49 protein-coding genes and 1 pseudogene (1 of these 50 running past the window's edge) are annotated in these 57,671 nt (G+C 71.9%); 24 read left to right on the forward strand and 26 right to left on the reverse strand.

From position 1 onward, the window contains the following. The 9 genes from ABT041_RS08770 to ABT041_RS08810 all read right to left on the reverse strand — a co-directional run. Positions 1-83, reverse strand: partial view of a hypothetical protein gene (locus tag ABT041_RS08770; protein ID WP_351181235.1) — the 5' portion only. The gene continues 3,100 nt to the left of window position 1, outside the view; the window shows 83 of its 3,183 coding nt (coding positions 1-83); it begins with the start codon at positions 81-83; the stop codon falls past the left edge of the window. Between the two features lie 4 nt (positions 84-87). Continuing rightward, a complete protein-coding gene (locus tag ABT041_RS08775) occupies positions 88-246 on the reverse strand; it encodes a DUF6760 family protein (RefSeq protein ID WP_351181238.1) in 159 nt (52 codons plus the stop codon). Continuing rightward, entirely contained in the window at positions 243-764 is a 522-nt protein-coding gene (locus tag ABT041_RS08780; RefSeq protein ID WP_351181241.1) for a hypothetical protein, read from the reverse strand. Before ABT041_RS08780 ends, ABT041_RS08775 begins: the two co-directional genes overlap by 4 nt. Beyond that, positions 761-1,201 carry a phage tail protein gene (locus tag ABT041_RS08785; protein ID WP_351181244.1) on the reverse strand — a complete coding sequence of 147 codons (441 nt, stop codon included), beginning with the start codon at positions 1,199-1,201 and terminating at the stop codon, positions 761-763. The genes ABT041_RS08780 and ABT041_RS08785 overlap by 4 nt, the downstream gene beginning before the upstream one ends. 35 nt (positions 1,202-1,236) lie before the next feature. Next, complete coding sequence (locus ABT041_RS08790) at positions 1,237-2,805, reverse strand: phage tail sheath family protein (protein ID WP_351181247.1); 1,569 nt, start codon at positions 2,803-2,805, stop codon at positions 1,237-1,239. A gap of 170 nt (positions 2,806-2,975) precedes the next feature. Next, positions 2,976-5,171 carry an AAA family ATPase gene (locus ABT041_RS08795; protein WP_351181963.1) on the reverse strand — a complete coding sequence of 732 codons (2,196 nt, stop codon included), beginning with the start codon at positions 5,169-5,171 and terminating at the stop codon, positions 2,976-2,978. A gap of 104 nt (positions 5,172-5,275) precedes the next feature. Beyond that, positions 5,276-6,136 carry a Pvc16 family protein gene (locus ABT041_RS08800; protein WP_351181250.1) on the reverse strand — a complete coding sequence of 287 codons (861 nt, stop codon included), beginning with the start codon at positions 6,134-6,136 and terminating at the stop codon, positions 5,276-5,278. Continuing rightward, complete coding sequence (locus ABT041_RS08805) at positions 6,133-9,294, reverse strand: hypothetical protein (protein ID WP_351181253.1); 3,162 nt, start codon at positions 9,292-9,294, stop codon at positions 6,133-6,135. Before ABT041_RS08805 ends, ABT041_RS08800 begins: the two co-directional genes overlap by 4 nt. Positions 9,295-9,522: 228 nt before the next feature. Continuing rightward, positions 9,523-10,212, reverse strand: coding sequence for a helix-turn-helix transcriptional regulator (locus ABT041_RS08810; RefSeq protein WP_351181256.1), 690 nt, complete (start codon positions 10,210-10,212; stop codon positions 9,523-9,525). Between the two features lie 178 nt (positions 10,213-10,390). On the opposite strand from ABT041_RS08810, the gene ABT041_RS08815 reads away from it, so the two are divergent. Beyond that, positions 10,391-11,719, forward strand: coding sequence for a COG1470 family protein (locus tag ABT041_RS08815; RefSeq protein WP_351181259.1), 1,329 nt, complete (start codon positions 10,391-10,393; stop codon positions 11,717-11,719). Positions 11,720-12,067: 348 nt separating this feature from the next. Here the strand turns inward: ABT041_RS08815 and ABT041_RS39010 are convergent, their stop codons facing one another. After that, positions 12,068-14,167, reverse strand: a complete 2,100-nt coding sequence (locus tag ABT041_RS39010) for an eCIS core domain-containing protein (RefSeq protein WP_502976414.1) — start codon at positions 14,165-14,167, stop codon at positions 12,068-12,070. 116 nt (positions 14,168-14,283) lie between these two features. Next, on the reverse strand, positions 14,284-16,065 hold the full coding sequence (locus ABT041_RS08825) for an eCIS core domain-containing protein (protein ID WP_351181262.1): 1,782 nt from the start codon (positions 16,063-16,065) through the stop codon (positions 14,284-14,286). Positions 16,066-16,520: 455 nt separating this feature from the next. On the opposite strand from ABT041_RS08825, the pseudogene ABT041_RS39015 reads away from it, so the two are divergent. Then, positions 16,521-16,631: pseudogene (locus tag ABT041_RS39015) on the forward strand (HipA family kinase); the annotation flags it as partial. 281 nt (positions 16,632-16,912) lie between these two features. Next, on the forward strand, positions 16,913-17,035 hold the full coding sequence (locus tag ABT041_RS08830) for a hypothetical protein (protein ID WP_351181265.1): 123 nt from the start codon (positions 16,913-16,915) through the stop codon (positions 17,033-17,035). A 518-nt stretch (positions 17,036-17,553) separates the two neighbouring features. Here the strand turns inward: ABT041_RS08830 and ABT041_RS08835 are convergent. Next, on the reverse strand, positions 17,554-18,156 hold the full coding sequence (locus ABT041_RS08835) for a QsdR family transcriptional regulator (protein ID WP_351181268.1): 603 nt from the start codon (positions 18,154-18,156) through the stop codon (positions 17,554-17,556). A gap of 144 nt (positions 18,157-18,300) precedes the next feature. Here ABT041_RS08835 and ABT041_RS08840 point away from each other — a divergent pair, with 144 nt between their 5' ends. The 3 genes from ABT041_RS08840 (at position 18,301) to ABT041_RS08850 (ending at position 23,616) form a co-directional block, all read left to right on the forward strand. Further along, on the forward strand, positions 18,301-19,659 hold the full coding sequence (locus ABT041_RS08840) for a hypothetical protein (protein ID WP_351181271.1): 1,359 nt from the start codon (positions 18,301-18,303) through the stop codon (positions 19,657-19,659). 49 nt (positions 19,660-19,708) lie between these two features. After that, positions 19,709-22,504 carry a S8 family serine peptidase gene (locus ABT041_RS08845; protein ID WP_351181274.1) on the forward strand — a complete coding sequence of 932 codons (2,796 nt, stop codon included), beginning with the start codon at positions 19,709-19,711 and terminating at the stop codon, positions 22,502-22,504. Between the two features lie 167 nt (positions 22,505-22,671). Continuing rightward, positions 22,672-23,616, forward strand: a complete 945-nt coding sequence (locus tag ABT041_RS08850; protein WP_351181277.1) for a helix-turn-helix domain-containing protein — start codon at positions 22,672-22,674, stop codon at positions 23,614-23,616. Positions 23,617-23,724: 108 nt separating this feature from the next. Here ABT041_RS08850 and ABT041_RS08855 read toward each other — a convergent pair whose 3' ends face one another. Further along, on the reverse strand, positions 23,725-27,447 hold the full coding sequence (locus tag ABT041_RS08855) for a S8 family serine peptidase (RefSeq protein WP_351181280.1): 3,723 nt from the start codon (positions 27,445-27,447) through the stop codon (positions 23,725-23,727). Between the two features lie 1,502 nt (positions 27,448-28,949). Here ABT041_RS08855 and ABT041_RS08860 point away from each other — a divergent pair. The 7 genes from ABT041_RS08860 (at position 28,950) to ABT041_RS08890 (ending at position 34,958) form a co-directional block, all read left to right on the forward strand. Then, positions 28,950-29,795, forward strand: a complete 846-nt coding sequence (locus ABT041_RS08860; protein ID WP_351181283.1) for a HipA family kinase — start codon at positions 28,950-28,952, stop codon at positions 29,793-29,795. Then, positions 29,792-30,175 carry a DUF3037 domain-containing protein gene (locus ABT041_RS08865; RefSeq protein WP_351181286.1) on the forward strand — a complete coding sequence of 128 codons (384 nt, stop codon included), beginning with the start codon at positions 29,792-29,794 and terminating at the stop codon, positions 30,173-30,175. The genes ABT041_RS08860 and ABT041_RS08865 overlap by 4 nt, the downstream gene beginning before the upstream one ends. 169 nt (positions 30,176-30,344) lie before the next feature. Beyond that, the gene (fabG, locus tag ABT041_RS08870) at positions 30,345-31,106 is read left to right on the forward strand and encodes a 3-oxoacyl-ACP reductase FabG (protein ID WP_351181289.1); all 762 of its coding nucleotides are present in this window, start codon (positions 30,345-30,347) and stop codon (positions 31,104-31,106) included. A gap of 25 nt (positions 31,107-31,131) precedes the next feature. Further along, positions 31,132-31,899 (forward strand): SDR family oxidoreductase, encoded by a 768-nt coding sequence (locus tag ABT041_RS08875; protein WP_351181292.1) that lies wholly within the window; start codon positions 31,132-31,134, stop codon positions 31,897-31,899. A 148-nt stretch (positions 31,900-32,047) separates the two neighbouring features. Next, positions 32,048-33,625 carry an ABC transporter substrate-binding protein gene (locus ABT041_RS08880; RefSeq protein ID WP_351181295.1) on the forward strand — a complete coding sequence of 526 codons (1,578 nt, stop codon included), beginning with the start codon at positions 32,048-32,050 and terminating at the stop codon, positions 33,623-33,625. Between the two features lie 105 nt (positions 33,626-33,730). Beyond that, entirely contained in the window at positions 33,731-34,414 is a 684-nt protein-coding gene (gene ung, locus ABT041_RS08885; RefSeq protein ID WP_351181298.1) for a uracil-DNA glycosylase, read from the forward strand. A 70-nt stretch (positions 34,415-34,484) separates the two neighbouring features. Further along, positions 34,485-34,958, forward strand: a complete 474-nt coding sequence (locus tag ABT041_RS08890) for a hypothetical protein (protein ID WP_351181301.1) — start codon at positions 34,485-34,487, stop codon at positions 34,956-34,958. 25 nt (positions 34,959-34,983) lie between these two features. Here ABT041_RS08890 and ABT041_RS08895 read toward each other — a convergent pair whose 3' ends face one another. The 3 genes from ABT041_RS08895 to ABT041_RS08905 form a co-directional block, all read right to left on the reverse strand. Further along, positions 34,984-35,469: a hypothetical protein gene (locus ABT041_RS08895; RefSeq protein ID WP_351181304.1), complete on the reverse strand. Its 486-nt coding sequence runs from the start codon at positions 35,467-35,469 to the stop codon at positions 34,984-34,986. Between the two features lie 185 nt (positions 35,470-35,654). Then, on the reverse strand, positions 35,655-36,182 hold the full coding sequence (locus tag ABT041_RS08900) for a DinB family protein (RefSeq protein WP_351181307.1): 528 nt from the start codon (positions 36,180-36,182) through the stop codon (positions 35,655-35,657). 64 nt (positions 36,183-36,246) lie between these two features. Next, positions 36,247-36,864, reverse strand: a complete 618-nt coding sequence (locus tag ABT041_RS08905; RefSeq protein ID WP_351181310.1) for a TetR/AcrR family transcriptional regulator — start codon at positions 36,862-36,864, stop codon at positions 36,247-36,249. Between the two features lie 184 nt (positions 36,865-37,048). Between ABT041_RS08905 and ABT041_RS08910 the strand changes: the two genes are divergently transcribed. Continuing rightward, a complete protein-coding gene (locus ABT041_RS08910) occupies positions 37,049-38,275 on the forward strand; it encodes an FAD-dependent monooxygenase (protein ID WP_351181313.1) in 1,227 nt (408 codons plus the stop codon). A 61-nt stretch (positions 38,276-38,336) separates the two neighbouring features. After that, positions 38,337-39,242 carry a Gfo/Idh/MocA family protein gene (locus ABT041_RS08915; protein WP_351181315.1) on the forward strand — a complete coding sequence of 302 codons (906 nt, stop codon included), beginning with the start codon at positions 38,337-38,339 and terminating at the stop codon, positions 39,240-39,242. Here the strand turns inward: ABT041_RS08915 and lnt are convergent. Beyond that, positions 39,187-40,782, reverse strand: a complete 1,596-nt coding sequence (gene lnt, locus ABT041_RS08920; RefSeq protein ID WP_351181318.1) for an apolipoprotein N-acyltransferase — start codon at positions 40,780-40,782, stop codon at positions 39,187-39,189. The two genes, ABT041_RS08915 and lnt, sit on opposite strands and share 56 nt — an antisense overlap. Positions 40,783-40,925: 143 nt before the next feature. Further along, positions 40,926-41,372, reverse strand: a complete 447-nt coding sequence (locus ABT041_RS08925; protein WP_351181321.1) for a nuclear transport factor 2 family protein — start codon at positions 41,370-41,372, stop codon at positions 40,926-40,928. A 67-nt stretch (positions 41,373-41,439) separates the two neighbouring features. On the opposite strand from ABT041_RS08925, the gene ABT041_RS08930 reads away from it, so the two are divergent. Further along, positions 41,440-42,033, forward strand: a complete 594-nt coding sequence (locus ABT041_RS08930; protein WP_351181324.1) for a flavin reductase family protein — start codon at positions 41,440-41,442, stop codon at positions 42,031-42,033. A gap of 164 nt (positions 42,034-42,197) precedes the next feature. Here the strand turns inward: ABT041_RS08930 and ABT041_RS08935 are convergent, their stop codons facing one another. From ABT041_RS08935 to ABT041_RS08950, 4 genes are all read right to left on the reverse strand, one after another. Next, positions 42,198-43,712, reverse strand: coding sequence for an SDR family oxidoreductase (locus tag ABT041_RS08935; protein ID WP_351181327.1), 1,515 nt, complete (start codon positions 43,710-43,712; stop codon positions 42,198-42,200). 165 nt (positions 43,713-43,877) lie between these two features. Continuing rightward, positions 43,878-45,773, reverse strand: a complete 1,896-nt coding sequence (locus ABT041_RS08940) for an FHA domain-containing protein (RefSeq protein ID WP_351181330.1) — start codon at positions 45,771-45,773, stop codon at positions 43,878-43,880. 333 nt (positions 45,774-46,106) lie between these two features. Then, positions 46,107-46,982, reverse strand: a complete 876-nt coding sequence (locus tag ABT041_RS08945; protein ID WP_351181333.1) for an undecaprenyl-diphosphate phosphatase — start codon at positions 46,980-46,982, stop codon at positions 46,107-46,109. A 95-nt stretch (positions 46,983-47,077) separates the two neighbouring features. Then, complete coding sequence (locus ABT041_RS08950) at positions 47,078-47,833, reverse strand: TVP38/TMEM64 family protein (RefSeq protein WP_351181336.1); 756 nt, start codon at positions 47,831-47,833, stop codon at positions 47,078-47,080. A 163-nt stretch (positions 47,834-47,996) separates the two neighbouring features. Here ABT041_RS08950 and ABT041_RS08955 point away from each other — a divergent pair, with 163 nt between their 5' ends. The 4 genes from ABT041_RS08955 to ABT041_RS08970 all read left to right on the forward strand — a co-directional run bounded on the left by ABT041_RS08955 (position 47,997) and on the right by ABT041_RS08970 (position 50,557). Then, a complete protein-coding gene (locus ABT041_RS08955; RefSeq protein ID WP_351181339.1) occupies positions 47,997-48,698 on the forward strand; it encodes a DNA alkylation repair protein in 702 nt (233 codons plus the stop codon). Between the two features lie 48 nt (positions 48,699-48,746). Next, the gene (locus ABT041_RS08960; protein ID WP_351181342.1) at positions 48,747-49,250 is read left to right on the forward strand and encodes a patatin-like phospholipase family protein; all 504 of its coding nucleotides are present in this window, start codon (positions 48,747-48,749) and stop codon (positions 49,248-49,250) included. Further along, positions 49,145-49,615, forward strand: a complete 471-nt coding sequence (locus ABT041_RS08965) for a patatin-like phospholipase family protein (RefSeq protein ID WP_351181966.1) — start codon at positions 49,145-49,147, stop codon at positions 49,613-49,615. Before ABT041_RS08960 ends, ABT041_RS08965 begins: the two co-directional genes overlap by 106 nt. 96 nt (positions 49,616-49,711) lie before the next feature. Then, positions 49,712-50,557 (forward strand): spermidine synthase, encoded by an 846-nt coding sequence (locus tag ABT041_RS08970; RefSeq protein ID WP_351181345.1) that lies wholly within the window; start codon positions 49,712-49,714, stop codon positions 50,555-50,557. Here the strand turns inward: ABT041_RS08970 and ABT041_RS08975 are convergent. Both ABT041_RS08975 and ABT041_RS08980 read right to left on the reverse strand, forming a co-directional pair. Then, positions 50,519-51,850 (reverse strand): MFS transporter, encoded by a 1,332-nt coding sequence (locus tag ABT041_RS08975; RefSeq protein WP_351181348.1) that lies wholly within the window; start codon positions 51,848-51,850, stop codon positions 50,519-50,521. The two genes, ABT041_RS08970 and ABT041_RS08975, sit on opposite strands and share 39 nt — an antisense overlap. A 205-nt stretch (positions 51,851-52,055) precedes the next feature. Beyond that, positions 52,056-53,168 carry a DUF8017 domain-containing protein gene (locus ABT041_RS08980; RefSeq protein WP_351181351.1) on the reverse strand — a complete coding sequence of 371 codons (1,113 nt, stop codon included), beginning with the start codon at positions 53,166-53,168 and terminating at the stop codon, positions 52,056-52,058. Positions 53,169-53,275: 107 nt separating this feature from the next. Here ABT041_RS08980 and ABT041_RS08985 point away from each other — a divergent pair, with 107 nt between their 5' ends. Further along, complete coding sequence (locus ABT041_RS08985; RefSeq protein WP_189803803.1) at positions 53,276-53,728, forward strand: DUF4442 domain-containing protein; 453 nt, start codon at positions 53,276-53,278, stop codon at positions 53,726-53,728. A 180-nt stretch (positions 53,729-53,908) separates the two neighbouring features. After that, positions 53,909-54,562, forward strand: a complete 654-nt coding sequence (locus tag ABT041_RS08990) for a DedA family protein (protein WP_351181356.1) — start codon at positions 53,909-53,911, stop codon at positions 54,560-54,562. Positions 54,563-54,633: 71 nt separating this feature from the next. Here ABT041_RS08990 and ABT041_RS08995 read toward each other — a convergent pair whose 3' ends face one another. Then, entirely contained in the window at positions 54,634-55,161 is a 528-nt protein-coding gene (locus ABT041_RS08995) for a gamma carbonic anhydrase family protein (protein ID WP_351181359.1), read from the reverse strand. Positions 55,162-55,308: 147 nt separating this feature from the next. Here ABT041_RS08995 and ABT041_RS09000 point away from each other — a divergent pair, with 147 nt between their 5' ends. Next, complete coding sequence (locus ABT041_RS09000; RefSeq protein WP_351181362.1) at positions 55,309-56,076, forward strand: acyltransferase; 768 nt, start codon at positions 55,309-55,311, stop codon at positions 56,074-56,076. 43 nt (positions 56,077-56,119) lie between these two features. Here the strand turns inward: ABT041_RS09000 and ABT041_RS09005 are convergent, their stop codons facing one another. Beyond that, complete coding sequence (locus tag ABT041_RS09005; RefSeq protein ID WP_351181365.1) at positions 56,120-56,983, reverse strand: EamA family transporter; 864 nt, start codon at positions 56,981-56,983, stop codon at positions 56,120-56,122. Positions 56,984-57,087: 104 nt separating this feature from the next. On the opposite strand from ABT041_RS09005, the gene ABT041_RS09010 reads away from it, so the two are divergent. After that, positions 57,088-57,660: a helix-turn-helix domain-containing protein gene (locus ABT041_RS09010; protein WP_351181368.1), complete on the forward strand. Its 573-nt coding sequence runs from the start codon at positions 57,088-57,090 to the stop codon at positions 57,658-57,660. Positions 57,661-57,671 lie beyond the last annotated feature (11 nt).

Below are 57,671 nucleotides of genomic sequence, written 5' to 3' on the forward strand. Positions count from 1 at the left end.
GAACCGGAGGCCGCCGCCCCCGGGGCGGGGGCGGTCTCCGGCGCCGCGACGGGCCGCCGACGCAGCCAGTCCCGCCATGCCATGTGCTCAACCGCCTTCGTTCACGCGGGTGTTGATGCGGGCGATCTCGGTGACCCACTCCTGCCGCTCGCGGTGCGGCAGGTCGAGGATCTCGTCCCGCTGCCAGTGGAAGTGGTAGGCGATGTACGCGATCTCCTCCCGCAGCCGGGGGAGGGCGTACGTCACGATTCCCCCAGGCGCCCACCGGAGAGGTCGACCTCGAAGCCGCCCTCGCAGTGCGGACACGTCACCGCGGCGCGGGTGTGGCCCTCGCTGTTGACGCGCCGGTAGAAGTCCTGGAGGAAGGCCACGTCCGTCGCGTACATCCGCTCCACGACCCCCGCGTGCACGTCGGTGATCGTGCCGAGGCGGGTGATCACCTGGCTGAGCAGGACCACGCTCAGATAGGCGGGGTTCTCCTTGACCCGCAGGTCGATCTGCGGGCGCAGCTCGTCCCGGGCGGTGGCCAGCCTCATGGACCCGTGCCGGTGCACGGTGCCCGCCTCGTCCACGTACCCGCGCGGCAGCTCGAACTCGAACTCGGTGCGCAGCCCGTGGTCAGCCGCGCGCGGAGCCGCTGCCGGAGCCGCCGCCGGGGCCGCGGCGGGCGCCGGCTGTTCGCCGGTCCCGGCCGCGGCCTGGGTGGGTGCGGTGGCCTGGAGGAACTCCTCCAGGTTGCCCGCCGTGACCGTACGACGCCTCATTCGACGACTATCTCCTCGAACACGATCGTCACGGTCTCGGTGGCCGCGGACGACTCGCCGGCCTTCAGGGACGGGCCCTCCCACTTGGAGGCCCAGCCCTGCATCAGCTGGATGCGGCGGACCGTGTTGCCCTCGGTGTCCTTGATCTCGATCGTGAGGTTCTGCCGAGCGGCGTTCACGGCCCCGTTGTTCAGGGTCTCCTTGATCCACTTCGTGAACTCGCTGCTCTGGTCGAGCCCTCGGGTGATCGTGATCTCGCCCGCCTGCCGGGCGCCCGGCTGCTTGCGGATGATCTGCTTGCCCTCCGAGGTCACCTGCTTGACCTCGACGACGTCCTCCTCGACGGTGAAGCCGCTGATCTCCTGGATCGACTCGACCAGGTAGCCCCCGAGCTGCACGCCGAAGACATGGGTGGAAAGAGCATCGCCCGTTGCCATGTGTGTCTGTCAACCTTCCCTTGCGGACCCGCGGGTCACTCGTCGATGAGGCTGGTGCTGTCCGAGAACTGGGCCAGCCGGAACACCACGAACTCGGCCGGCTTGACCGGCGAGACGCCGATCTCACAGACGACCCGGCCCTGGTCGATCGACTCCTGCGGGTTGTTGTCGCGGTCGCACTTGACGTAGAACGCCTCCGCCGCCGTGCGCCCGAACAGCGCGCCGCGGCGCCACTCCTCGGTGAGGAAGGCGGTCACGTTGCGCCGGATGCTGGACCACAGCCGGTCGTCGTTCGGCTCGAAGACCACCCACTGGGTGCCCAGGAGGATGGACTCCTCCAGGTAGTTGAAGAGGCGGCGCACGTTGAGGTAGCGCCAGGCCGGGTCGGAGGAGAGGGTGCGGGCGCCCCAGATCCGGATGCCGCGGCCCGGGAAGGCCCGCACGCAGTTCACGCCGATCGGGTTCAGCAGGTCCTGCTCGCCCTTGCTGAGTCGCAGCTCCAGGTCCACGGCGCCGCGGATCACCTCGTTCGCGGGGGCCTTGTGCACACCGCGCTCGGCGTCGCTGCGCGCCCACACGCCGGCGACGTGACCGCTCGGCGGGACCGTCGTGTTGCGTCCCGCGGCCGGGTCGAAGACCCGCACCCACGGGTAGTAGAGGGTGGCGAAGCGGGAGTCGTAGCCCGCCTCGTCCTGGCGCCAGCGGCGCACCGCCTGCGCGTCGAGGCCGGGCGGGGTGTCCAGGACGGCGACCCGGTCGCCCATCTGCTCGCAGTGCGAGATGACCGCGAGCTGGACGGTGCGCACGCCCTCCTCGTCGATCGCACCGCGCTCGTAGGCGCTCATCAGGTCCGGCACCGCGACCATGGTGATCTCGTCGATCGTCTCCAGACCGGCGAAGCCGGTGCGGGCGCCCGCGTCGCCGACGTACTCCGCCGGGTCGAGGCGGGCCGGGTCCGATGCGCCGGCCGGGGCGGCGGGCGCGGCCGCGGCGGTGGCGTCGGGCAGCGCGACCGTCTGGCTCTCGGGCCGGGTCTGCGTGCCGTCGCGGCGCTCGGCGACCGCGATCAGCTTCGAGCCGCGGGTCTGGGTGACGAAGTAGCCCTTGACGCTCTTGCGGGTGGACACCTCGTAGGTCTCGGCGACCTGGTCGCCCTGGCGCACCAGGACCTTGAAGCGGTCCTCGGGCGGGTTGTCGCCCTCCACGTCCGCGATCTCCACGGACACGCCGCCGGCGCCGGGCCTGGCGGAGACCAGGAAGCCGCCGAGCTCGACCGGCCGGCCGGCCGGGATCTCCTGACGGCCGCCGGCGGCGGACGCCGCTCCGGCACCGCCCTCGGCGCCCTGGCCGATGCGCACGATGTACGCGGCGCCGCCGCCGTTGGCGAAGTAGCCGTAGACGGCGTGGGGCAGATAGGTGCCTTCCGCGAAGCCGCCGAAGGTCTGGGTGTACTGGTCCCAGCTGGTGACCAGGGTCGGCTCGTGGAACGGCCCGCTGCGTGCGAAGCCCACGAACGCGGCGACCGCGGTGCCGACCCCTTCGATCGGGCGAGCACCGGACTGCACCTCCTCCACGTACACGCCCGGGGTGAGGTACGTCGGCATGCTCGCTCCTTCGTTCTGTCACTCGCGTCACTTGTGGCGGTCCCAGCCTTTCCGGCGAGCCCGCGCGGGCGAAAGGTGCGCACGGACCTGCGCGGGGGCAGCGGGGCTGCCCTCCCGGGACCCGCTCGCATGACCCCTCGCGTGCGCCGCTCGCGGGACCCGGCCCGAACTCAGCGCCGCGTGACCTCTGCCAGGTACGGGCCGAACTCGCCCGCCAGGACCAGCCGGCCGAGCTTGCGGTACTCCTCGGCGACGGCCGTCACCAACTGGGTCATGGTCAGCGAGCCGCCCGCCGCGGCCGCCGCGTAGGCCGCGGTGACCGCGCAGGCGCGGATGTTGCCGCCGGCCAGCTCGAAGCGCTCCGCGCAGAAGTCCAGGTCGAGGTCGTCCGCGCGGGGCAGCCGGTCACCCAGACAGCGTTCCCACAGGGCAAGCCGTTGGGAGGCGTCGGGCACCGGGAAGTCGGCGATCACGTCCAGGCGGCGGGTGAACGCCTCGTCCAGGTTGGCCCGCAGATTGGTGGTCAGCACGGCGATGCCGTCGAAGGACTCCATCCGCTGCAGCAGGTACGCCGACTCGACGTTGGCGTGCCGGTCGTGGGCGTCCTTCACCTCCGAGCGCTTGCCGAAGATCGCGTCCGCCTCGTCGAACAGCAGCACCGCGTTGACGGACGAGGCCTCGGTGAAGATCCGTTCCAGGTTCTTCTCCGTCTCGCCGACGTACTTGTCGACGACCGTGGACAGATCCACCACGTACAGGTCCATGCCCAGATCGGCCGCGACGACCTCGGCGGACATGGTCTTGCCGGTGCCGGAGGAACCCGCGAACAGGGCGATCACACCGCGCCCGCGCCCACCGCCCGGCCGCATCCCCCACTGCCCGAGCACCTGGTCGCGGTGGCGGGCGCGCACGGCCAGTTCCCGCAGCTGCCGGTGGGTGGGCGGCGGCAGCACGAGGTCGTCCCAGCCCACCGCGGGCTCCACCCGACGGGCGAGCCGGGCGAGACCGGCACCGCTCTGACCGCGGACGGCCGTGCGCAGGTCGTCGGGGGAGACCGGCCGGCCGTCGAGCGCGGCCGCGCGGACGGCGGTCCCGGCGGCGCGCCGCAACTGCCCGGCGTCCAGGCGGTGGGCGGCCACGGACAGCGAGAGCGCCTCGACGTCGGGGGCCTCGGCCGGGCTCCCGTCCCGGACCCTGTCCGTGGGCGCCGCCGCGCCGTCGACGGCCCGGGCCGACTCGGCGGACCCGGCTCCGGCGGACAGGGCCGGCCCGCTCCGCTCGGTGAGTTCGGTCAGCGCCCGCTCCAGCGCGTGCCGCCAGCGCTCCGCGTGGCGGTCGGGCGCGGGCGTCGCCACCGGGAGGGTGACGGGGGTGTCGGCGGCCCAGGCCGGTTCCCAGCCGCTCGTGCCGTACGTGAGCAAGGGCACGCCCCGCAGGGTCGCGCACACCGTGTGCAGCAACCGGTCCCGTACGCCCGGCTGGTCGGGCAGCGCCTCCAACGGGCCGAGCACCACGCCCCCGCCCGTCAGCCGCGCCTCCCGGGCGACGGCCCGGGCGAGCGCGGGCACGGCCCGCTCGTCGAGACCGAACGCCGCCGCGTCCAGGCACAGCGCGGGCAGCCCGGCGGCCCGCAGCGCGGCGGAGGCGAGGCCGGCGGCGTCGCCTCCGCGGGCCCGCAGATGCACATGGCCCGTGCCGGTACGCAGCGCGGCGACCGCGCGGTCCCGCTCGGCCGGGTCGACGGCCGGGTCCTCGGCGCTCCCGCCGAGCAGCTCGACGAGGCGCGGGTCGGGCGCGTCGTCGCCGAGCAGATGCGCGGTGACCCGGTCGGGCACGGCGAGCACCCGCGACAGCGGCGGACGTTCGGGCTCGGTGAGCTCGACGAGGCCGCCGGAGACCAGCGGCGCACCGGGGGACAGCCGGAACCGCGCCGAGGGGATCCCGGCGCGGCCGACGAGTTCCAGCGCGAGCCCGACGGTGGGCCGACGGCGCGTCAGGTCGTCGTTGAGATAGCCGTAGAGGCGCTCGAAGCGGGCGTCCACGTCCGGCGCCAAGGCGACCAGGAGCAGGTCCAGGTCCAGTGGAGCGAGCCCGAACCGGCCGGCCAGGACCGCGAGCGGCGAGCCGGGCGGCGGGTCGGCCTGTGCCAGGGCGGGCAGCCCGGGGTCGTACGGAGGGTCGAGCACCCGGGCGACCGCCTCGGGCGTCAGGTACTGGCCGCGGTAAGGGTCGTCCGGGTCGGGGTCGACGGCCTGCCGCGCCGCGACCGCCCAGCGCACCCGCTCCTCGACCAGCTGCAGCCGGGTCCACAGATAGCGGGCCGGCTCGTCCGTGGCGGGTACCGGTGGCTCGTCGCGTACGGACACCGGTACGGGTACGGGGTCGGGTTCGGGGTCGGGTACTGGTCCGGGTTCGGGTGCCGTCGGCGGCTCGGGCTTCCGGGCCGCCGACGCGGCCGGGGCGGTGCTGGTCAAGGCTGTCGTCCTCCTCGGCGGCGGCGGGCCGGTGCCGGGCGCCGCTCGCGGGGAGCGCCGAAGCCCTCGCCCGGGGCGGGCTCGGCCAGCCCGGTGTACCGCAGCCGGTGCTGTTCGTCGCCGGAGCCGGAGCCGGAGCCGGAGCCGGAGCCGGAGCCGGAGCCAGTGCCGGTGCTGGTGCCGGAGCCGCCGTCGCTTCCGCCGACGCCGTCGCTTCCGCCGGCGGAGTGGCCAGGCTCGTCGTCCCTCGCCTCCGGCCGTGTCCCCGGCCCGGACCACGCCGGCCGCAGCCCCGGACCGGAGCGCATGACGAGGCCCTCGGTGACCGGCGGGGCGGTGTTCCGGGCGACGCCGGCGAGCGGGGCGAGAACCCGCAGCCCGATCGACGGCCGCAGTTCGCCGCCGAGCGCCGACCACACCTCGGAGGCCGCCGGGGCGTCCGCGCCGGTGCCTCCGACGTCGAGCGGGACCAGCAGGCCGAGTTCGGCGAGGTTCCCGCCGAGCAGCCGCGGCGGCACGGAGTCGTGGGCCACGAGGCAGGACAGCACCTCGGAGAGCAGCCGGTGCTCGTCCTGGGGGCGGCCCGCCCACGCGGTCACCAGATAGGTGAGTTCGAACCAGCGCGGCGGGGTGCGGCGCGCGACGACCAGGCCCTGCGAGTCGTACACCTCGCCGCCCCCGCTGCCGCGCCGCGTGGGGTCCTCGCGGACGTCGTACAGGAACACGCAGACCGTGGGCGCGCTGCGGCGCGCCGCCCAGTCGCGCGTCGGCGCGTCGAAGACGACCTCGACGCCCGACGCCTCGAGCCCGGACTCCGCGAGCAGCCGCCGCAGTCCCTCGTCGACCTCGTGGATCATCGGCGCGTCACCGTGTCCGGCGGCTGCACCGTGCCGCTCACCACGAGGAAGTCGGTCGTCACCGGCGAGAAGCCGGGACCGCTCGCGGTGATGATCCGGGGGCCGGTCTGGTCCTTGGTGAGGATGAGCAGCTGCCCGATGAACGTGCCGTCCCGGCGCGGCACGGTCGGCGCCGCCGCGGCCGTGATGCCGGGCTTCCAGGTGAACTTCACGGGCACGCCGGGCGGGAAGTCCTTGCCGCGCACCGAGGTGACGAAGCCGGGCTTGCCGATCGGCGGCACGGCGACGATCTTCGGCTGGAGGATCCGGACGCGCCGCTGGGCGGTGTTGTCGCGCGGGTCGGCGTCCGTGCCGCTCGTGGTGAGCCGGCCGCTGACGCGTCCGGTGAGCGCGCGGTCGGGCCGCAGGACGACCTGGACGACGGCGCGGGCGCCGGGCGCCAGGTCCGGCAGCGCGCAGGACCAGGAGGCGTCGCAGCCGGGCGGCGGCCCGTCGTGCGGGATGCCCGAGGGCAGGCCGACGCTCAGCCGCAGTCCGGTGGCGAGGGCGTCCCGGCCGTTGCGGACGGTGTACGTGACGACGACGCGGCCGCCGACGTAACCCGGCTCGGGCTGGACGCTGACCCGCACACCGGGGCCAGCGAGCGGGGCGGGCGGCGGGGGCGGGGGCGGAGTGGTCGGCTTCGGGGTCGTGGGCGTGGGTGTGGGCGTGGGCGTGGAAGGCGCCGGGGTGGTCGGGGTCGGCGTCGGTTCGGGCGCCTCGCGCACCGGGACCACCGTCCGGCCCGTGTTGTCGCTCGGGTTGGGGTCGAGGACGGTGCCGGTCACGGTCCAGTCCACCGGCTGGTCGCCCGGGACGAGCCCGGTGAGGGTGACGGTGACCGGCACCGTGGTGCCCGGTGGCACGATACCGAGGGCGCAGGTCAGGGCCGCCGGTTCGCAGGTGGCGCCGGGCGCGGTGAGGGCGGTGACGGTCAGGCCCGTGGGTGGCGCGACGGTCAGCCGGGTGCCGGGCGAGGCCGCCGGGCCGCGGTTGACGACGTCCACCTGGACGGTCCCGGTCTCGCCCGCGGTCACCGGCGTCGTCGTCGCGGGTGCCTCGACCGCGAGGTCGACGGACTGCTGGACGGCGGGTTCCTTCTGGCGGCCCGGCAGGTCGAGCGTGATCGAGACGAGTTCGCCGGTGGCGACGTCCACCCTCTTCAGCTTCTCCGGGCTGTTGGGCGCCCGATTCGGCCTGACGCTGACGACCAGGCTCTTGGCGTCGGCCGTCCAGGCGGCGTCCCGGGGCTGGAACGGTCCCGGGTTCTCGGGCAGTCGACGCTTGCAGGCGCCCGGCACGTCACGTGCGGCCCGGGGCAGCAGCACCCGGCAGGTGTCGCCGGTGAGGGAGGTGAGGACGATGCCGTTGCGCTCGTCGAGGCGGCCGCCGCCGCTCTTCCGGTTGAGGGCGATGGTGGTGCCGTCCGGCGAGAACGCCGGGCTGTCGTCGATGACCTCGCAGTCACCCGGGCAGTTCTCGGCGCTCAGGTCGTGCTGCTGGTCGAGACGGTCCACGCGCACGGTCCAGACGTGCTTGTTGCCGCCGTTGCCGTTGATCACCAGGTTCCGGGTGAAGGCCAGGGTGGTGCCGTCGGAGGACCAGGTCGGCTGGGCGTCACCACCCTGCGGCTGACCTGGGGGCGGGACGAGCTCGCCGCGGATCGCGCCCGTGGCGACGTCCGCGATCAGGATGCGGCTGGGCCCGGCGGCCCCGCCGACTCCGCCGGGCGAGGTGCGGGTGAAGGCCAGGAGCCGTCCGTCCGGCGAGAACGTCGGGTCGGTGTCCCAGTCCCTGGGGCCGCGCCCGGCGAGCGACAGCGGCGCCGCGTTCGCGCCGTCCGCGTCCACCATCCAGATCCGCTCGATCCGCCCCTCGGGGGCGTCCTCGAAGCGGGTCACGACGATCCGCCGGCCGTCGGGGGTGTAGTTCTGCCGCTCGGTCCACGGATCGGAGCCGCCCGCCGGCTGGAACAGCGGGTCCTTGGCCGGATCGGTGTTGCTGTCGGCGGCCGGGTCCTCCTTGAGGATCGTCAGGCCGAGGTCGCGCGGATCGGCGCCGTCCGGCCGTGCGTCCTGCAGGGTGACCACGTGCGGCCCGGCCGCCGAGGTGCGCTCGACGACCGTGCCGCCGCCGTCGCGCGGCCCGAGCCAGGTGACCTCGCTGACCTCACGGTCCTCGCTGAGCACCAGTTCCGGGGTGGCCTCCGAGTGCGCGGGCACCTGGAAGACGTGGTTCCAGTCGCCCTCGCACGCACAGGTGCGGTCCGGGCTGAGGAACAGCACCCCGTCCCCGTCGGGCAACCAGGCTGCCCCGTGGGTCCGCCACTGCGCCTGCGCGCCCGACAGGAGCTGCCCGTTGTGGACCCCGTCGGTCCACTTCAGCCGGGGGCCGCCGGGGCCGGTCGCGGTGTACGCGACGACATCGCGGTTCTCCGCGTCGTCCACCGGGTTCCAGACCGGCTCGGAGGCGGTGCCGTCCGCGGGGTCGCTGACCAGCCTGGCGGCGCCGCCGTCCAGCGGGCGCACGTACACCTGCCGGCCGACCGCCGGGTCGGCGTCGCTCACGTACGCGAGGCGCCCGCCCTCCGGCGAGACCGTGGGGTGCACCTCGTTGGCCGGTGTCCGGGTCAGCCGGGTGAGCCCGGCGCCGTCCGTCCCGATGCGCCAGATGTCGCGCTGCCCGCCGTCGGGCCGGGCCGCGTCGAAGACGACCGCGCGGCCGTCCGGGGTCAGCCGGGGGTTCGCCGCGTCGAGACCGCTGGTCAGCCGGTGCACCGCGCCGTCGGCGGTGCGCAGATAGATCTGCGGGGTCCGCTCGTCGCGGCGGCTCGCGAACACCAACCGGTCGCCCAGCGCCGCGGGTTGCACGTCCTGATGGGTCGGGCCCGGCCCGAAGAGCGGCGTGCTGGAGGTGTCCGTCGCCACCCGGCCGATGCTGCGGTGCCGGGTACCGGCGAAGGCGATCCGGCCCTCACCGGCCGCGGCCGCCCGGGGGCCCGCCTGGGCCTCGTCCGGGGCGGAGGCCGCCGTCACCGCGAGGAGAGGGACCAACAGCAGCAGCGGTGCCGCGACCCTTCCCCAGCGGTACCGCCGGCCACCGGAGCCACCCGTGCTCATCAGGGTCCACCTCACAGTCCGGTGCGTTTCCGTCCGCGTACGACGCGGCGTACGACTGACGTGAACCGCACGTACGACTCCACCTACGACTCGACGTACGACTCCACGTGCAACCAGGCCACCCTGCCGGTCCGCGGGCCCCCCGGGCAGGGCCACGGGGCCGCACCCGGGGGAAGCGCGCTCTGCGCTTTCGGGCAGTCGGCCCCTTGCGGCCGGACTGGGCGTCGCTCAGATCAGGCCGTTGCGCAGGGCGAAGCCGACCGCGTGCGTGCGGTTGCGCAGCTGCAGCCGCGTGATCACCTCGTGCAGCACGTTCTTGACGGTCCGTTCGGAGTACGAGGTCTTCCGCGCGATCTCCGCGGTGTCCAGGCCCTCCGACACCAGCCGCAGCATGTCCGCCTCGCGCGCGGTGAGCGTGGAGAGCGACGAGGTGTGCGGGTCGAGCGCCGCGCGCTGCAGGCTGCCGACATGGTGCATCAGGCGGGCGACAAGGTCGCCCGGCAGCACCCCCTCGCCCTTCGCCATGGCGAGCACCAGCCGTAACAGCCGGTCCTGGTCCGCCTCGGCGCGCCGCAGCACCGCCGTGACCCCGCACTCGATGGCCCGCTGCAGGGCGTCCCCGGACTCGAAGGTGCCGACCACCAGTCCGGTGGAGGTGCGCGAGTCCTGCCGAAGCCGCCGCAGCAGCGCCACGGTCTCGTCGTCCACCCTGTCCACCGCCACCAGCGACACCTGCGCGCCCTCCGGGCGCCCCTCGTCGACGAGTTCTATCTCGGGGCGCTGGCGCAGCTGATGGACCACCCCGACGTGCAGCACCGGATCGGCGGCGTACACCGCCACCGAGACCCGCCGCCCCGAACGGGGCGGCGGGACGGTACCGGACGAGGAGGTGATGTCGTTCTGCAGACCTTGCGTCATGTGCTTTCCCTGTTCGTGGAGACATGTGGGGGGATAGGGAGATGCGGAAAGGGGCAGGAGAGTTCCGGCGCGCGGAATCGGCTCACGCGCCCAACTGCCCGACGGGGCAGCACCGTTGCCCGGTGCGTTGCCCTCCGATCCGTCGCGGCGCCCGCGGCGCCGTCGATAGCGTCGGGGGGTGACGTCCCCAGCAGCCTCTTCCAGCCCTGGCACGCCCGCGCTCGACATCCCGCGGGTGTCGGTGACGCCGGGCGGCACCGCGACCACCAGCCTGACCGTGCGCAACGACGGCGACATCGTCGAGGCGTACGGCCTGGAGGTGGTCGGCGACTGCGCCGCCTGGACGACGGTGGAACCCGAGCGGGTCTCCCTGTATCCGGGCACCTCCGAGACGGTGACGATCCGGCTCGCGCCGCCGCGCTCCTCGCAGGTACGGGCCGGCGACATGCCCCTCGCCGTACGTGTGCTGCCCACCGAGCACCCCGAGGCGGTGCGGGTCCCCGAGACCGTGGTCCATGTCGAGGAGTTCCGGGAACTGCGCACCGCCGTCGCCCCGCGACGCCGCCGCGGCTGGCTCCGGGGGCGCTACCGGCTCGCGGTGCGCAACGAGGGCAACGCGCCCGTACGGCTGGGCTTCACGGCGGGACAGCGCGGCGAGGAGCTGAAGTTCGACTTCCGGCCCACCGCCCAGGCGCTCGAGCCCGGGGAGTCCGCAGAGGTGGGGCTGCGCGTCCGGACGGGCCGGCCGGTCTGGTTCGGAACGCCGGTCACGTGGCCCTTCACCCTGGACGTGACCGAGGAGCGGGACGCCGAGGAGGCTGAGGACCCGACCCTGGTCCGGCCGCCGCTGGACGCGGAGTTCGTCCAGATCCCGATCTTCCCGAGGTGGCTGCTCGTGGTCCTGGCGGCGCTGCTCGCGCTGCTGATCGCCTGGTTCGCGCTGGTGCGCCCGGCGGTGCGCAGCACCGCCAAGGAGGCCGCCGACGAACTCGTCCAGAAGCGGCCGGCCCCCAGTGCCGAGCCGAGCACACCGCCCTCCACGGGGACCGGCGACGGCAAGCAGCCCGGCGGCACCGGGAAGGGCACGGGCGGGAACGGCTCCGGCGGCGGCTCCGGCGGGGGCACGGGACCCGGCGGCAGCTCCGGCGGCGGGCAGCAGGGATCGACCACGATCGACCTGGAGACCTCCGGCGGCCGGACCGAGACCGGCACCTACACAGTGCCGAAGGACAAGGCGTTCGACATCACGGACATCGTGGTCGCCAACTTCCAGGGGGACGAGGGCGTGATGACCATCGCCTTCGGCGACCGGAAGATCACGACGATCGCCCTGGAGACCTTCCGCAACCAGGACTACCACTGGGTCACCCCCATCAGGATCGTCGAGAACCAGACCGTGACCATCCAGGTGACCTGCGCGAAGCCCGGCACTCCCGCCACCGGGCGACAGGCGCAGAAGTGCCACGAGGTCCTGAACGTGAGCGGAGTGCTCAGCGACCTCAGGTGATCCGGTGGTACGGACCATCCTCGGTGAGATCCGTGGAGGTGCAAGCCGCGCGGGGCCGCGCTGTCCAGAAGGTGACGGCCCCCGGTGACGAGGAGCCGTCCGGTTTGCGGACATGTGTTCGCGGGTGAAGATGGGGCAAAGCGGCGGACTTCGGTCCGCCGTTTCGCGTCCGGCGGGCGGGGCAGGAAGACCGGATCACACCCGTCGGACCTGCCGGCCCCGTCGGACCTGCGGGTCCTGTCGGACCTGTCGGCCCCGTCGGACCTGCCGGCCCCGTCGGACCTGCCGGCCCCGTCGGACCTGCCGGCCCCGTCGGACCTGCCGGCCCCGTCGGACCTGCCGGTCCTGTCAGGACACCGGCACCGTCAGCTGCTGTCCCGAGCGCAGCACGACCCTGGCCGAGCCGAGATCGACCGTGTTCGGCAGCATCGCCTGCGGCCGCAGCAGGTCCTTGAGCAGATACCTCATCAGCTCCTCGCCGGACATGGCCTTGAGCCGGGCGGCGAGCTCCGGATTGACCGGCTCCAGCCGCAGGATCTCCACGATCCCCCGCTCCACGAGGCCGGGCACGATGTCCGCGCCCATCAGCGTGTTGGACCGCAGCCGCTCCTCGTGGACCTGGGCGTGCGCCCCGCCCCCGTACGTCATGGTGCTGAACTCGTCCGCCAGCGCCTGCGTCATCACGAACGGGATCTGTCCGCGACGCTCCGGGTCCGACTCGTTCTCCATCTCGTCCATCATCCGCGAGTGGTCCATCTTGTCGGCGGCGGCCGTCGCCCCGACGTCGAACTTCCGTACCGGCAGCGTGAACTCCGGCGAGAACTGGTCCTCCCGGGTGCCCAGCCGGCTCTGCGTCCGCGCCCGGTCGGAGGGCTGCGCCCGCACCGTCGGGTACTCGCGCTGGGCGAAGTCGCTGAGCATCAGCCAGCCCTGGGTCATCAGCGGGGAGCCGGCCAGCGGGATCTCGATGCGGGCCGGCTCCGCGCCGCCGAACCGGGTCTCGCGGAACGGGCTGCCCGGGTACTCCAGGAAGAAGAAGACGAAGCCCTCGTTGGCCAGGACGTGCTTGTCGTACGCCTCCGAGTTGTTCGGCGCGCCGGGATTCGCCCGGAGCAGCTCGGTCTTGGACTTCATGTGTCCCTGGGCGAGCATCTGTTCGGCCCGATCCCGGCCCGTGTAGTGGGCGAGCACGCTCTGCCGCAGCGCCGTCCCCAGCTTGGTCCGTACGTCGGTCACCCAGGCCTCGTCCTTCTTCGGGGCGACCTCCTTGTTCATGCCGGCCAGGTTGAGCTCGGACAGCTCGCGGAAGTAGCTCGGCCCGCGCATGCTGAACGCGGCCGCGCTGTCGGCCCACTCCTCGCGCTGCCAGAGCATGCCCTGGTCCGTCATCGCGCGGAAGGGCTCCCGGGCGGCGTCCGGCAGGCTGTCGTCCCGGCTGATCTGGCCCCGCACGACCTGGAGTTCGCTCTCGACTGCGGTCAGGGCCGCGGTCAGGAACTCCAGGTTCGGGCCGTTCGCGTCCTCCACCTCCGGAGCGATCAGATGCTGGAGCTGCGTCAGCGCCATCAGACAGTGCATCGCGTCGCGGTTCGGATCCTCGTCGTACGCCTTGATGCCGTTGCGTACCTCGGTCACGAGCGGGCCGCTCGCGGTCGGCTGGGAGCGGTTCAGCGATGCCTTGACCCGCCCGAACAGGCCTCCGCCACGCGTCGGCTCGGCCGTGGCCGGCAGTGACTTGCCCAGCTCCTCGTGGCCCTTGCGCTGTACGACGCCTCCGGACCCGGCCGTCGGCCCGGTCCCGGTCCGGGAGCCGTGATCGTGCTCTTCCGTGGCGTGGCGGCCGGCCGGTCCGGACATCACCCGCCGCGCGTTCGCCTCGGCCGCCCGCTCGAACCCGTCGCCGGGGTCGCTGACCCGCAGTCCGTGGCCCGTGTCCGTCCCCGCCACCGGTCCCTGCCGTTGCTGGATCACATGCGTCAGCTCATGGGCGAGGGTGTGCTTGTCCTTTCCGCGGTCGGTGAGCACCACATGGTTCCCCGAGGTGTACGCGCGGGCGCCCAGCTCGTCGGCGGAGCGCTGGGCGACCGGGTCGGTGTGCAGCCGTACGTCGCCGAAGTCGGCTCCGAGCCGGTCCTCCATCTCCGTACGCACGGACGCGTCGAGCGGCCGTCCCGGCGACCGGAGCACCTGGTGCGCCGCGGCACGCTGCACCGGCGCGGCCTCGTCCTGAGCCTCGCCCCGGGACGCGGCGGCGCGGCCGGCGGCGAGCATGCGGGTCACCGCCGCGTTGCCGACGGCTCGCTGGAGCGCCGGAAGAGTGCCCGCCGCCGGGTTCGTGACCGGCGGCGCGGCTGCGGGCCGCTCCTCGGCCCGGCCTGGCTGCCGGGACCGGGCGGGGCCGTCCTTGGCGGCGTCGGCCGAGGCCTTGCGGTGAGCGGGGCTGCGCATGGGGTCTGCCTCCCGGGAGACGCGGTGGGACGCCCTCCTGCCTACCAGCGGCCCGGCCGCCCGGCCATGCCCGTTCGGGCAGAACCGGGGGAAGACGGAGGAGGACCGGCCGTCGATCAGGCGGTGCCGGAACCGCTGCCGGATCCGCCGCCGGCGCCGCCGCGGGCCCGGCTGGACGGATTGCTCTGACCCCGGTCGTGCTGATACGCCTCCTCGGCCCACCGGGCGAGACTGTCCAGCTCCGTCTTCAACTCGTCCCAGGTCTTCTTGTTGGAGCCCATCGTGCGGATCTCGAACGGCACCATCGTCGAGCCCGCCTCCTTGTGCGGGGCGATCTGGTTCATGCCGCCGAACACGCTCTGCTGGTCCACCTGGGTGTCCCCGTGGATCGCGGACCGGGCGAAGTCGATGAGCGACACCGGGTTCCCGTCGATCTCCCGGGTCGCCTGTTCCCGGAACTCGAGTTCGTGGTCACCCTGCCCCGGTTTCTCCTGGTAACCGGCCAGGACGTCGACGACCTCCTCGGCCGTGCCCGTCAGGAAGGCGCGGAACTCCTCGGCGAGCAGCGCGCGCACGTCCGAGAGCCGGGATCGGGAGAGGACGGCCGTCAGGTTCTTGATCTGGCCCGAGTCCCTGTCCTCCGCGAGGTAGTCGGCCACCGCCGCGACCTGCATGAAGAACAGCTGCGCGTAGCCGTTGAGTTCGTCCGTCTCCACCTCGCGCTTGCGCTTCTTCGAGGCGTACGTCGCCTTGTTCTCCTCGTACAGCTTCACGATGTCGTCGGCGAAGTCCTCCGCTTGCGAAAGCCGGAACCGTGCCCGGCGGCTCGGCGCCCCCGGCACGTCGGGCGCGGCCTCCCGCAGGTGGTCGAAGAACAGCGGCATGCCCCGCAGCGGGACACCGACCGAGTAGTGCACGAACAGTCCGTCACCGTTGCCGGACGAGCCCGCCTCCTCGGGATAGCCCACGCCCGGCGCGACGCGGGCGTCGGCTCCTGCCGGAAGGATCTGCAGGTCCAGCGCCATGCCCGCCAGCGGTGTCCGGTCCGCGGCGGCGTAGAACCCCTCACGGACCCGCCTGATCTCGTCGACCAGCCGGACCAGCCGCTCCCGGCCGGACTCGCTCTGCGGGCCGACCACCTTGACCGCCCCGGTCACGAACTCGATGTTCGAGTACGTGCCTTTCCTGCCCGCCCCCAGGAGCCGCTTGTCGGAGACGACCTTGAAGTCCTCCCTCGTGCTCTGGGCCAGGTCGGTGTCACCCGGGTAGTTGTGCCCTGCCGAGTCCTGCACGGGCAGGCTGACCTCGGTCTCGAAGCCCAGCATGCGCTGCACGGGCGCGCCGTCGCCCGCCCGGCCGGGCCGCCCCGGTTCCGCGGTCGCGGACTCCCGCCGCTGCGGGTCCCGTTGGACCGGCGGGCCGGACATCACCCGCCGCGCGTTCGCCTCCGCCGCCCGCTCGAAGGCGTCCGACGGGTCGGAGAGTGCGAGCCCGGCCCCGTTGTCCGTACCGGAGACGGGTCCGCTGCGCTGCTGGATGACATGCGTCAACTCGTGGGCCAGGGTGTGCTTGTCGGCGCCGCCGGAGCCGATGACCACATTGCTGCCGGTGGTGTAGGCCCGCGCCCCGATCTCGGCCGCGGACCGCTGGGCCGTCGCTCCCGTGTGGACGCGTACGTCGGAGAAGTCCGCGCCGAGCCGGTCCTCCATCTCCCGCCGCAGCGGCTCGGCGAGCGGCCGCCCGGGCCGCCGGAGCACGTCGGGGACGAGGGAACGGGGCGCGGCGTCCTGGCCGTGGCCGCAGTCCGCGTCGTGCGTGTGCCGCTCGCGCTGCACCGCCCGTGCCACGGCCGCGTTCCCGATGGCCGCCTGCAGCGCACCGGCCCGGCCGAGGGACACGACACCCGGTCCTGGCACGGCGGGCCCGACTGCCCTGGTCGCCTGGCCCTGACCCCGTGCCTGCCCCGTACGTTCGTCACCGGCCGCCCGCTCGCCGGGAGCCCCGCCCCGACCCCTGGCTTTCGCGTGCACCAGACCCCCTCCGGGCCGACCTCACCGCCACTTTCCCTGATGCCTACCTCGGCCCCGGTCGCCGCACACAGGTACCGGAGGGCAGTCCCGGGTCCACCGTCGGTGCCCTCGGCGGGCGCTGCGCCTCCCACACCCTGGCCCGGTGGCTCGGACACTCCTCGCCGACGATCACCCTCGGTCCGTTTGGGGAGCCGGGAGACCGGCTCTCCGGCCGGAACTTGCCGGGTTCTCTCCAGCGCCGTCCACCGGTGATTCCTGCCCTCCACGCCCCGGAGAAGTCGTCCGCGGATCGTGAGGCTGAAGAGAATGGGTGGCCTGGGAAAGTGTTGGAAGAGGTCGTAGCGACCCGCTATGTCACGCCCTTGCGTGAAGGCGGCTCGCTCCCCGGGATCGTCGAGGCCGACGACCTCGGCACGTACGTCATGAAGTTGTCCACCTATTGGTGCTGACCTGCATCGATGCGGCGGCGCCCACCCCTGACCTGCGCGGATACGTCTTTCAGCGTCTTTCGGGATCGTGCTGCGTTACGCAGTCGATTCTCCCCACGCGCTCCCCAGGGCCGTCGATACTCCTCAGATCCTCCCCAGGAAGTGCGGTTGCGGCGGGCTGTGGTGGTACGGGACATCATCCCATCGGAGGCGCTGCCAAGGACACGCTGAGCGACTGCCCATGGTGGCAGCGCAGAAGCGTGGCGCAGAGCGGATGAGCGCAAGGCGTGAGTCTGACGCTGCCTGAGCAGGGCCACCTTCGAAGCCCGCCGTTGGAAGTCGATCTCATTCCGATGACCCACCACGTGGAGTGCGTGGCGATCCTTGAGCCTGCTGAAAAGGGCCGCTGACCTGCCGTTTCTCTGAGTATGCGTATGGGCGTTACGTGCGTTAGGTGCGATATCTTGACGCATGTTCGACGCGCGTGACGCACGTTTGACGTGCGGATGGCGCGGTTTCTGATGGGTCGTCATGCGTGATTGTCGACCGCCCGGGGCGGGCGAGGCGGCCGCGCCTCTCATCCGTACCCACCACGGCCACCTCGGCCACCTTTGCCTCGACCCTCCGGAGGTGGCCGTCTCGAACCTGGACACCGAGGCCGTCTCCCTGGGACCTTGCCTTGCGCATCTCAACCCCAGCCTGGTCGGCACTCTGAGCGCGACGGAGCAGAGCCCGCTCCAGGCCCATGCGTCGGCCGGCACTCGCTCGTGGACGGCCGCGCTCGGTCAGCGCACACCGCCGACTGGGCGGGTGAGGAAACTCCCGGAGACCCGCTCCGACACCTCCGTCGGGCTGCGGCGGCTGCAGCGCACCTCCCGGAATGTAGGTATCGCCTGGGCGCGGGCTTTTCCGTAGAGGTTGTGCGGTGTCAGTGCGACAGGCCGTCGCGGCGGCTTCCGTCGGAGAGGAGGCTGCGCATCAGGGCGACGGCGCGGTCGATCGCCGGTGCCTCCCCGATGACGACAGGGGCCCATTCCAAAGCCGTACCCAACTGCACCATGATCTCGATGTGCTCCGGATCCACGGGGTGTACGAGGTTGGCCGACAGTGCCTGCTCGATGCCCTCCTGCAGGGCGGGCTTGACGTCTCCGCTGTCCGACATGAGCACACGCAGAGCCAGTGTCGGCTCGTTCTCCGCGAACTGCCGGAGCGGGGGGAATCCGGACGTGGCGACCATGAACCGCCGGATGGTGTCCAGGGCTCGGTCTATCCCCTCGCCCTCTGCCTGCTCCGTGGCCGACTGCCACGTCTGTCGGGTCAGATCGGCGAGCACCTCGCCGATCAGCCGCTCGCGGTCGCCCACCCATCGGTAGAGCGTCGTCCGGCCCACCCCGAGCCTCGCGGCGAGCGTCTGCATGTCGACGCGCTCGCCGCGCAGGAACATCTGCCTGGCGAAAGCGAGAGCGTACTCGCGACTCGGCCGCACGAGGTGCGGTGGATCATCGTTCTTCTCGTCAGCAGCGGGTGCCATGGTCACATCCTACGCAGGGTGAACACTTCATCGAAATGATCCGCATGGAACATTATTGACGCATGTTCCATGCGGGGCTAGCGTCTCGTCACACTTCGCCGTGAACACCCGTGCACATGACCTGACGCACGTGGAAGGACTCCCATGCGCTCACCGCTGACCGGACTCGGTGTCTCCGCCGTAGCCCTGGCCCTCGGCATCACCGCCGCCTCCCTGCCCCAGACCGCCGATGCCGCCAAGCTCCACCGAGCCGAGTCCGCAGGGCACGCGGCCGCCGCCTGCTTCTGGTTCGGACCCACAGGCCGAGTCGATGATTCGGACGACAACTACGCATTCCCGGACTCGGGAGCCCGCTACTGGGGGGCGGTCCTCACCCTGCCCAAGGGCGCACGCCTCACTTTCGAGCACGAGTTCGCGCATGCCCGCTATCAGTCGTTGAACAGCTACAACAACACCACTCACGCACCCACCGACGCCCTCAACGACATCTCCACCGCGCCGGATGAGGGTTCCCGCAATCCTTACCTGCCGGGCGCCAAACGGCATGGCAACCACAAGCGCGCTTACACCGCGACCCTGCTTGGTGAGCAGCCGCCGGCCGATCCCGACGATCGCGCTCCGAACACCCTCTATGCGGGGGTCCCCGGGCAGCAGGAGCTGACGCTCCTGTACCGGGTCTACCTCCCTGACCGCGACCGGGACGCCACTGGAGGCGTGGGACTGCCGCGCCCCCGGCTCCATCTGGCAGATGGCACCACACTCACCGGAACCGACGTGTGCGCCGCCGTGCAGGCCGAGGAGCGCGACAAGATACCGGTGACCAACCTGCCCCTGAAGTCGTACCGGGCGCTGCGTGAACAGCCGGGCAAGCCAGTCGGCTTCCCCGCGGAGCCGAAGCCCGTCTGGCGCACGTTCTTCAACCCGGCCTTCAATCTGGCCTGCGTCTACCAGGGCAAGTGCACAGGATCTCCTGTGAAGACAGGAGGTCAGTACTCCAACAAGGACAACGAGTACGTCTCAACGTACGTCAGTCGCGCCTTCGGTGACGTCCTCGTGCTGCGCGGGAAGCTCCCGGTCACCCCGGCGACGGCACTGCGCAGTCCAGTCAAGCGTCTCGACGCGGAGCTGCGCTACTGGTCCCTGTGCTCGAACGAGAGCTACGCGACCACCAGGGCCGTCGCGTGCCTGTACGACGATCAGCTGGTCACCGACGCCGACGGGAACTACACCATCGTCCTGAGCCTTCCGGAGGACCGGCCGGCCAACGCCACCGTCAAGAACGGTGTCAACTGGCTCAGCCTCTCGCCGAAGGGCGATGGCGCAGGGCACCTGGACGACACCATGCTCAACATCCGCAACATGCTCCCGTCCTCCGGATTCGCCCACGCTGTACAGAACACCAGAACCCCTGGCGACGAGCGCGGCGTCATGGGGCCGTACCTGCCTACCGGTACCTACACCACCACCGAGTCCTTCGAGGCACTGGGGACGGCGGTCCGTTGAACACAACTCGTCCGCGCAGGTCTCCGGTAGCGGAAGGACCATGACGGCAATGCCCAGCGCCACACGCCTCGCCATCGCCAAAGCGCTCGGATCCATGACGGGGAAGCCGCCGAATCCGGAGCAGTATCGGGCCGTGTCGAGAAGTCGCCACGGCGACGATCCGACAGCCACGCCGGTTGTTCCCGGCAGAGCCCGTCGACTTACATCACGGACCATGTACAGACATTCGATCACCACGGCGGCAGGCTTGCTGCTTCTTCCGCTCGCGCTCCCGGGCGTGCCGGCGCAAGCGGAGGAAGCGCCCGCCGGCAGCGGGACAGTGACCCGCATCATCACACTCGACAGTGCTCCGGCAGCGCGCAAAGTTGCCGCACCCGACCGAGCGGCGGCGCGAGGCGCTGTCGACGCGGCCCAACGGGATCTGGTTCGCGCCGCGCGGGACGCGGGCATCGACCTCACGGTCAAGACCCGGTACCGCGAAGTGGTCAACGGCCTCTCGGTACGGCTGTCGGCCACCGATGCCGAGCGCCTCGACGGCGTCCCCGGAGTCGCCGCGGTCGCCGAGCCGACGGTTCACGAGACGCCGGAAGCACCGGCTCCGGTCCCGACCGCGGTTCTCGAGAAGGCCGCCGAGAGTGCGGAGGCGGCGGCCCGCTCCACGGGCGCCCCCTCCGGGCGTGAACTCATCACCACGACCGAACTGACGGGAGTGCCGGAGGCTCATCGGCGGGGCGCGACCGGCAAGGGAGTCACCGTCGGGATCATCGACAGCGGCATCGCCTACGACCATCCCGCACTCGGCGGGGGCGGCTTTCCCAACGCCAAGGTGCTGGGCGGCTACGACTTCGCCGACGGAGATCCCGACCCCTACGACGAGCTCAACACCGCCGCCGCCGGGCACGGCACCCACGTAGCGGGCATCGTCGCAGGCCGGGACACCCACATCGAGGGCGTGGCGCCGGAAGCCACCCTGCGCGCGTACCGCATATTCGGAGGCAAGGGTCCGACCACCGACGAGACGGTCATTTCCGCGCTCGATCGTGCCGCCGCAGACGGGGTGGATCTCGTGAACATGAGTCTCGGAGCGAAGGGAGAACGCAGCAACGACCTGATCTCTCAGGCCGTCGACGCCCTCGTCGGTTCGGGCACGCCTGTCGTCGTCGCCGTCGGCAACGGCTACGCGGGCCCGTTCAACGCCGGCGCCCCCGCGGTCGCCGACGGCGCCATCGCCGTCGGCAGCACGTACAGCACGAGGTTGCCCTCCCTCGCCTTCCTTCTCAACGACGACGCGAAGGCTCCCGTCCCGTTCCAGCCGGTCGGCCTCGGCCCGATCGCACCCGCTGCGGGCAGCGCACCGGTCACTGAGATAGCCAGCGGCTGCGACGCTCTTCCCGCCGGCAGCCTTGCGGGCCGCGTGGCCCTGTTCACGTCCCCAGCCGGCACTGCCGGGCTCTACTGCAAGCCGATGGACGTGGCCCGCACAGCAGAGGCAGCGGGCGCCGTCGCGGCGATTTACCACAACCCTCGCCTAGAACCGGGAACCATGCCGGGCTCGCCGTGCTGCAGGGCCATCGGCATCCCGGTCGTCTCGATCCGAGGCGTCGATGCCCAGCGCATCAGAGCCGCCGCACCCGAGGTCGCGGCACTCACCTGGGGTGCCTATGCGGGTTCTCCGCTGCCCTCGCAGGTAGCCGGCCTGATGGACCACTCCTCCTCATGGGGGCCTGGCAACGAACTGGAGTTCAAGCCGGACGTGGCCGCACCGGGCGGCTTCATCTACTCCGCTCTGCCGCCGTCGCGAAGCTGGTACGGGGTCATGTCCGGCACGTCCATGGCAGCGCCGCACGCCGCGGGAGTAGTGGCCTTGCTGCTCGAGGCCACACCAGGGCTGACACCGGAGCAGGTACGGACGGCACTCCTGAGCACCGCGACACCGCTCGCCATGACCGGAGCGCCCGAGCGCGGGCGGCAGCCCGTCGCTCAGCAGGGCGCTGGCCGGATCGACGCGCTCGCAGCCTTGTCCTCGGCCGTCGGCGAGCTGCCGACAGTCAGCCCGGGCAAGCTGCCGCTGGGGGACACGGAGGGACGACAGCAGGTCCGTCGCATCACCCTGCACAACCCCACCGACCAGCCGCTGACCTATAGGATCGGTCATGGATCCGCCGTCTCCGCCGCTCCGCCCTACACCGCCCAGTGGATGCCCACGGACGCCGTCGGTACGGCAAGGTTCGACGGCGACGGCCGGATCACGCTCACACCGGGCGGCAGTGGTTCCGTGACGGTCAGGTTCGAACAGCCCGAGGGGGTCGTTGCCGGCACTCTGTTCGGCGGCTGGATCGAGTTCACCGCGGACGGGACGGACGCGCCCCAGCTGAGGGTGCCATACCTCGGTGTAGCCGGAGACTTCGACGCCGTCTCCGCGATCAACCCGACATTCACCGAAATCAACAAGACTCTGGACAATCCCGCTCTGCGCCCGCGGTACTACTCCTTCGGTAGGAGCGAGCCGATCGTCGTCGACTTCACTGATGCCTCCACGGCCAACGACAAGGCGTGGGTCATGCTGTCGCACGGCTTCCCATTGCTCGAGCGGCTGCGTCTCGAGGTCCTGGATCCCGCGGGCCGTGTCGTCGCCACGCCGCATGACGCGTCGTGGGTGGCGCGCAACTCCGGCGCGGGAACCGGCATGGACTTCCTGGGATGGGACGCCACCATCGAGGATGGCTCTCCGGCGCCGGCCGGCGTGTACCGGCTGCGTCTGGTCTTCGACAAGGCGCTCGCTGACAGCGACCGAGCACCGAGCGTCCAGACCTGGACCTCTCCGCAGATCACCCTGGCCCGCTGAGGACGCACGGACAGCGAAGTGAGACAACCGCCGATCGGGGTGCCAGACCGGTCGGCGGTTCGGTCTTGGGTGTGGCCGGGCGGCTGTCGCCCCCGTCCCCGGCTCGGCGCCGTGACCTCTGACAATCCGACCGGCAAGCATCACGGGGCAAGATTCGGAGAGTGCGCATGGCGCTGCAGGACCTCGGACTCACGTCCGACGAGGAGGCGGTCTACCGCACGCTCATCGCTCAACCGTCCACGGGTACCGACGCGGTGGCCGAGGCCGCGCGGCTGCCCCCTGCCAGGGCCGCAGCCGCATTGCGCTCGCTGACCGCAGCCGGCCTGGCCGCCGCGCGGGAAGCCGACGGTACGTACCTCGCAGCCCCGCCCGCCATCGCGCTCGGCGCCGAACTCGCCGCCCACCGCGAACGCCTGCAGCGGGCCGAACTGGCTGTGGCCGAGCTGGTCGAGACCTACCGGACGGGCACCCTCGACCGCGCGCAGCGGGAACTGGTTGAGGTTGTGGAGGGGGTGGACGCGGTGAGACAGCGCTACATCCAGCTGCAGCTCGCCGCCACGCGAACGATTGACGTCTTCTCGACCGGCTTGGCGCGGGCGGTGGGGCCCGGAAACACCGAGGAATCCACGGTGCTCGCACGCAGCGTGCGGGTACGAGCAGTGATAGACCAGGCGTTCCTGACAGAACCGGGCGGTACGGAGAACGTCGACCGCTCGCTCGATGACGGCGTCCGGGTCCGGACCACACCTGAGATACCCCTCAAGATGATTCTCTGCGACGGCGAGGTGGCCATGCTTCCGCTGCTGGGCAGGGGAGCGGAGGTCGATCCCAGCCTTGTCCTGCGAGGCGGGATGGCGAACGTCGCCCAGGCGCTGTTCGACGCGGTATGGGAGCGGGCCATTCCCTACCAGGAGCACCGTTTCGACATCGACCAGCTGGACACCCGCATCCTCAGGTTGCTGCTCGCCGGCCTCACCGACACCGCGGTGGCAGGCCAGCTCGATCTTTCCGCGCGAACCGTCCAGCGACGCCTGCAAGCACTGATGGCCCGCGCCGGGGTCACCACCCGGCTGCAGCTCGGATGGCATGCTCGTCACCATGGTTGGGCCTGAACACCGGCGCCACGGCGTTCGCGGACTGCGTTTGCCAAGGCCGTGAGAACGAACGGCCCTGTCACGGCGGCGTCTCGCGCGGAGGCCGCCGTGACGTGGACCGTGCCGCTACTTCGTGCCGAAGGCCCGGATCACTTCCTGAGTGACGGTCAGGCCGTCAGGGCCATCGGCGGTCATCCGTAGGGAGACGTAGACCGACGGGTCGGACGGGGTGTTCAGAACGGTTTTCCAGCGGCCGCCGGCCGTCTTCTGCAGAGTGGCCGGTCGCCAGGTCTCGCCGTCGTCGTAGGACACCTGGAGGGCGGCGCCGGTGGCCTCGACCCCCTTGGGGTAGGTGGCGGCGCCGAGACCCAGTTCGATCTTGTGACCGGCTCGGACGTTGCCGTGCAGGTCGGTGTCCACCTCGTAGACGGGGTTCAGGAGGTCGATCGGCGACTTGCCAGTGGGTTGATGACCGGAGACGAAGCCCCATTCGGTTCGGGTACGTGTGGAAGTCGGGAACGCTGTCCTGTCGCGGGAGGCTTCGAGGACCAGGCGGTACGGCGAGCTCTCCGCGGGCAGGCTGGTCACGACGCCGGACTGGCCGTTCACGGACCTCAGCAGCCTGTCGCCCTGGTAGAGCTGGGACGCGATGCTGCCGTCATAGGGGTTGTAGCCACTCGCGGTGTGCCCCGCTCCACTGCCTGACCACGCCGGAATGTTCCACTGCAAGGTGTTGCCGTTGCGGAAAGGTTCCCAGAAACCGGACCCGAGCCTGGGAGCCTGGACGGGCTTGAACCAGTGCTGCTTGTAGAGCGTTCCGCCTTCGTAGTACAGATGCGGGCTGCGCTCGCTGGTCGCGGCGAGCGACACGTCGCCGTTTCGGTCGACTGAATGCTCCTCGTACCAGAAGCCGAGGCCATCCGGCTGAGGAGTGACGTATTCGGTGACTGTGCCGGGTGACTTGTCATACTCGTACAGTCCGACGCCAGGACCCCAGGAAGGGATGAAGTGGCGCGTGCCGAAGGAGACTTGGCCCTTCCGGCCGTAGACGCTGGTGTCGATCCTGGCCAGGTCGTCATGGCCGGGGGAGTAGGTCAGCGGACGATCCGGGATGATGCCGTCGAAGCCCTGGACGAGGTTGTAACGATAGTCCGGATAGCGCTTCTCCTGAATGTTGAGGGTGCCGTCGCCAGCCTTCGCCTCAGCGATCAGCCGCTCGCCGTCGAGTCGCCCGGCCGTGGCGATGCCGAGGCCGGGATTCTCGCCGAAGTACTCGAAGAGTCTGCCAGGGGCGTTGTTGACCGTGATGAGCATGGCGGCGCCGGCGTCCACGGCGGCTTTCGCCCTGGTCTCGCCCGTGACCACGGCACTACGGTCCACGATGACGGCTTTGCCCTTGGCGTTCAGGTCGGCGAAATCAGCCGCCGAGCCGTTGCCGGCGTATACGGTCCGGAGCAGTCTCCGACCCTCGTGGTAAGCGGTGCCGTACTGAGGACTGAGCGCGATGTTCCGGCCGGTTCCGGTCTCGGCATCGAGGAACTTCTCTCTCAGCTTCGTGTGGGTGAGCAAGCTCAGGTTGCCGTCCGTGACGGGTGTGGTGGGCTGCACGTACACGGCGTCGTACCGGGGACTCAGAACCACCGCGTTGCTGAAGGTTCGGCCGTGGGTGCCCGATCCGTCGGTGAAGGTTCTGCGGTAGTCCAGGATGGTTTGAGTGGTCTCCGCTTCTCGCTGGGGGACGGAGTCGATTCTGCGCACGCTGGTCGCGTCGAGGTGCACGGTGGCGGGTCCGTCGCGCAGGATCGTCTCGGGATCCGTCAGCTGGGCGAAGCCGAGGGAGTCTGCGGTGTCACCCGGGACATCGACGTAACTCCAGGCGGTGTACGTGTTCGGAGGCAGACGCAGTGTTCGCTCGCCCTCCACGGCGACTGGCAGGGGCTGAAGAGCGCCTCTGAAACTGATCATGACGGTGTCCGCGGCAGGCTTACCGTCACGGCCGGTCAGCCTGATCGTGTAGTCGTAGAGTTCACGCTCCTTGAACAGCGCGAAGCCGGTGTGCGCGACGACCTTTCCGGTCGTGGCGTCGGCGGCTATGACCTGCCCGGAGAAGGTGGTGTTGTTCGGGACGGTGGACGGGTCAAGGGTCAGCGTCGCGTTCGCGGTGCCACCGGGACGCACGGTGAGAGAGGAGACGGACAGGTGGTACGCCGGGTCCAATGTGTCCGTACTCAGGTTCAGGGTGACGTCGGTGGCGCCGGTGTTGCGGTAGGTGATGGTCCGATGGGCGGTCTCTGTGGCCACGTGTGGCCACTTGAACACCGCCGCCGGGACCGAACCGGTGGCTTCCACAGAGGAACCCACCGCCGCGGCGGCATCGACTCGCCCGGTCCCCATCGAGTACGGCTTGTACGCGTTCAACTTCTTGGAGGTGGTCATCAGCGCGTCCTTGACACGCGCGCCGTCCCAGTCCGGGTGGGCCTGCTTCAGGATGGCGGCGACGCCCGCGACGTGCGGGGTGGCCATCGAAGTGCCGCTCATCGACCGGTACATGTCGGCCACTCCCGGCACCAACTGCGATGCCGCGGCGGAGATGTCGACGCCCGGGGGTGAGATGTCCGGCTTCAAGCCATAGGAGTTCACGAGCGGCCCCTGACTGGAGAACGAAGCCCGCTTGTCGGTCTTGTCCACAGCTGCGACCGTCAGCGCCGAGCGAGAGGCGCCCGGCGCACCGATGGTGCCCACACCAGAGGCGTTGCCGGCCGCGACCACGAACAGCGGACCGCCGCCGGCGGACAGAGCGTCCACCGCCTGGGACATCGGATCATCACCGTCGGAGCCAAAACCCCCGCCCAGGCTCATGGAGACGACATCGACGCCCTGCGCCTTCGCCCACTCCATCCCCTCGATGACACCGGAGTCGACACCGGAACCGCCGTCGGCCAGGACCTTGCCCACATAGAGATCGGCGGACGGGGCAACGCCCCTCTTCGCGCCTCCGGACGCCGCACCCGAGCCGGCGATGGTCGAGGCGACGTGCGTGCCGTGGCCGTGCCTGTCGTCGACCTCCTCACCAGGGATGAAACTCTTCGAACCGGCGATCCTGTTCTTGAAGTCCGGATGACCGGCATCGATGCCGGTGTCGAGCACCGCGACCTTGACGCCCTCGCCGTCGTAACCCTCTGCCCACGCCTCGGGAGCCCCGATCTGCGGTACCGACTCACTCAGAGCCACACCGACTCTGCCATCGAGCCACAGCTTCGCGGTACCGCCGGTCAGGCTCTTCGGAATCGAGGTCCCGGAGGTGACGTCCTCCCAAAAGATCCTTGCCCGCTTCTTGTCGGCCTTCATGGCAGTCGCCCGAATGCTGCGCAGCTCTCGTACCTTGGTGCCGCCGTCCGGCACAACCGGAGCCTTGGCGGATCGAGTGCGCGGTGCCGTCGCGATCAGGGGTATGCCCGCGGAGCGAGCATCGTCGTACCCCATCGCGACGAGCTCGGTGATGTTGAACAGCCGTTGGTCCAGGTGACCTGCGGCCAGAAGCGGGAGCGCCTCGTCGGGGATGACGTAGGTGGCCGTCCCGTAGGTCTGCACGTGCACGCTGCCCGCGGCACCTACGGCGGGGTCCACGGTGACTACGTCCTGGTTCCCCGGAAGGTCGGTGAAGTGAACGCGGTCGCCCGTGATGAGGGTGACGTCGTACGACGGACCTTGCTCACGGGGAGCGGCGGTGGTGGCTACCGCGTCGGAGGCGCGGGCGCTCGTCGCGACCATCGGGAGCAGCCCGGTGCCCAATGCGAGCGCGGCAGCGGTAGCCACCAGCACGGATGGGCGTCTGGAGATGGATGTCATGCACAGGGTCTATCCGGAGAGGAGTACTCCGCGCAGCAACGGGGCTTGTCCGATCACCGCCATGTCGGCAACACGACAGACGGATGAGCGTGTGATCTCGCGGTCGGGATCTTCGGCGGCTGCCTGTGGCCGTCCGCGCCGCCGATGGGTCGGTGGCGCGGGGTAGCGGTCCACCAGGCCCCGCGCTGACTCCTCGCCCGCGGTGCACTCAGGAGGCAGGGGGAGGTCATCCTCGCGTCGAGGCGGAAGGCGCCCGTGCCGCCGCGGAACCGCCGCCCGCGCTCGCCGCAGACGTGTGCGAGGAGGATATGTCCCGCGGGCGCTGGGGCATCCCCTTCCGTAGGTGCTATCCGCGGCGCACGGTCGTCCTGTCCGGTGTCTGATTCGTCGCCCGAAACGTCAACCACGGCATCTCAACCTGGCTGCCGTCGCTGTGCGCGAAGCACTTCGGACTCGGTCCGACCATGGCTCTCCTCTGCGCTTTGTGCGCAACGTCATCGGCCTGCTCGGCACATGTGTCGTCGCCCTCCTTGCTGACCGGATCGGCCGCGTACCCGCGCTGGTCGCAGCAATCGGCGGCGCCATGCTCGCCCTAGCTGGACGTAACCTCGGGCGGCCAGGTTGCACGTCTGTGCGCCAGGGAGCGCTCTCCGGCGCTCGTCAGGGCGACGCTCCACTCTGGGGCTGTGCGTGTGCGTCGAAGGTAGGCATGTTGCGCCCATAGCGCCCAACATGCACGCCGATCTTGAGTTCGATTCGCGTCCTGCGTGCCGCAGACCTGTTGGTTTCTTTGACGTGTTGTCCATTGACGCGTTTGTTGTGACGCATCCCGTGGAGTGCGTGACGATCCTCGAACCGGCCGCGAAGAGCGCCTGGCCTGCGGTTTCGTGCGTGCGCGTTATGTGCGGTGTGGGTGGCGGGCGATCTTGACGCTGAAATGAGGCTCGTGACGCTCATTTTGATGGGGTGTCACCTAACTGATCGTGCACGTCACGTTGGCTGGGAGGCGCCCCGCCCCTGGCCTCGTAGCGCCGCGGCAGCTGGTCGCCGGCCCTCGCCGTCATGGCCGGCGCGGTCCGCGGCAACCTCACCGCCGTCCAGGTCCGCCATCACCGACCCGCTGGGGCACCACAGCAAACGGCCGCCTCTCCGCCCTCCCGCCCGTCTCGCCGCAGCCCTTGACCCCGGGCTGGCGCCGCCCTCCATGAGGTTGTGGAACCCGAGGCGTGCTCTCCATGTGGCGGTGTCCCCCCTGGAGCCTCGGCGGACAGATGACGCGGTGTGCTCTCAATGCGTGTGTTTCACACCGAAGTTCACTGTGAGCGTGGAGTGCGATGCACTCGTCGCCGGCGGAGGGTGCGCCGACGGCGTCTGGTGGGTGCGAGCTGCCTCTGCTTCTCCCCGGCTACTCCCCGGTGTAAATTGACGAGGTCACAGTGGTGCGAGTACACAGCGGGCGCGGCCTTGGATTATTCGGCCCAGCCCCGGTATAGCCTGGGAATATGCTGACAGAAGTCATTGCGACCCGCTATGTCACGCCCTTGCGTGAAGGCGGCTCGCTCCCCGGGATCGTCGAGGCCGACGACCTCGGCACGTACGTCATGAAATTCACCGGCGCCGGTCAGGGGCGCAAGACTTTGGTCGCCGAGGTCATCTGCGGGCAGCTGGCCCGCAGGCTCGGGCTGCGGGTGCCGGAGCTCGTGACCATCCAGCTCGACCCGGTCATCGGGCTCTCCGAGCCCGACCAGGAGGTGCAGGAGCTGCTCAAGGCGAGCGGCGGGCTCAACCTGGGCATGGACTTCCTGCCCGGCTCGCTGGGCTTCGACCCGCTCGCGTACGAGGTCGACCCCCGCGAGGCCGGGAAGGTCGTCTGGTTCGACGCGGTGATCAACAACGTCGACCGGTCCTGGCGCAACCCGAACATGCTCGTCTGGCACGGCGACCTGTGGCTCATCGACCACGGCGCCACCATGATCTGGCACCACAACTGGCCGGGCGCCGAGGCCTCCGCCGCGAAGCCGTACGACGCCTCCGACCACGCGCTCGCCCCCTTCGGCCCGGACGTCGCCGCCGCGGCCGCCGAGCTCGCCCCGCTCGTCACCCGTGAGCTCCTGGAGGAGGTCGCCGCCGACGTCCCCGACGAGTGGCTCGTCGACGAGCCCGGTTTCGGCAGCACGGACGAGGTGCGCGCCGCCTACGTCGCGGCGCTGCTGCCGCGCGCCGCCACCATCCACGAGCGGATCACGCTCGGGCCCCGCACCGAGAACCGGCCGCAGCAGCCGCCCGGCTGGCTCGCCGAGCGCCTCGCGCCCCGGACGCACTCCACTCAGAAGGACAGCACGACGTGACCGACCGCGATGTCTTCGAGTACGCGCTGCTGCGCGTCGTCCCGCGGGTGGAGCGCGGCGAGTGCTTCAACGCGGGTGTGGTCGTCTACTGCCGCGCACGGTCGTTCGTGGCCGCCCGTACGCATCTCGACGAGGCCAAGCTGACCGCGCTCGACCCCGCCGCCGACGTCACCGGCGTACGGGCCGCGCTGCGCGCCGTCGAGGGGGTCTGCCTGGGTGGCGACGCGGCCGGTCGGGCCGCGCGCGACGACGCGGGGCGCCGCTTCCGCTGGCTGATCGCGCCGCGCTCCACGGTCGTGCAGCCGGGGCCTGTGCACACGGGTCTGACCACCGATCCGGAGGCCGAGGTGGAGCGGCTTCTCGACCTTCTCGTGCGGTAGGTGACCACGGAGTGACCCGGTGCACCCGGTGGGCCGTTGACACCGGGTGCCAGGGCTTCTAGCGTCTCGTCTGCGGACGATACTAAGCGGTCGCTCATGTGCGGGACGCAGGAGCGCGCCACCGGTTCGACCGCGACCAGGGACGATCCAAGGGCGAGGAGAACCAAGCATGTCCACCACCGAGCAGCGCGTAGCCGTCGTCACGGGTGCCGCACGGGGCATCGGCGCGGCCACCGCGCTCCGCCTGGCGGCCGAGGGCCGCGCCGTCGCCGTACTCGACCTCGACGAGGCGGCCTGCAAGGACACCGTCGAGAAGATCACCGCCGCGGGCGGCACCGCTCTCGCCGTCGGCTGCGACGTCTCGGACAGCGCTCAGGTGGAGGCCGCCGTCGCGCGGGTCGCCGCCGAGCTCGGCGCGCCGACGATCCTCGTCAACAACGCGGGCGTGCTCCGCGACAACCTGCTCTTCAAGATGTCCGAGGCCGACTGGGACCTCGTCATGAACGTCCACCTCAAGGGCGCCTTCCTGATGGCGAAGGCCGTCCAGAAGCACATGGTGGACGCGGGCTTCGGCCGGATCGTCTCGCTCTCCTCCTCCTCGGCGCTCGGCAACCGCGGCCAGGCCAACTACTCGGCCGTCAAGGCGGGTCTGCAGGGCTTCACCAAGACCCTCGCCAAGGAGCTCGGCAAGTTCGGCATCACCGCCAACGCCGTCGCCCCCGGCTTCATCGTCACCGAGATGACCGCGCAGACCGCCGAGCGCGTCGGCATGGGCTTCGAGGACTTCCAGGCGGCCGCCGCCTCCATGATCCCCGTGCAGCGGGTCGGTCGCCCCGAGGACGTCGCCAACGCGATCGCCTTCTTCACGGGCGACGACGCCGGCTTCGTCTCCGGCCAGGTCCTGTACGTGGCCGGCGGCCCGCTCAACTGACGACCGGCAGCGAGAGGAGAGGCGCATGAGCGTTCAGGAACGGCCGGAGCTGTCCGGCAAGGTCGCCCTCGTCACCGGCGCCAGCCGGGGCATCGGCTACGGCGTCGCCGAGGCCCTGGTCGCCCGCGGCGACCGGGTCGTCATCACCGGGCGCGGCGAGGAGGCCCTCAAGGAGGCCGTGGAGCGGCTCGGGGCCGACCGGGCGATCGGGGTCCCCGGCAAGGCACACGACGAGGCCCACCAGGCCGCCGCGGTCGAGGCGGCGATGGACGGCTTCGGCCGTCTGGACTTCCTGGTCAACAACGCCGGCACGAACCCCGTCTTCGGGCCGATCGCGGACATGGACCTCGGCGTGGCCCGGAAGGTCTTCGAGACGAACGTGATCTCGGCGCTCGGCTTCGCCCAGCGCAGCTGGCACGCCTGGCAGAAGGAGAACGGCGGGGCGATCGTGAACATCGCCTCGATCGCCGGCGTCTCCGCCTCGCCCTTCATCGGCGCATACGGCATCAGCAAGGCCGCGATGATCAATCTGACCGTTCAGCTGGCGCACGAGTACGCGCCGCTCGTGCGGGTCAACGCGATCGCCCCGGCCGTCGTGAAGACGAAGTTCGCGCAGGCGCTCTACGAGGGCCGTGAGGCGGAGGCGGCCGCGGCCTATCCGCTCGGCCGGCTCGGCGTGCCCGAGGACATCGGCGGGGCGGCCGCCTTCCTGACCTCGTCGCAGGCGGAGTGGATCACCGGCCAGACGCTCGTCGTCGACGGCGGCCTTTTCCTGAACGCCGGAGTCGGGTGACCGATAATCGGACACTTTCCGGATTTCCTGTCCGGATTGAGCCCGGTTATACGTCGAATGCCTCAAGTGCCCCGCTGGGCTCGAAGATTGACCTGGCGGGGTGCTGCGGTATCGTCGGCCGACCCCTGGCTGAACGAGGAGCGTGCACGTGTTCAACCGGACCAGTCTGCAGGCCGCTGCAGCCCTTGTGTCCATATCCCTGGTAACCGGATGCGGTGTCTTCTCGGACAGTGAATCCGCCGGGGATCAGAGAATCGTCGTCGGCACGACGAGTTCTCCCACCACGCTTGATCCGGCCGCCGCCTGGGACAATTCCTGGGAGCTCTTCCGGAATGTCTTCCAGACCCTGGTCGCGTTCCCGACCGGCAGCACCACCCCGCAGGCGGACGCCGCCGACTGCAAGTTCACGGACACCTCCAGCCGGGTCTTCGAGTGCAAGCTGGTGGAGGGCCTCACGTTCTCCAACGGGCACAAGCTGGACGCCACGGCGGTCCAGTACTCGATCGAGCGCATCCGCACGATCAACCACAAGGGCGGCCCCAACGGGATGCTCGGCTCGCTCGACAAGATCGAGACCGTCGGCGACCGCACGGTCGTCTTCCGGCTGAACAAGTCGGACGCCACCTTCCCGTTCGTCCTCGCCACCCCCGCGATGTCGCTGGTGGACCCCGCCGAGTACCCGGCCGACGAGCTCCGCAAGGACGGCAAGGTCATGGGCTCGGGCCCGTACGTCCTCGACTCGTACACCGAGCGCGAGGAGGCGGAGCTGACGAAGAACCCCACCTACAAGGGCTTCGCCGACCGCAAGAACGGCGGCGTCACGATCAAGTACTTCGACGACTCCGACGCCATGGTCGGCGCCCTCCGGAAGAACGAGATCGACGCCACCTACCGCGGTCTCACCGCCGCCGAGGTCGTCTCCCTCCAGGAGGACAAGCCCGAGAACAAGGGCCTCCAGCTCGTCGAGTCGACCGGCGCCGACATCCGCTACCTGGTCTTCAACACCCAGGACGACTCCGTCGCCAAGCTGCCCGTCCGCAAGGCCATCGCCCAGCTCGTCGACCGCGACGAACTGGTCAGCAAGGTCTACCAGGGCACCGCCGAGCCCCTGTACTCGATGGTGCCCAAGGGCATCGCCGCCCACACCACCAAGTTCTTCGACCGCTTCGGCTCGCCGAGCGTGGAGAAGGCCAAGAAGATCCTCCGCAACGCCGGCATCACCGAGCCCGTCGCGCTGGACTTCTGGTACACCACCGACCGGTACGGCTCCTCGACGGCCGCCGAGTTCGCCGAGCTCAAGCGGCAGCTGGAGGAGTCCGGGCTGTTCAAGGTCACGCTGCACGGCAAGCCCTGGAAGGAGTTCCAGGCGGGCTACCAGAAGGGCGAGTACCCGGTCTTCGGCCGCGGCTGGTTCCCCGACTTCCCGGACCCGGACAACTTCGTCGCCCCCTTCGTGGGCAAGGAGAACGTCCTCGGCACGCCCTACGAGAGCCCCCGGATCACCAACGAGCTCCTCCCGAAGTCCCGCCGCGAGAGCGACCGCGGGACCGTCACGGACGAGTTCGTGGAGGCCCAGGAGATCCTGGTCCAGGACGTCCGGCTGCTGCCGCTGTGGCAGGGCAAGCTGTACATCGCGGCCGGCGAGGACATCGGCGGCGGTGAGCGGGCCCTCGACCCGCAGACGGTCATGCAGATGTGGGAGCTGAGCCGCCGCGCCAGCTGGTAGCAGCGGCCGGCGGCGAGCCCGGTCAAGGCCTGAGGGGGCCACTGTCAGTGGCCCCCGGTAGGTTCTCGGACGGAGTAACAGGAACGTCCACCGGAGGTTGTGACCGTGACCGACACCAGCATGCTGCCCGAGTCCTGGCGGGGTGTCCTCGGCGAGGAGCTGCAGAAGCCGTACTTCGCCCAGCTCGCCGAGTTCGTCGAGGAGGAGCGCGCCAGGGGACCGGTCTTCCCCCCGAAGGACGAGGTCTTCGCCGCCCTCGACGCCACCCCGTACGACAAGGTGAAGGTCCTGATCCTCGGTCAGGACCCGTACCACGGCGAGGGCCAGGGCCACGGTCTCTGCTTCTCCGTCCGCCCCGGCGTGAAGACCCCGCCCTCCCTGCGGAACATCTACAAGGAGATGCACGAGGAGCTCGGCCACCCGATCCCGGACAACGGCTATCTGATGCCGTGGGCCGAGCAGGGCGTCCTCCTGCTCAACGCCGTCCTGACGGTCCGCTCCGGCGAGGCGAACTCGCACAAGAACAAGGGCTGGGAGAAGTTCACGGACGCGGTGATCACCGCCGTCGCCTCCCGCCCCGACCCCGCGGTCTTCGTCCTGTGGGGCAACTACGCGCAGAAGAAGCTGCCGCTCATCGACGAGGAGCGGCACGTCGTGGTGAAGGGCGCGCACCCCTCGCCGCTGTCGGCGAAGAAGTTCTTCGGATCGCGCCCCTTCACCCAGATCGACGCGGCCGTCGCCGCCCAGGGACACGAGCCGATCGACTGGCGCATCCCGGACCTCGGCTGAGCCTCGGCCCGATCCGGGCCCGCTGCGGCTAGCGTCGTCACTCCCAGTGGGAGAGCGGGTGGAGGTCGCGGTGACCGAGCAGCAGCAGGTGTCGGACGACGGGGTCATGACCAGGATCGGGCAGGCCATGATGCTGCTGCACGGCGGCGACCGCGAGGAGGCCCGGAACCGCTTCGGCCTCCTCTGGCAGCAGATCGGCCCGGACGGCGACCCCCTGCACCGCTGCACCCTCGCGCACTACATGGCGGACGCCCAGGACGACCCCGACACCGAGCTGGCCTGGGACCTGCGGGCGCTCAGCGCGGCCGAGGGCCTCGCCGAGGAGCGGCTCGCCGAGCACGACTCGGCGGCCGCGCTCCGGGCGCTGTACCCCTCGCTCCATCTGAACCTGGCCGCCGACTACGTCAAACTCCAGCGGCCCGACGCCGCGCGGGTCCATCTGGACCGGGCCCGCGCGGCCTCGGACCACCTCGACGACGACGGCTACGGGAACGGGGTGCGGGCCGCGATCGAGCGCCTGGAGCTGCGGCTCGGGGGCGCGTGACGGCCCCTGGTCCTCCGGCGGGGGCTCATCGGCCGTACGTGCCGTGGCAGATCCTCGCCTGATCGCTGCCGTGGTCCCAGCCGCCGTACCGCTCGCCCAGGTCGCAGACCTCGTCCCGGGAGACCGGCGGGTCCTTCGGCAGCCCTCTGAGGTCCGGCAGTTCCGGGAGGTCCGGCCGGGCCGACGGGTGCGGCCGTCCCTGCCGCTTCGGTACGGATTCGGGGTGCGGGGCCTCCTGCCGCGGTGGCGTCACCGTCCGCCGGTGCTGCCCGGCCGGAGGCGTCGCGCGGGGCGCGGCGGACGGCGGGGGAGCGGGGAGCGCCGCTTCGAGGGCCTCGAGGGCCGGTCCCTCGACGATCTGCGGTGCCACGTCCTGGGCGGTGGCGGTGTCGGCCGCGGGCGCGGGGGCCGGGGTGGGCGCCGTCGGCGTGGCGTCCACCGAGACGCAGCCCGCCAGAGCGGCGACCGCCGCCCCGACCAGGATCTTCACTGTTGTTCGGGTTCCATGCACCCGCGCAACTCTGCTGGTCCGTACACGATCTTCGCGCCCCTACCGGCCGGGAATGCCCCGCACGGGTGAGCCGCCCGGGGCCCGGTCTTGACTCGCCGGGTTCCCGACCTGCGATCGGTCGCTCTCGACCGGCCGGGTTCCCGGCCTGCGGTGGGTCGCTCTCCGCCGGCCGGTTTCGGCTGCGATCAGTCGCCGGTCGCGCCGTCGACGCGCTCGCGGATGAGGTCCGCGTGGCCGTTGTGGCGGGCGTACTCCTCGATCATGTGGAGGTAGATCCACCGCAGGTTGAAGGTGCGGCCGGTGCGGTGCTCGCCCAGGCCCAGGTCGTCGAGGTCACGCCCGGCGGCCAGGGTGCGGGCGTGCGCGATCTCGGCCTGCCAGGTGGCGTGGGCCTCCTCGTAGGTGTCCTCGTCCGTGACGTGGATGTCCCGGTCGCGGTCCTCCTCCGTCGAGTAGATCCACTCCGTCTTCTCGCCGGCCAGGACACGGCGGAACCAGCCGCGCTCGACCTCGGCCATGTGCCGGACCAGGCCGAGGAGGTTGAGGTCGGAGGGCGGGGCGGACGGGGTGCGCAGCTGGGCGTCGTCGAGCCCCTCGCACTTCATCGCGAGGGTCGCGCGGTGGAAGTCGAGCCACTGCTCCAGCGCTTCGCGCTCGCCGGTGGTGGTGGCGGGGTCGACGCGCGGGACGGTTTCGGTGCGTTCGGTGGTCATGCGCGGCATCGTCCCCCATGATCGCGAACGGCGCCAGGGGTTCCGAGGCCTCCGGCGGGCCGCGTCAGTCCCGGTCGCCGAGCATGCCGCGGAGCAACTCGTCGAAGCCGGTGCGCAGTTCCACTCGGCTGGGTACGGCGGCGTGGAAGGAGCCCGCCGCGCAGGAGAACATCAGCCCCTCGCTCCAGGCGATGAGGGAGAGTGCGTGGCGTTCGGGCTCGGGGGAGCCGGCCGCCGTCATCATCGCGATCAGCGGGGTGTGGAAGGTCGCGCCGGCCGCGTCGAAGAAGCTCCGCAGCTCGGGGCGGCGGGTGGCCTCCAGGGCCAGCTCGTAGCGGGAGACGAGCAGCGACCGGTGGTCGGTGAGATAGCGGTGCAGGGAGAGGGCGAGGGCGTCGACGACCGCCTCGCCGCCGCTCCCGGGGCCCGGCAGCTCGTGCGGGGTGAGGACCTCGGCCTCCCGCTGGACCTGGCGTCGTACGGCCGTCTCCAGGAGGGCCTGGCGGGTGCGGGCGTGATTCGACGTGGAGCCCTGCGGCAGCCCCGCGCGCTCGTCCACGGCCCGGTGGGTCAGGCCCCGCATCCCCCGCTCGACCAGGAGGGCGAGGGCGGCGTCGCCGATCCGCTCGGCGCGGGAGACGAGGGGCTCCGGGGCCGGGGTCCCGGCGGTGGCTGAGGTCATGGGGACAACCTACTACCGGCGCGACTACAGGTGTAGTACGGTCACGGTGTCGTCGTCACTACAGCTGTAGTGAGGGTGTGCGTCAGCCGTCCTCGCTGCAGCCGTGGCGAGGACGACGCACCCGTCGGGCCCACCGCACCCGCAGTGCCCGACCCCCCCGCCCGTCCCGAGCCGAGGAGCAGCCATGGAACAGCACCGCGCCGTCGTCGTCGGAGCCGGCATCGGCGGACTCACCGCCGCCGTCGCCCTCCACCGGCGCGGCTGGCACGTCACCGTCCTCGAGCGCGCCGCCGACCTGACCCCCGTCGGCGCCGGCATCGCCCTCGCCCCCAACGCGCAGCGCGCCCTCGACGTCGTCGGCCTCGGCGACCGCGTCCGTGAGCTCTCCGCCTGGCAGGGCGACGGCGGCATGCGCACGCCCGGCGGCCGCTGGCTCGCCCGCACCGACGCCAAGGCCGCCGCCGCCCGCTTCGGAGGGCCCCTCGTCCTCCTCCACCGCGCCAGCCTCGTCGAGATCCTCACCTCCGCCCTCCCCGACGGCGCGGTCCGCACCGGCGTGACCGCCGCCCTCACCGACCCCGGCGACGACCACCGCCCCGCCCGCGTCACCGTCCAGGACGCCGGGGCCGGAACCCGGAGCGAACTCGAGGCCGAGCTCGTTCTCGGCGCAGACGGCATCCACTCGAAGACCCGCAAGACGCTCTTCCCCGGCCACCCCGGCCCCCGCTACTGCGGCGCCACCACCTGGCGCGTCGTCGTCCCCGCCCCCGCGCGGCCCTTCGCCCCGCACGAGACCTGGGGAGCCGGCCGCCTGTGGGGCAGCCAGCCCCTCAAGGACGGCCGGGTCTACGCGTACGCCATGGCCAAGGCCCCGGCCGGCGCCCACGCACCCGACGACGAGAAGGCCGAACTGCTCCGGCTCTTCGGGGACTGGCACCACCCCGTCCCCGAGATCCTCGCCGGCGTCGACCCCGACCGGATCCTGCGGCACGACGTCCACCACCTGCCCGACCCGCTGCCCGCCTTCCACCACGGCCGGGTGGCCCTCCTCGGCGACGCCGCGCACGCGATGATGCCGAGCCTCGGCCAGGGCGGGAACCAGGCCGTCGAGGACGCCGTCGTCCTCGCCCACCACGCCGGCGCCGCCCCCGGCTTCCTGCCGAGCCGCGCCCTCGCCGCGTACACCGCCGACCGCCTGCCGCGCACCACCGCCATCGTCCGCAAGGCCGCCCGCACCGGCGCGCTCACCCTGGTCTCCGCCACCCCCGCCGTCGCCCTGCGCAACGCCGCCGTCAGCGCGGTCTCCCTGTTCGGGCCCGGTCTCGCGCTGCGCGGCTTCGACGGCATCTGCGACTGGCAGCCGCCCGTCGACGCCGCTCCTTCGGCCGAGAGCGTGATCCGTCCCGCGTAAGCTGACCGGCGCGAACGGCCCTGACGGCCAAGGGCCGGTGAACGACGACAAGGGAGACCCCGTGAAGGTTGGCTGCATCGGACTCGGCGACATCGCGCAGAAGGCCTACCTTCCCGTCCTCGGCACCCTTCCCGGGGTCGAACTGCACCTCCAGACCCGCACCCGCGCGACCCTGGAGCGGGTGGCCGACACCCTGCACCTGCCCGCCGAGCGGCGCCACCCCGACCTCGACTCGCTGCTCTCCGCCGGGCTCGACGCGGCCTTCGTCCACGCCTCCACCGCCGCCCACGCCGAGATCGCGAGCCGGCTCGTCGAAGCCGGAGTCCCCACGTACGTCGACAAGCCCCTCGCGTACGAGTACGCCGACTCCGAGCGGCTCGTGGAACTCGCCGAGAAGCGCGCGGTCAGCCTCGCCGTCGGCTTCAACCGGCGCCTCGCACCCAGCTACGCGCAGTGCCTCGACCACCCGCGCGAGCTGATCCTCCTCCAGAAGAACCGCATCGGACTGCCCGAGGACCCGCGCACCCTCGTCCTCGACGACTTCATCCACGTCGTCGACACCCTGCGCTTCCTGCTGCCCGGCGAGGTCGAGCACATCGACGTGCGGGCCCGGATCCGCGAGGGGCTCATGCACCACGTGGTGCTCCAGCTCTCCGGCGACGGCTTCACCGCCATCGGCATGATGAACCGGATGAACGGCTCCACCGAGGAGATCCTGGAGGTGTCGGGGCAGGACACCAAGCGCCAGGTCCTCAACCTCGCCGAGGTCGTCGACCACAAGGGGCAGCCGACCGTCCGCCGGCGCGGCGACTGGGTGCCGGTGGCCCGGCAGCGCGGCATCGAGCAGGCGGTCCTCGCCTTCCTCGACTCCGTACGGGACGGCCGGGTGCTCAGCGCCCGCGACGCGCTCCTCACCCACGAGCTGTGCGAGCGCGTCGTCCGCGACGCGCTGGCCCAGGCGTCCTGAACGCGCCCGCCCCCTCGGCGGCGCACACCGCGCCCACCACCACGAGAGCGCCGTACAGGGGCCAGTCGCCCCAGCGGACATAGGCCGTCGTCGTCCCCGAGAGCGGCAGCTCGCGCACGACGGCGGCGCTCGCGTCGGTGCCGAGCACCGACCCGATCCGCCGGCCGTCGGGACCGTAAGCGGCGCTGATCCCGGTGAGCGTCGCGTGGACCACGGGACGGCCCGTCTCGGCCGCCCGCAGGGCCGCGAGCGAGGCGTGCTGCGCGGGCGCCCAGCTGTCCTGGAAGGTACTGGTCGACGACTGCACGACCAGGAGACCGGCCCCGTCCAGGGCGAGTCGGCGGCTCATGTCCGGGAACGCCGACTCGAAGCAGACGAGCGGCCCGACCCGGAGCGCGCGGCCCTCGCGGGCCGGCAGGGTCATCACGACCGGCTCGGTGCCGCGCCGCCGGTCCTCCTCGGCGGCCCGGCCTGCGGACGTCACCCAGCCGAGGAGCGGTCGCGCGGGGATGTACTCGCCGAAGGGGACGAGCCGCATCTTGTCGTAGCGGTCGCCGGTCAGCCCCGCCGGACCGACCAGGACGGCGCTCTTGCGGATGCCGGGACGGTCGGCGCCCCTCGCGTCCACGTTCACCAGGAGCGGCGCGTCCACCGCCCGGGACAGCGCGGCGAGCCGGGCCGCGAGTGCGGGGTCGCCCGTCGGATCGGCGCCCACCCCGCTCTCGCCCCACACGACCAGGTCCAGCCGCTGCCCGGCGAGGGAGCGGGTCAGCTCCTCGGCCCGTGCCAGGCGCCGCTCGGGCCCGTCGGTCACACCGGGCTGTACGAGGGCCACCCGTACCGTCCCGCTCCGCGCCGGGGCCGGGACGCCCCAGGCCACCGGCCCGGCCACCAGGGCACACGCGGCGAGCCCCGCCACCCCGACGGCACGCCGCCCGGGCGCCGCCACGAGCAGCACCACGGCCGTGTTCACCGCCACCACCAGGAGACTCACCAGCCACACCCCGCCGACCGAGGCCAGCCGCAGCGCCGCGGGGACCCGCCACTGGCTCGCCCCGAGCAGCCCCCACGGTCCGCCGAGCCCCTCCCAGGAACGGGCCAGCTCGATCAGCAGCCAGCCCGAGGGCACCGCGAGCAGCGCCACGGCCGCCCGCAGGGGCGACGGAGTGCCGCCGAGCAGCGCCCTGACCAGCCACCCCCAGGGCAGCCACAGCAGACCGAGCAGCGCGGCGACCGGGAGCAGGAACACATGCAGGCTGGGCAGCAGCCAGTGGTGCATCGCCAGCATGAATCCGATCCCGCCGAACCAGCCGTCGAGACCGGCACGGCGGGCCCCCGGAGCCGTACGGATCAGCAGCAGCCACGGTACGAGCGCCAGGTGGGCCCACCACCAGAGCCCGGGAGCCGGGAAGGCGAGCACGGGCAGGGCGCCGCAGCATGCGGCGAGCAGGGAGCGCGCGGCCCCGCGCCCGGCGCGCCGAGGACCGGGGGAGCGGTCGGTCCGGCCCCCGTGGCGGCGGGCCACCAAGAGACCATGCATGACGTGCCTCCCGTCGATGCCTCAAGTGTCCGTGACGCCCGGGTGATCAGGGTCGGTCGTGGCGGCTGCTCAGGGTCAGTCGTCGTGGCTGATCCGGGTCGACCCGGGCGGCAGCTCAGATCAGCCGGGCGGCTGCGCAGGGGTCAGCCGTGGCGGCGCCAGCGTTCGTCGACGACGACCGACGTCAGCCGCCAGCCGTCGGCGGTGCGCCGCGCCGCGAAGGAGTACCGGCCGCCGCAGACGAAGTCCTCGCCGGAGGCGAAGCGCATCGGGTTGACGTAGTCGGCGCCGATGTCCGCCCGGTCCCCGGTCTCCTGGTAGCCGCCCGCCTCCCGGAACCGCACCCGCCGGTTCACGATGAGGTGCTGGCGCACGGGAAAGAGGGGCAGCGTCGCGGCCAGCCACTCCGCGACCTCCGCCGCCGGCCCCTCGATCCCGCCCGAGCCTCGGTAGTCGGCCCGGCCGTCCGGGGCGAACAGACCCCGGTAGGCGCTCCAGTCGCCCTCGTCGACGGCCGCCGCGTAGCCGGTGATCAGGTCGTCGAGGGCGAATCGGTCCATCACGGTCGCGAGATCCACGCGCTGCGTCATCGGCTCAGTGTCGGTCAGCGGGGGCCAGGGGCCAAGGGGTCGGCACGAGCCGGTCATACTGGCGGCCATGCGCGTGAACATCGATCCCGAACTGACCGACCGCACCTCCTTCTACCGGCTGCTGACCGCCACCGTCGTGCCCCGGCCCATCGCCTGGGTCTCCACGGCCTCGGCCGACGGGACGGACAACCTCGCCCCGCACTCCTTCTTCACCATCTCCTCGGTGGCGCCGCCGGTCGTGCAGTTCACCTCGGTCGGGCGCAAGGACACGCTGCGCAACGTGGAGGAGACCGGGGAGTTCGTGGTGAACCTCGCCCCCGAAGGGCTCTTCGAGCGGATCAACGCCACGGCGACGGACTTCCCGCGCGGGGTGAGCGAGTTCGACGCGTGCGGCATCGAGCGTGAGCCGAGCCTGCGCGTGAAGCCGCCGCGGGTCGCCGAGTCGCCCGTGGCACTGGAGTGCGAGCTGCACAGCACGCTGCGGATCGGTGACTCGACGGTCGTCTTCGGCCGGGTCGTGCACGCGGCGGTCGACGAGTCGGTCATGGTCGACGGCCACCCCGAGATGACCCTGATGCGCCCGCTGACCCGCCTCGGCAAGAACGAGTGGGGCACCCTGGGCGGCATCGAGGAGATCGCCAGGGTGCCGTACCGGGGCTGATAGCCCCCGGCCCGCGCACCGCACGTCCACACGGCGCACGGCGACGGCGGAGGGTGCCCGTCGGCGCCCGGCCGGCGGCACCCTCCCGCACCCACGCGGCGGTGACCACTGCATGTTGGCCGGAGGCACCCTCCCGTACACCAGCGGCGGGGACCACTGCCCGTTCACCGTGTGTCCCGCCGCCCGCTCCTCGTCTCGGCGGTCCGGGCGATGTTCCGGGCCATGCCGCCGAAGACCACGGCGTGGAACGGGGAGACGCCCCACCAGTACGCCTGGCCCGCGAGGCCCTTCGGATGGAAGAGCGCCCGCTGCCGGTAGGACGTACGGCCCGCCTCGTCCTGTTCGACGATCATCTCCAGCCAGGCGAGGCCGGGCAGGCGCATCTCGGCCCGGAGACGGAGCAGGCGTCCGCGGTCGATCTCCTCCACACGCCAGAAGTCCAGGGCGTCGCCGACCCGGAGACGCGCCGCGTCCCGGCGGCCGCGCCGGAGTCCCACTCCGCCGACGAGCCGGTCGGCCCAGCCCCGGACGGCCCAGGCCAGTGGGAAGGAGTACCAGCCGTTCTCCCCGCCCACGCCCTCGATGACCTGCCAGAGCGCGTTCGGGCCGGCGTCGACGGCGCGTGACCGCTCGTCCGTGTAGAGGCTGCCGCCCGCCCAGTCCGGGTCGGTCGGCAGCGGGTCGCTCGGCGCGCCCGGCGGCGACGCGGAGGACCAGCGGGTCGTGACCTGCGCGTCCTGCACCCGGCGGAGGGCGAGACGGAGGGACTCCTCGAACGGGATGGGCCGCCCGGGGCCGTCGGGAACGTACCGGGCGATGTCGTGCTCGCCGCACACCACCTCGTGCCGCAGCGACTCGGTGAGGGGCTTGGCCAGGGAGGCCGGCACCGGGGTGACGAGACCGATCCACTGGCTCGACAGCCGCGGGGTGAGGACGGGCACGGGGACGATGAGGCGCCTGGGGAGGCCGGCGACCTCGGCGTACCGCACCATCATCTCGCGGTAGCTGAGCACGTCGGGCCCGCCGATGTCGAAGGTCCGGTTGACGTCGGCGGGCATGCCGGCGCTCCCCACCAGGTAGCGGAGGACGTCGCGTACGGCGATGGGCTGGACCCTGCTGCCGACCCAGCTGGGCGTGACCATGACGGGCAGCCGTTCCGTCAGGTACCGCAGCATCTCGAAGGAGGCCGATCCGGAGCCGATGACGACGGCGGCCCGCAGCACGGTGGTGGGGACGCCCGATTCGAGGAGGATGCGGCCCACCTCGGCGCGCGAGCGCAGGTGCGGCGAGAGCTCGCTCTCCGGCACTCCGCGCGGGGTGAGACCGCCCAGATAGACGATCCGCCGCACTCCGGCGGACCGGGCCTCCGCGGCGAAGACACGGGCGGCCAGACGGTCCCTGTCCTCGAATTCGGCCGTCGAGCTCATGGAGTGGACGAGGTAGTAGGCGACGTCGACGCCGTCGAGCGCCCCGCGCAGGCTCGCGGCGTCGGTGACGTCACCGCGCACCGCCTCCACCCGGTCGGCCCAGGGAAAGTCACGGAGCTTGTCCGGATGCCGGGCGAGGCAGCGCACGCGGTGACCGGCGTCGAGGAGCTCCGGCACCAGGCGGCCCCCGACGTAGCCGGTCGCGCCGGTGACCAGGCAGCGGGCGCCTCCGGCCGGGCTGGGAGTGTTCATAAGCTGATCCGTTTCGCCGATGGCCCCGGCGTACACGCCCTACGCCGGTTGTTCGCCTCAGCGGACGCGCGCGGATGCGGGCCGTGGCCCGCCCGTCGAACACGCGGGCCCGGCTCTCTCGGCGCCCGTGACGGGACGGACGAGCGCTGCCGGGGCCGCGCGTGATCAGCTCGGCGCGGGGGTCCTGGGGACGGCCGTGGCCGGCGCGGCCGGCTGGTAGAAGATGTCGATGTCCACCTCTTCGCCGCCGACCATCAAGGTGTCCCAGGCGCCGCTCTCCCACAGGGTGCGCAGGGTCGAGGAGTCGAGCGTCTCCAGGTGGTTCCGGAGCGTCGTGTCGTCGGGCATGCCGGGGACGCGCGGTGCCAGCCGGTCGCGGATGCCCCGCAGCCGTTCCATGAGCGCGTCCATGTCCGCGCCCCGCTCCAGGTCCTTCCCCTCCGACTCCTCGATGCTCTGGGCGATCCTCTCCTTGATCGCGCGGCTGACGCCGTTCTCGTCGGTGGTGATCATCGTGTTCCAGGCACGGCTCTTGTGCCGGTACTGGAGCATGGACATGGCCGCTTCGTGGCGGGCGAAGTCGGCGTCCCGGAACGCCCGGCCGGTCCAGGCGCCGTTGAGGGACCGGGCCAGGGAGATGGCCGAGCCGAGACCGCTGTTGAGCCCGCGGCCGGGCCAGAAGTGGATCGCGTTGGCGGCGTCGCCGAGGAGGAAGCCGTAGGTCCCCGGGGTGGTCGACGTGGCCGGCAGCAGCCGGGTGGTGAACCGTGGCCGCTGCACCATGTCGAGCCGGAAGGCCGTGACGGCGCTCAGGTCCCGCTCGGCGACTCCGAACAGTGCCAGCCCCTCCCTCACCCGCCGCCACAGGGCCGAACCCCTGACCATGGCGGGCAGGAAGAGCGTGCTGTGCGTCGGGCACTGGAAGTCGCCGTGGTCGTCCCGGCCCATGACGCACGGGCGCGAGGCGATGCAGTCCTCGAAGACGTGCCGGACCGGGTCGATGCCGATCACTTCCGCGGCCTCGGCGTCGGTGAGCCGCATGTTCAGGAATCCCTCGCCGCGCAGGGCGTTGAGGAGGAAGCGGTTCTGGGCCACGGTCAACAGGACCGTCATGGGGTCCGTCAGGGTCGATCTGACGCGCAGACCGAGGACCACGTCCTGAATGTGCTGGCCGTTCAGCGAGTAGATGGATTTGTCGGCGTTGCCGAACCGGTCGGTGAAATACTCGCGCGTTCGGGAGCGACTCCCTTCGCAGACGGCGAGTACATGCCCGCGGGTCTCCGCCTTCTGATATTCGGCCGGGTCGAAAACCTCGGGTACCAGCCGGATCCGCTCCGGCTTCTCGTTGGCCAATTCGAGGAGGGTGTCCTCGATGTAGGCGATGCGCAGGTTCCTCGGTTTGCGGTCCCGGAGCGAATCGGGGCCGACCGGCCACATTTCGGAGTACGCGTCGCCGCGGAAGAGCCGGGCCTGCACCTCTTCCGGGAGGTTCAGGTACTGGCGGCTCTGCACGGTGACGACCTGCTGCCGCCTGACGTTGCCCTGCCCCGCGCTCTTCCAGACGACCTTCGCCCCGTCCTGGACCCACCGGCCGTCGTAGACGGTGATGGCCACGCGGGGCCCCATGAGGCTCTCCAGGAGGAGGGCGAAGCCCAGCCCGACGGGGCCGCCGCCGGTCACGGTGACGTTCAGCACCGGACCTGCCGCGAGGGTCGCCTCGGACGGGGTGACCGGTCCGAGCACGGAGAGGTCGAGGATGGTCTCCATCGCGTCGGCGGCTTCGAAGCGGAACGTCTCGGTGCCGATCTCGATGAGATCACCGGGCTGCAGTTCGTGCGAGGTGACACGCGTCCCGTTGACGCGTGTGCCATTGCTGCTGCCGCTGTCGTAGAGGATGAATCCATGGCGCTCGCGACGCACCTCGGCGTGAAAGCGCGAGACGTTCCCCACCGTTATCACCACGCTGTTGTCGCCATTGCGACCCAGGGTGAGCGGTGTGGTGCCGATCGGAAACTGCTGTCCCGCCAGAGAGCCCTGATGGCCGACGAGCCGAGGAGGCATGGGTCACCCAATTCCATGAGTCACGGATCCGATGACGAAATGCGAGACCGGCCGCCCAGACGAAACAGCACCCCCTGCGTCACACACGGCGAGCGGACCGGAACGCAGGGCTATGATATTCGGGCCCCGAGGCGGATGAGAAGGTGTACGGACTCATCGGTCATCACACGGTGACCATTCGGTGACGATGTGACACCGGAGTTCCGGCGGGGGATTGCTGGGGCCGATGTGCCGAAAAGCGACCGACGTGCGCAGGGGCGCGAGACCACGGGGGCGGCGCGCAGAAGGGCCCGCACGGCTGTCAGTCGTGCGGGCCCTTGTGCGTCAGCTTCGTCAGCCGGCGGACTCGCCCGCGTGCGGGCTCAGGACGTCCGCGCCGACCAGGATGAACAGCAGGATGCCCAGCGCGATCCGGTAGTAGACGAACGGCATGAAGGACTTCGTGGTGATGAACTTCATGAACCAGGCGATCACCGCGTAGCCGACGGCGAAGGCGACGATCGTGGCGAAGATCGTCGGGCCCCAGGAGACGCTGCCGTCCGAGGCGGCGTCCTTCAGCTCCATTCCTCCCGAGGCGAGCACCGCCGGGATGGCGAGGAGGAAGGAGTAGCGGGCGGCCGCCTCGCGGGTGTAGCCCATGAGCAGACCGCCGGAGATGGTCGCCCCGGACCGGGAGACGCCGGGGATGAGCGCCATCGCCTGGCAGACGCCGTAGATCAGGCCGTCCCGCACACCGAGGTCCCGGAGCGTCTTGCGCTCCCGCGCGGCCCGGTGCTTGCCGCCGATCTCGTCGCGGGCGGCGAGCCGGTCGGCGATGCCCAGGACCACGCCCATGACGATCAGCGTGGTGGCCGTGAGCCGCAGGTCGCGGAACGGGCCCTCGATCTGGTCCTTGAGCGTGACGCCCAGGACACCGATCGGGATCGAGCCGACGATCACCAGCCAGCCCATCTGGGCGTCGTGGTCCGAGCGCATGGCCCTGTCCGTGAGGGAGCGGAACCAGGCCGAGACGATCCGCGCGATGTCCTTGCGGAAATAGATGAGGACCGCGGTCTCCGTGCCGATCTGCGTGATCGCCGTGAACGCCGCGCCGGGGTCCTCCCAGCCGGCGAAGGCCGCGGTGAGACGGAGGTGCGCGCTGGAGGAGATGGGAAGGAACTCCGTCAGCCCCTGGACGAGTCCGAGGATGAACGATTCGAACCAACTCATGGGGCTAGGGCCGTCCCGTTATGTACGTGTGCGGTCAGAAGGTCGTGCGCAGCGTACATGCCCAAGATGACGGGCCCATGGCGAGGCCCCGGGCGCTACCGGAGCACCGACTCCCGCGCAGGCTGTGGCTCCACGGCCGCGGCGCCGGCCGCGGCCCGCAGGCCGTGCCGCTTGCGCCAGGCCACGACCGCCGCGCCGAGACCCGACAGGACGATGAACCCCGCCGAGAACAGGAACGCCGGCGAGCCCGGCGAACCGGCCTGGGCACCCGCCACCACGTACGCCGCCGTGTTCGGCAGCGAGCCGATCGCGGTCGCCACGAGGAACGGCACGTACCGCATCCGGGAGACCGCCGCGCAGTAGTTGGCCGCCGCGAACGGCACCCCCGGGAACAGCCGGATCGCCAGCATCGAACGGAACCCGTGCCGGCTCAGCTGCCCGTCCGCCGCCGTCAGCCAGCGGCCCCGCACGAACGGCCGCAGCGCGTCCTGCCCCAGGAACCGGCCCAGGGTGAACGCGATCCCCGCCCCGAGCACCGTCCCCGCGAGCGCGCCCGTCACACCGGCCGCCGAACCGAACAGCGCGCCCGCCGCCAGGTTGAGCACCGGACGCGGGACGAACGCCGCCGCGCACACCCCGTACGCGAGCCCGAACAGCAGCACCGCGCCGGCGCCGCTCGTGTGCGGCGGCCAGCCCGAGGCCAGCATTCGCTGCGGCTCGTAGAGCACCACGAGGGTGGCCGCCGTGAGCAGCAGCAGAGCCAGCAGTGACAGCCGCGCGCGGGGGGAGAGCAGGGCCCGGGAGCAGCGGACGGCGAGGGAGCCCGGCGGCCGGGGGACGGGAGCGAGCATTCGGGGAGAGTAACGGACGAGTCCGTAGGAGCGCCGTAATGTGCGTCATGTCCGTCCGGGGGCGTTGCGGGAGTGCCCGTCCGGGGGCGCTCCCCCGGCGTTCGTCCGGGAGCACCCCGGACCACGTGCTCAGTCCGGAGCGCGCCATGACCGAGAGGGTCCCATGTCCGACACCGCGCCGCCCGCGAGCGCCCTCGCCGACACCCTCCTGGACCGGCTCACCACGGTCTACCCCGCCGCGGGCAACCCCTTCCGGGCCCAGGAGATGGTCGCGTACATGAAGGGCGTGGCGCCCTTCCTCGGCATCCGCACCCCCGAGCGCCGCGCCCTGTCCCGCACGGTCCTCGCCGGCACCCCGCGACCCGACGAGACCGACTGCACCGCGATCGCCCTGCGCTGCTTCGCCCTCCCCGAGCGCGAGTACCACTACTTCGCCGTCGACTACCTCCGCCGGCACGTCAAGCGCTGCTCCTCCGGCTTCCTGCCCGTCGCCCGACGCCTCGTCACCACCGTCTCCTGGTGGGACACCGTCGACCACCTCGCCGCCCACGTCGTCGGCGGCCTGGTCGCGGCCGACCCCGCCCTCGCCGACGAGATGGACGCCTGGATCGACGACGAGGACCTGTGGGTCGCCCGCACCGCCCTCCTCCACCAGCTCCGCTACAAGGACGCCACCGACGCGGACCGGCTCTTCGCCTACTGTCTGCGCCGCTCGGCCCACCCCGATTTCTTCATCCGCAAGGCCATCGGCTGGAGCCTGCGCGAGTACGGCAAGACGGCCCCCGCCGAAGTCCGCGCCTTCGTCGCCGCCCACGGCTCCCGCCTCTCCCCGCTCTCCGTCCGCGAGGCCCTCAAGAACCTCTGACCCCATCCCGGCCGCCGACGCGGACAACTCCTGCGTGAGACTTGGCACATGACGCAGACGGGGATGCGGGCGAGGAAGCGGACGGCACTGGTGCTCGGGGCCGGTGGGCTCGTCGGGGCCGGCTGGGAGACCGGGGTGCTGCGCGGGCTCCTCGACGCCGGAACCGACCTGACCCGCGCCGACCTCGTCGTCGGCAGCTCCGCCGGGGCCGTCGTCGCGGCGCGGCTCGCCTCCGGGCGGGGCGGGCTCGACGCGCTGTACGAGGAGCAGCTCGACGGGGAGGCCGCCGAGCCGGCCGCGCGGCTCGGCGTCCCGACGATCCTCCGGTACGCCGTCGCCGTCCTCCGGTCCCGTACCCCGAGGAGTACGGGCGCAGGCTCGGCCGGCTCGCCCTCGCCGCGCCCACCGTCGCCGAGGCCGACCGTCGCGCGACCGTCGCCCGGCGGCTGGGCCGGGCCGGGGACTGGCCCGCGCGGCCGCTCCTCATCACCGCGGTCGACGCCGAGACCGGCGAGCTCACCGCGTACGACGAGGACAGCGGGGTCCCGCTGACCGATGCCGTCACCGCGAGCTGCGCCATCCCCGGCGTGTGGCCTCCGGCGACCATCGGCGGGCGTCGCTGGATCGACGGCGGCATCCACTCCACGGCCAACGCGCACCTGGCCGCGGGCTACGACCGGATCGTCGTCGTCGCGCCCAGCGCGCGGGGGAGCAAGGTCGTGCACTCGCCGGAGCGACAGGGCGCGGAGCCGGCGGCCGGTGGGGCGCGGGTCGAGGTGATCACGCCGGACGAGGCGTCCCGGAAGGCGATGGGGCGGAACGCGCTGGACCCAGCGCGTCGGGGCGCGGCGGCGCGGGCCGGGCGGGTTCAGGCGGAGGCCCATGCGTCGGCCGTCGCGGCGGTGTGGTCGGACTGACGGTCCGGGTCGGCCCCGGCGGCGCCGTGCGGGGAGCCGCACCCGGCACCGGAGCAGGGGGGGCGCCCCCCTCGCGCGCAACGGCACAATGAAGGCGTGAACGAGAGCATTCCCGTCGTCCGTGAGGTCGATCAAGGTACCGCGCGCCTCATGCCCGATGTCGACCGGGAGCGGGCCTGGCTGCTGACCGTCGACGGTGCGCCCCAGTCGTACGTCGATCTCGACGATCCGGCCTACCTGGAGTTCGAGTACGCGCGGCGTCTCGCCCATGTCGTCGACGGCGCCGCCGAGCCCGGCGTGCCCCTCGACGTCCTGCACCTGGGCGGCGGGGCGCTGTCGCTGCCCCGGTACGTCGCCGTCACCCGGCCCGGCTCGCGGCAGGACGTCGTCGAGGCCGACCGGGGGCTGCTCGCCCTGGTCGAGGAGCACCTGCCGCTGCCCGAGGGCTCGGGGACCACCGTGCACGGGGCGGACGCCCGGGCCTGGCTGGAGGCGGCACCGGACGCCTCGGCCGATCTGATCGTGGGCGACGTCTTCGGCGGCTCGCGCGTCCCCGCGCACCTCACCTCCGTCGAGTACGCGCGCGAGGTCCGGCGCGTGCTGCGGCCCGGCGGGCTCTACGCCGCCAACCTGGCCGACGGCGCGCCGTTCCCCTTCCTCCGCTCCCAGCTCGCCACCTTCGCCGCCGTCTTCCCCGAGCTCGCGCTCGTCGCGGAGCCCGCCGTGCTGCGCGGCCGCCGCTTCGGGAACGCCGTCCTCGTCGCCTCCGGCCGTGAGATCGACATCGCCCACCTCGCGCGGCGTGCGGCGGCCGACGCCTTCCCCGCGCGCGTGGAGCACGGCGAGACGCTCGTCCGCTTCACCGGCGACGCGGAGCCGGTCCTCGACGCCGGGGCCGTACCGTCACCCGTTCCCCCGGAGGGCGCCTTCGGCATCGGCTGAGGTCCCGGCGGCCCCCGCGGCGCCCGCGACCTCCTTCGTGTGGGTGCGCCGCGTCAGGTTCCGTACGTCCGGCACGAACAGGACGAGCGCGGTGACCAGCACCATCAGCGCCGCCGCGCCCCACAGCGCCTCGCTCCGGCCGAACGCGCTCTCGGCCGGGCCCGCGAGCGCCGTCGACAGCGGCAGCAGCGCCGTCGAGCCGAACCAGTCGTACGCGGAGACCCTGGACAGCTTCTCCTCCGGGATCTCCTGGTGCAGGGCCGTCATCCACGAGACGCCGAAGACCTCGATCGCGACCCCGCTGACGAACATCGCCGTCGTCAGGCCGGCCGCGTCCAGCGGCACCGCGAGCGCCGCCGAGGGAAGCGCGATCGGGAACACGCACAGGGTTCCGACGAACAGCATCCGGCGCGGTTTCCACCGGGTCATCAGGACGGCGCCCGCGACCGTCCCCGCCCCGTACGCGGCGAGCGCGATGCCCCAGGGGCGCGAGCCGCCCAGCTCGTCCCGGGCGACCAGCGGCCCGTACACCGACTCGACCGCGCCGATCAGCCCGACCACCACGGAGAACTGGGCGACGATCGACCAGAGCCAGGGCCGGCCGACGAACTCCTGCCAGCCCTCCCGCAGATCGGCGAAGAGTCCGCCGCCGGGGGCGCGGTCCGGGATGCCGCTCACGTCGAGGAAGGCCCGCAGACCGCCCGCGACGGCGAAGGCGACCGCGTCGATCACGAGGACCCAGCCCGGTCCGACGAAGGCGACGAGCGCGCCGCCGAGCGCGGCGCCGCCGATGGCCGCGCCGTGCATCGCCATCCGGAAGACGGCGAAGGCCCGCCCGGCCTGCTCCCCGCTGACGCTGGCCATGAGCATGCCCTCGGCCGCCGGGTTGAAGAAGGCCTGGCCGGTGCCGCAGAGCGCGGTGAGCACCATCATCTGCCAGATGCGGGCCTCGCCGGAGAGCACGAGGACGGCGAAGGCGGCCTGGGAGACGCAGTTGAGGGCGTTGGCCGCGACCATCACCCGGTGCCGGGGCAGCCGGTCGGCCACCGCGCCGCCTATGAGCAGGAAGAGGACCAGCGGCAGGAAGCGGGCCATGGCGACGAGGCCCACGTCGCCGGCGTCGCCCCCGGAGTCGAAGACCGCCCAGGTGGTGGCGATGAGCGCGCCGTGCGTGCCGAGGTTGGTCACGATCGTGGCGGCGGTGAGCAGGAGGTAGTTGCGGCCGGCCCACTCGGGGCGGCGGGAGCGGGGCGCTGCCCGGTGGGGGGAGGGGGAGGAGGCGGGTGTGGTCACCCCGGGACTATCCCCGTCCCCTCCCCGTACTGCCAACCCGATATCCGGACGGTCCGTCAGGGCACAGGCACCCGACGGTCGGAGCCACCGGAGCCACCGGAGCCACCGGAGCCACCGGAGTCACCGGAGCCACCGGGACCCTCAGGGCCACAGGGACGCCCGGGGCCACCGGGACCGGCGGGGCCGGGCCCGGTGGCCGGGGAGGTCAGGACGACGGGGCGAGCCGGACCGTGGAGAGGATCTGCCGGATCGTCGCGTCGGGCAGCTCGTCCTTGACGCCGTCGGCGGCGTAGAGCACCCAGGTCGAGAAGTCGCCCGCGGCGTTCTTGAAGGAGAAGGCGATCGACTTCCCGTCCGTCTCGCACTTGTTGCGCTTCTTGACGTTCGGCGCCGTGGCCGTCGCCATGCTGCCGGTGAGACCGGACTTCGTCGTGTACGACTCCGGCTTGCTGATCTTGATGGTGCTCTGCGGCATGTGCTGCGCGTAGCCGCCCCACACCCAGGTGCCGGCCTCGCTGCGCGCGAGGGACATGGTGTCCTTGGCGCCCTGGCCGCCCTTGGTGCCGGCCGTGGACAGGCCCCAGGTCTCCTCGGTGCCGTTCTTGTCGACGTCGTACGTGCACCAGTTGCTCTTGAAGCTCGTGGGGCTGGACATCGTCACGAGCGGGGTGCCGCCGCCCTTCTTCTCGTCCTCGAAGAAGGCGATCGAGCCCGGCTTGTGCACCTCCCACTCGGGCGGTACGTCGAAGAGGGTGCCGTACTTCGGGTTGTAGACGACCTTCCAGCCGGGGATCGTCGGCTGCTGGGCCGCGCCGTCGCGCGGGTTGGCGATCCCGGAGGACTGGCTCGGGCCGGGCGCGGACGAGGGGTCCGCGGAGGCGGTGGCCGTGACGGACCCCTTGGGGTCCTCGGCGACGTTCTTGCCGTCGTCGTCGTTGCCGAGCACGAGGAAGCCGGTGACTCCGGCCGCGACGACCACGGCGGTGGCGGCGACGATCGCCACGATCGTCGTCTGCTTCTTCTTCCCGTCGTCCGGCCCGCCGGGCTGTCCGGGCCCCGGCACGGCGTACTGCGCCACGGTCGGCTGCTGGTACGGGTTCGGGTAACCCGGCTGCTGCCCGTACCCCTGCTGCGGGTAACCCGGCTGCGTCGGCGGCTGCTGCGGATAGCCGGGCTGCGTCGGCGGCTGCTGGTACCCGGGCTGGGCAGGCGGCTGCTGATACGGGTTCGGCTGCTGGTACCCCGACTGCTGGTAGGGGTTCTGACTCTGGTCCTGCGGGTTCTGCTCGCCCCCGGGCGGCTGCTGTCCTGGCCACATGGCCAGTAACCATAGAGGTGCGGGGGCCGCCCGACCACGCCCGCCCCCGCGCCGGGGACGGGAGAGGGGATGGCCAAGGCTGCTACTCGTGGGTAACATCACGGTCCATGAGCGCAGACCAGATGTCCGTCGGCGAGATGCTCGCCGCCACGGTCCCCATGGCCGGAACCCTGAACCTGGAGTTCCTGGAGACCACCGCCGAGCGCGCCGTCGTGCGCCTCCCGGACCAGCCCGCCTACCACAACCACGTCGGCGGCCCCCACGCCGGAGCGATGTTCACCCTGGCCGAGTCCGCCAGCGGCGCCATCGTGCTCGCCGCCTTCGGTGACCAGCTGGGCCGCGCGGTCCCGCTCGCCGTCAGCGCCGAGATCGGCTACAAGAAGCTGGCCATGGGCGTCGTCACGGCCACCGCCACCCTCGGCCGCCCGGCCGCCGAGGTCGTCGCCGAACTCGACGCCGGAGAGCGGCCGGAGTTCCCGGTGCGGATCGACATCACCCGCGAGGACGGCGCCGTGACCGGCGAGATGACGGTCGTCTGGACGCTGCGCCCGAACTCCTGATCCCGGGACGCGCGCGTACCGCCCCCGCACCCCGCCCGGGTGCGGGGGCGGTCGCGTTCCCGCAGGTGCCGTCCCGGAGTCGAGGTCCGTTCGCCCTGACCAGGTAGGCTTCCTCGGCGTGCCCGCCGACGTGCGTGCCGGGCCATCGAGCAGCTGAGCAGCCGACACGGGAGGAACCGCGTGCACGTCCAGGAGTGGCTGGAGACGATCCCCGCGGTCGCCGTCTACGTCCTTGTGGGGGTGGTGATCGGGCTCGAGAGCCTGGGCATCCCGCTCCCCGGTGAGATCGTGCTCGTGAGCTCGGCGCTGCTCGCCTCGCAGCACGGCGAGATCAATCCGTACGTCCTCGGGGCCTGCGCCACCGCCGGCGCGATCGTCGGCGACTCGATCGGTTACGCGATCGGTCGCAAGGGCGGACGGCCGCTGCTCGCCTGGCTGGGCGGGAAGTTCCCCAAGCACTTCAGCGAGGCCAACATCGGGCTCGCCGAGAACTCCTTCCAGAAGTGGGGGATGTGGGCGGTCTTCTTCGGCCGCTTCATCGCCCTCCTCCGGATCTTCGCGGGCCCGCTCGCCGGTGTGCTGCACATGCCGTACTGGAAGTTCCTCATCGCCAACGTCCTCGGCGGCATCCTCTGGGCCGGCGGCACCACGGCCGTCATCTACTCGGTCGGCATCGTCGCCGAGGCCTGGCTCAAGCGCTTCTCCTGGCTGGGCCTCGTCCTCGCCGTCCTGATCGGCATCGCCTCGATGCTGATCGTCAAGAACCGCGCCAAGAAGGCGGCGGCGCAGCGGGCCGAGGCCGCGCAGCCGGAGCCGGTCCCGGCGGCGGACTGAGGGCGGGCGGTACGCGTACGCGACGGAGGGCGGCACCCGGGAACGGGTGACCGCCCTCCTTCACGTACGGCTCACTCCTCGAAGGCCTCGGCGTGGCCCTTGGCGAGCAGCAGGTACATCTCGGCGTTCAGCCGGATGCCCGCCTTCTCCTCGTCGGTCAGAGGGCGGCGCACCTTGGCGGGGACGCCGGCGACCAGCGAACCCGGCGGGATCTCCATGCCCTGCGGGACGAGCGCCTGGGCGGCGACGAGGGAGCCTGCGCCGATCCGGGCTCCGTTGAGGACGGTCGCGCCCATGCCGACCAGCACGTCGTCCTCGATCACGCAGCCGTGCACGGTGGCGTTGTGGCCGACGGTGACCCGGTCGCCGATGGAGACGGGGAAGCCGGGGTCGACGTGGACGGTGCAGTTGTCCTGGATGTTGGAGTCCTCGCCGATCGCGATCGGACCGCAGTCCGCCCGCAGCACCGCGTGGTACCAGATGCTGGCGCGGGCGCCGAGGGTGACCTCCCCGAGCACGACGGAGGTCGGGGCGGTGAAGGCGGTCGGGTCGATCTGCGGCTCCTTGCCGCCCACTCCCTTGATCAACGCCTCTGTCATGGTTCGCTCCTGATGGTCGGATCCGCAGATCGTCAGCCGTCGTGTCACGCCCGGGGATGCCCCCGGCCGCAGCCTATGCCGTGCTCATGACGGACATCACAGCGCACCGCACTGATCAGGCACGACGGCGCCGACTACGGTGGCCGGGTGCCCAGGAACAGAAACACGTTCTCATCCCTCGCCGCCTGGCGGCGCCGGGTCCTCGCCCGTGCCGTGCAGGGCGGCTGGCGCTGGGTGCAGCAGGCCGGCTCCGTCACCGCCGAACACCCCGGGAAGCTGCGGTTCCGCCGCCTCGGGGCGGGCACCCGGCTCGCCTTCCCGCAGGGCACGGTCTTCGGCGACCCGTGGATCGAGATCGGCGAGTGCTGCATCATCGCCGAGCAGGTCACGCTGACGGCCGGGATGCTGCCGGACCTCGACCTCGGCAAGGACACGGTCCTGACCCTCGGCGACGGCGTCGTCCTCGGGCGGGGCAGCCATGTCATCGCCGACGCGAGGGTGACGATCGGCTCGGACACCTACTGCGGCCCGTACGTCTACATCACCTCGACCAACCACAGTTACGACGACCCGGACGAGCCCGTGGGCCGGCAGTGGCCCCGCTCGGAACCCGTCACCATCGGACCCGGTTGCTGGCTCGGCACGGGCGCCGTGATCCTCCCCGGGGCGCGCCTCGGCCGGAACGTCGTCGTCGCGGCGGGCGCGGTGGTGCGGGGTGAGGTGCCGGACCACTCGGTCGTGGCGGGCGCCCCGGCGAAGGTCGTCCGCAGCTGGGACCCGGAGAACGGCTGGCAGCCCCCGCTCCGCACCCCGGCCCCGACCCCGATCCCGGAACACGTCACCCCGGAACAGCTGGCGGCCCTCGCGGTGTGGGAGGCGCAGCGCACGGGCAGCTCGGAGTCCGTCCCGTCGTGATCCGACGCGCTGCGGTCCGTCGGGCGCGGGGGTGGCTGCTCGGCTAACCCGTCGCCAGGAGGACCGTGCCGACCAGGGCGAGGCCGGCCCCCGCCGCCTGGACGGCGCGGAGGCGTTCCTTGAGGATGCCGCGGGCCGCGAGGGCCGTGACGACCGGGTAGAGGCTGGCGAGGACGGCGGCGACGGTGACCGGGCCGCGCTGGGCGGCGAGCGCGTACGTGCCGTTGGCGGCGACGTCCGCCAGGCCCACGAACGCCAGCGCCGGGACCGCGGCGCGGACCGCCGCGAATCCGCCCTCCGGGAGCGCGCGGCCGCCTCGCCGCACCGAGGCGTACAGGGCGCCGCCGCCGACCAGGACGTTGGTGACGCGCTGCACGAACAGGGCGAGGAACAGGCCCGTGACCGTCGTGGACGCCTCCGCGATCAGTGTCATCACCGACCCGAAGCCGAAGGCCGCGACCAGGGTCAGCAGGACCGCCTGGCGCTGGACGGGCGCCCCGCGCAGCTCCGGTCCGCCCGCGAGCACCACGCCGAGGATCGCCACCGCGATGCCGGCGAGCTGGAGCAGCCCCGGCCGGTCGCCGACGAGGAGGCCGACCGAGACGGGGACGACGACACCGAGCGAGCCGAGCGGCGAGACCACGCCCATCGGGCCGAGCGCGAGCGCCTTGTAGAAGGCGAGCATGGCCGCCGGGCCGACGACGCCCGCCCCGACCGCGTACCAGAGCTGGGGTCCCGCCTCGGTCCAGGCGCCGGTCGCGAGGACGATCGTGCCGAGGACGAGCACCGCGAGGGTCTGGGAGACCGCCACGACGGTGAGGGCGGGGATCCGCCGGGTGAGGAGCCCGCCCCCGAAGTCGGCGAGGCCCCAGAGAAGGCTGGTGGCCAGGGCGAACAGGGCGGTCATGAATCCTCGCAGGGGCGTGCGGCAGTACAGTGCAGTGAACCATCGGGTGCACCCCACCGTAGTTCAGTGCATTGAACTCTGTCATCCAGAATATTGGACGGAATGTGTCGGACCTCGACCAGCTCACGCAGTCGCTCGCCCGGAACCTGAAGCGCTGGCGCAAGGAGCGGGGATTCACCCTGGACGCGCTCGCCGCCCGCGCCGGCGTCAGCCGCGGCATGATCATCCAGATCGAGCAGGCCAGGACCAACCCCAGCGTCGGCACCACCGTGAAGCTGGCCGACGCCCTCGGCGTCTCCATCACCACCCTCCTCGACTACGAGCAGGGCCCCCACGTCCGCCTCGTCCCGCCGGACCAGGCCGTCCGCATGTGGTCCACCTCCACCGGCAGCCACACCACGCTCCTGGTCGGCACCGAGGCCCGCGGCCCGCTGGAGCTCTGGTCCTGGACCCTCATGCCGGGCGAGGGCAGCGACTCCGACCCGCATCCGGGAGGCACGGTCGAGCTGCTGCACGTGACCGCCGGGACGCTCACCCTGATCGTGGACGACGAGGAGCACCCGCTGCCCGCCGGCACCTCCGCCGTCTTCGAGGCCAACGTCGCCCACTCCTACCGCAACGACGGCGACGAACCGGCCGAGATGACGATGGCGGTCTCCATCCCGCCCGTACGCTGACGCCCGAACCC

This window comes from Streptomyces sp. NPDC002825 (genome assembly GCF_040295385.1).
Classification (GTDB): domain Bacteria; phylum Actinomycetota; class Actinomycetes; order Streptomycetales; family Streptomycetaceae; genus Streptomyces.

Coding starts and splice junctions, on each gene's coding strand:
- ABT041_RS08780 (WP_351181241.1), bottom strand. CDS start 764: ATGAGGCGTCGTACGGTCACGGCGGGCAACCTGGAGGAGTTCCTCCAG.
- ABT041_RS08785 (WP_351181244.1), bottom strand. CDS start 1,201: ATGGCAACGGGCGATGCTCTTTCCACCCATGTCTTCGGCGTGCAGCTC.
- ABT041_RS08790 (WP_351181247.1), bottom strand. CDS start 2,805: ATGCCGACGTACCTCACCCCGGGCGTGTACGTGGAGGAGGTGCAGTCC.
- ABT041_RS08800 (WP_351181250.1), bottom strand. CDS start 6,136: ATGATCCACGAGGTCGACGAGGGACTGCGGCGGCTGCTCGCGGAGTCC.
- ABT041_RS08805 (WP_351181253.1), bottom strand. CDS start 9,294: ATGAGCACGGGTGGCTCCGGTGGCCGGCGGTACCGCTGGGGAAGGGTC.
- ABT041_RS08810 (WP_351181256.1), bottom strand. CDS start 10,212: ATGACGCAAGGTCTGCAGAACGACATCACCTCCTCGTCCGGTACCGTC.
- ABT041_RS39010 (WP_502976414.1), bottom strand. CDS start 14,167: ATGCGCAGCCCCGCTCACCGCAAGGCCTCGGCCGACGCCGCCAAGGAC.
- ABT041_RS08835 (WP_351181268.1), bottom strand. CDS start 18,156: ATGGCACCCGCTGCTGACGAGAAGAACGATGATCCACCGCACCTCGTG.
- ABT041_RS08840 (WP_351181271.1), top strand. CDS start 18,301: ATGCGCTCACCGCTGACCGGACTCGGTGTCTCCGCCGTAGCCCTGGCC.
- ABT041_RS08845 (WP_351181274.1), top strand. CDS start 19,709: ATGCCCAGCGCCACACGCCTCGCCATCGCCAAAGCGCTCGGATCCATG.
- ABT041_RS08850 (WP_351181277.1), top strand. CDS start 22,672: ATGGCGCTGCAGGACCTCGGACTCACGTCCGACGAGGAGGCGGTCTAC.
- ABT041_RS08855 (WP_351181280.1), bottom strand. CDS start 27,447: ATGACATCCATCTCCAGACGCCCATCCGTGCTGGTGGCTACCGCTGCC.
- ABT041_RS08860 (WP_351181283.1), top strand. CDS start 28,950: ATGCTGACAGAAGTCATTGCGACCCGCTATGTCACGCCCTTGCGTGAA.
- fabG (WP_351181289.1), top strand. CDS start 30,345: ATGTCCACCACCGAGCAGCGCGTAGCCGTCGTCACGGGTGCCGCACGG.
- ABT041_RS08875 (WP_351181292.1), top strand. CDS start 31,132: ATGAGCGTTCAGGAACGGCCGGAGCTGTCCGGCAAGGTCGCCCTCGTC.
- ABT041_RS08900 (WP_351181307.1), bottom strand. CDS start 36,182: ATGACCACCGAACGCACCGAAACCGTCCCGCGCGTCGACCCCGCCACC.
- ABT041_RS08905 (WP_351181310.1), bottom strand. CDS start 36,864: ATGACCTCAGCCACCGCCGGGACCCCGGCCCCGGAGCCCCTCGTCTCC.
- ABT041_RS08910 (WP_351181313.1), top strand. CDS start 37,049: ATGGAACAGCACCGCGCCGTCGTCGTCGGAGCCGGCATCGGCGGACTC.
- lnt (WP_351181318.1), bottom strand. CDS start 40,782: ATGCATGGTCTCTTGGTGGCCCGCCGCCACGGGGGCCGGACCGACCGC.
- ABT041_RS08925 (WP_351181321.1), bottom strand. CDS start 41,372: ATGACGCAGCGCGTGGATCTCGCGACCGTGATGGACCGATTCGCCCTC.
- ABT041_RS08930 (WP_351181324.1), top strand. CDS start 41,440: ATGCGCGTGAACATCGATCCCGAACTGACCGACCGCACCTCCTTCTAC.
- ABT041_RS08935 (WP_351181327.1), bottom strand. CDS start 43,712: ATGAACACTCCCAGCCCGGCCGGAGGCGCCCGCTGCCTGGTCACCGGC.
- ABT041_RS08940 (WP_351181330.1), bottom strand. CDS start 45,773: ATGCCTCCTCGGCTCGTCGGCCATCAGGGCTCTCTGGCGGGACAGCAG.
- ABT041_RS08945 (WP_351181333.1), bottom strand. CDS start 46,982: ATGAGTTGGTTCGAATCGTTCATCCTCGGACTCGTCCAGGGGCTGACG.
- ABT041_RS08950 (WP_351181336.1), bottom strand. CDS start 47,833: ATGCTCGCTCCCGTCCCCCGGCCGCCGGGCTCCCTCGCCGTCCGCTGC.
- ABT041_RS08955 (WP_351181339.1), top strand. CDS start 47,997: ATGTCCGACACCGCGCCGCCCGCGAGCGCCCTCGCCGACACCCTCCTG.
- ABT041_RS08960 (WP_351181342.1), top strand. CDS start 48,747: ATGACGCAGACGGGGATGCGGGCGAGGAAGCGGACGGCACTGGTGCTC.
- ABT041_RS08980 (WP_351181351.1), bottom strand. CDS start 53,168: ATGTGGCCAGGACAGCAGCCGCCCGGGGGCGAGCAGAACCCGCAGGAC.
- ABT041_RS08985 (WP_189803803.1), top strand. CDS start 53,276: ATGAGCGCAGACCAGATGTCCGTCGGCGAGATGCTCGCCGCCACGGTC.
- ABT041_RS08995 (WP_351181359.1), bottom strand. CDS start 55,161: ATGACAGAGGCGTTGATCAAGGGAGTGGGCGGCAAGGAGCCGCAGATC.
- ABT041_RS09005 (WP_351181365.1), bottom strand. CDS start 56,983: ATGACCGCCCTGTTCGCCCTGGCCACCAGCCTTCTCTGGGGCCTCGCC.